Annotated in this window: 39 protein-coding genes and 1 pseudogene; 34 read left to right on the top strand and 6 right to left on the bottom strand. The window is 34.7% G+C overall.

What is annotated here, in order from left to right; translation table 11 throughout:
• The first annotated feature begins 50 nt into the window (after positions 1 to 50).
• The 8 genes from ABEB23_RS17715 to ABEB23_RS17680 all read left to right on the top strand — a co-directional run bounded on the left by ABEB23_RS17715 (position 51) and on the right by ABEB23_RS17680 (position 10,241).
• The gene (locus ABEB23_RS17715; protein ID WP_348814045.1) at positions 51 to 455 is read left to right on the top strand and encodes a DeoR/GlpR family DNA-binding transcription regulator; all 405 of its coding nucleotides are present in this window, start codon (positions 51 to 53) and stop codon (positions 453 to 455) included.
• Between the two features lie 190 nt (positions 456 to 645).
• Positions 646 to 3,165 carry a type I DNA topoisomerase gene (gene topA, locus ABEB23_RS17710; RefSeq protein ID WP_348814044.1) on the top strand — a complete coding sequence of 840 codons (2,520 nt, stop codon included), beginning with the start codon at positions 646 to 648 and terminating at the stop codon, positions 3,163 to 3,165.
• Positions 3,166 to 3,168: 3 nt separating this feature from the next.
• Positions 3,169 to 4,320 (top strand): formimidoylglutamase, encoded by a 1,152-nt coding sequence (locus ABEB23_RS17705; protein WP_348814043.1) that lies wholly within the window; start codon positions 3,169 to 3,171, stop codon positions 4,318 to 4,320.
• 131 nt (positions 4,321 to 4,451) lie between these two features.
• Complete coding sequence (gene porK, locus ABEB23_RS17700) at positions 4,452 to 5,861, top strand: T9SS ring complex lipoprotein PorK/GldK (RefSeq protein WP_348814042.1); 1,410 nt, start codon at positions 4,452 to 4,454, stop codon at positions 5,859 to 5,861.
• Positions 5,862 to 5,914: 53 nt separating this feature from the next.
• Entirely contained in the window at positions 5,915 to 6,562 is a 648-nt protein-coding gene (gene porL, locus ABEB23_RS17695) for a type IX secretion system motor protein PorL/GldL (RefSeq protein WP_348814041.1), read from the top strand.
• A gap of 48 nt (positions 6,563 to 6,610) precedes the next feature.
• A complete protein-coding gene (gene porM, locus ABEB23_RS17690) occupies positions 6,611 to 8,152 on the top strand; it encodes a type IX secretion system motor protein PorM/GldM (protein WP_348814040.1) in 1,542 nt (513 codons plus the stop codon).
• A 49-nt stretch (positions 8,153 to 8,201) separates the two neighbouring features.
• Positions 8,202 to 9,092, top strand: a complete 891-nt coding sequence (gene porN / locus ABEB23_RS17685; protein ID WP_348814047.1) for a type IX secretion system ring subunit PorN/GldN — start codon at positions 8,202 to 8,204, stop codon at positions 9,090 to 9,092.
• Positions 9,093 to 9,188: 96 nt separating this feature from the next.
• Entirely contained in the window at positions 9,189 to 10,241 is a 1,053-nt protein-coding gene (locus ABEB23_RS17680) for an NAD(P)/FAD-dependent oxidoreductase (protein WP_348814038.1), read from the top strand.
• 2 nt (positions 10,242 to 10,243) lie between these two features.
• Here the strand turns inward: ABEB23_RS17680 and ABEB23_RS17675 are convergent, their stop codons facing one another.
• On the bottom strand, positions 10,244 to 10,627 hold the full coding sequence (locus tag ABEB23_RS17675; protein WP_348814037.1) for a DUF983 domain-containing protein: 384 nt from the start codon (positions 10,625 to 10,627) through the stop codon (positions 10,244 to 10,246).
• 73 nt (positions 10,628 to 10,700) lie between these two features.
• Between ABEB23_RS17675 and abc-f the strand changes: the two genes are divergently transcribed.
• Entirely contained in the window at positions 10,701 to 12,608 is a 1,908-nt protein-coding gene (abc-f, locus tag ABEB23_RS17670) for a ribosomal protection-like ABC-F family protein (RefSeq protein WP_348814036.1), read from the top strand.
• Between the two features lie 103 nt (positions 12,609 to 12,711).
• Here abc-f and ABEB23_RS17665 read toward each other — a convergent pair whose 3' ends face one another.
• The gene (locus ABEB23_RS17665) at positions 12,712 to 13,677 is read right to left on the bottom strand and encodes an App1 family protein phosphatidate phosphatase (protein WP_348814035.1); all 966 of its coding nucleotides are present in this window, start codon (positions 13,675 to 13,677) and stop codon (positions 12,712 to 12,714) included.
• 65 nt (positions 13,678 to 13,742) lie between these two features.
• Between ABEB23_RS17665 and ABEB23_RS17660 the strand changes: the two genes are divergently transcribed.
• Positions 13,743 to 14,612 carry a diacylglycerol/lipid kinase family protein gene (locus tag ABEB23_RS17660; RefSeq protein ID WP_348814034.1) on the top strand — a complete coding sequence of 290 codons (870 nt, stop codon included), beginning with the start codon at positions 13,743 to 13,745 and terminating at the stop codon, positions 14,610 to 14,612.
• A gap of 11 nt (positions 14,613 to 14,623) precedes the next feature.
• Here the strand turns inward: ABEB23_RS17660 and ABEB23_RS17655 are convergent, their stop codons facing one another.
• A complete protein-coding gene (locus ABEB23_RS17655; protein WP_348814033.1) occupies positions 14,624 to 15,772 on the bottom strand; it encodes an 8-amino-7-oxononanoate synthase in 1,149 nt (382 codons plus the stop codon).
• A 99-nt stretch (positions 15,773 to 15,871) separates the two neighbouring features.
• Between ABEB23_RS17655 and ABEB23_RS17650 the strand changes: the two genes are divergently transcribed.
• Positions 15,872 to 16,150, top strand: a complete 279-nt coding sequence (locus ABEB23_RS17650) for a 4a-hydroxytetrahydrobiopterin dehydratase (protein WP_348814032.1) — start codon at positions 15,872 to 15,874, stop codon at positions 16,148 to 16,150.
• Between the two features lie 45 nt (positions 16,151 to 16,195).
• Here ABEB23_RS17650 and ABEB23_RS17645 read toward each other — a convergent pair whose 3' ends face one another.
• The gene (locus ABEB23_RS17645) at positions 16,196 to 16,678 is read right to left on the bottom strand and encodes a DUF1761 domain-containing protein (RefSeq protein ID WP_348814031.1); all 483 of its coding nucleotides are present in this window, start codon (positions 16,676 to 16,678) and stop codon (positions 16,196 to 16,198) included.
• Positions 16,679 to 16,857: 179 nt separating this feature from the next.
• On the opposite strand from ABEB23_RS17645, the gene ABEB23_RS17640 reads away from it, so the two are divergent.
• From ABEB23_RS17640 to ABEB23_RS17600, 9 genes are all read left to right on the top strand, one after another.
• A complete protein-coding gene (locus tag ABEB23_RS17640; protein ID WP_348814030.1) occupies positions 16,858 to 17,712 on the top strand; it encodes a leucine-rich repeat domain-containing protein in 855 nt (284 codons plus the stop codon).
• Positions 17,713 to 18,707: 995 nt separating this feature from the next.
• Positions 18,708 to 21,830, top strand: coding sequence for a SusC/RagA family TonB-linked outer membrane protein (locus tag ABEB23_RS17635; protein WP_348814029.1), 3,123 nt, complete (start codon positions 18,708 to 18,710; stop codon positions 21,828 to 21,830).
• A gap of 112 nt (positions 21,831 to 21,942) precedes the next feature.
• Positions 21,943 to 23,412, top strand: coding sequence for a RagB/SusD family nutrient uptake outer membrane protein (locus ABEB23_RS17630; protein ID WP_348814028.1), 1,470 nt, complete (start codon positions 21,943 to 21,945; stop codon positions 23,410 to 23,412).
• 19 nt (positions 23,413 to 23,431) lie between these two features.
• Entirely contained in the window at positions 23,432 to 25,378 is a 1,947-nt protein-coding gene (locus ABEB23_RS17625; protein WP_348814027.1) for an arylsulfatase, read from the top strand.
• 278 nt (positions 25,379 to 25,656) lie between these two features.
• Complete coding sequence (locus ABEB23_RS17620) at positions 25,657 to 26,724, top strand: sterol desaturase family protein (RefSeq protein ID WP_348814026.1); 1,068 nt, start codon at positions 25,657 to 25,659, stop codon at positions 26,722 to 26,724.
• A 157-nt stretch (positions 26,725 to 26,881) separates the two neighbouring features.
• The gene (locus ABEB23_RS17615; RefSeq protein WP_348814046.1) at positions 26,882 to 27,448 is read left to right on the top strand and encodes a thioredoxin domain-containing protein; all 567 of its coding nucleotides are present in this window, start codon (positions 26,882 to 26,884) and stop codon (positions 27,446 to 27,448) included.
• A gap of 165 nt (positions 27,449 to 27,613) precedes the next feature.
• Entirely contained in the window at positions 27,614 to 28,693 is a 1,080-nt protein-coding gene (locus ABEB23_RS17610) for a formylglycine-generating enzyme family protein (protein ID WP_348814025.1), read from the top strand.
• 89 nt (positions 28,694 to 28,782) lie between these two features.
• Positions 28,783 to 30,444 (top strand): arylsulfatase, encoded by a 1,662-nt coding sequence (locus tag ABEB23_RS17605; protein ID WP_348814024.1) that lies wholly within the window; start codon positions 28,783 to 28,785, stop codon positions 30,442 to 30,444.
• A 66-nt stretch (positions 30,445 to 30,510) separates the two neighbouring features.
• Positions 30,511 to 31,773 carry a YeiH family protein gene (locus tag ABEB23_RS17600; protein WP_348814023.1) on the top strand — a complete coding sequence of 421 codons (1,263 nt, stop codon included), beginning with the start codon at positions 30,511 to 30,513 and terminating at the stop codon, positions 31,771 to 31,773.
• A gap of 272 nt (positions 31,774 to 32,045) precedes the next feature.
• Here ABEB23_RS17600 and ABEB23_RS17595 read toward each other — a convergent pair whose 3' ends face one another.
• Positions 32,046 to 33,194, bottom strand: coding sequence for a Gfo/Idh/MocA family protein (locus tag ABEB23_RS17595; protein WP_348814022.1), 1,149 nt, complete (start codon positions 33,192 to 33,194; stop codon positions 32,046 to 32,048).
• 266 nt (positions 33,195 to 33,460) lie between these two features.
• Here ABEB23_RS17595 and ABEB23_RS17590 point away from each other — a divergent pair, with 266 nt between their 5' ends.
• The 14 genes and pseudogenes from ABEB23_RS17590 to ABEB23_RS17525 all read left to right on the top strand — a co-directional run bounded on the left by ABEB23_RS17590 (position 33,461) and on the right by ABEB23_RS17525 (position 48,179).
• Positions 33,461 to 33,667, top strand: coding sequence for a hypothetical protein (locus tag ABEB23_RS17590; RefSeq protein WP_348814021.1), 207 nt, complete (start codon positions 33,461 to 33,463; stop codon positions 33,665 to 33,667).
• A gap of 868 nt (positions 33,668 to 34,535) precedes the next feature.
• Positions 34,536 to 34,916 carry an ArsR/SmtB family transcription factor gene (locus ABEB23_RS17585; RefSeq protein WP_348814020.1) on the top strand — a complete coding sequence of 127 codons (381 nt, stop codon included), beginning with the start codon at positions 34,536 to 34,538 and terminating at the stop codon, positions 34,914 to 34,916.
• Complete coding sequence (gene merTP, locus ABEB23_RS17580) at positions 34,913 to 35,584, top strand: mercuric transport protein MerTP (protein WP_348814019.1); 672 nt, start codon at positions 34,913 to 34,915, stop codon at positions 35,582 to 35,584. The genes ABEB23_RS17585 and merTP overlap by 4 nt, the downstream gene beginning before the upstream one ends.
• A 42-nt stretch (positions 35,585 to 35,626) precedes the next feature.
• Positions 35,627 to 37,285, top strand: coding sequence for a mercury(II) reductase (merA, locus tag ABEB23_RS17575; RefSeq protein WP_348814018.1), 1,659 nt, complete (start codon positions 35,627 to 35,629; stop codon positions 37,283 to 37,285).
• Between the two features lie 95 nt (positions 37,286 to 37,380).
• Positions 37,381 to 37,488 (top strand): annotated as a pseudogene (locus ABEB23_RS17570) (cadmium transporter); the annotation flags it as partial.
• Between the two features lie 583 nt (positions 37,489 to 38,071).
• A complete protein-coding gene (locus tag ABEB23_RS17565) occupies positions 38,072 to 38,470 on the top strand; it encodes a hypothetical protein (RefSeq protein WP_348814017.1) in 399 nt (132 codons plus the stop codon).
• 88 nt (positions 38,471 to 38,558) lie between these two features.
• The gene (locus tag ABEB23_RS17560; RefSeq protein ID WP_348814016.1) at positions 38,559 to 38,804 is read left to right on the top strand and encodes a hypothetical protein; all 246 of its coding nucleotides are present in this window, start codon (positions 38,559 to 38,561) and stop codon (positions 38,802 to 38,804) included.
• Between the two features lie 57 nt (positions 38,805 to 38,861).
• Complete coding sequence (locus ABEB23_RS17555) at positions 38,862 to 40,358, top strand: efflux RND transporter periplasmic adaptor subunit (RefSeq protein ID WP_348814015.1); 1,497 nt, start codon at positions 38,862 to 38,864, stop codon at positions 40,356 to 40,358.
• Between the two features lie 10 nt (positions 40,359 to 40,368).
• The gene (locus ABEB23_RS17550; RefSeq protein ID WP_348814013.1) at positions 40,369 to 43,464 is read left to right on the top strand and encodes an efflux RND transporter permease subunit; all 3,096 of its coding nucleotides are present in this window, start codon (positions 40,369 to 40,371) and stop codon (positions 43,462 to 43,464) included.
• Positions 43,454 to 44,632, top strand: a complete 1,179-nt coding sequence (locus ABEB23_RS17545) for a TolC family protein (protein ID WP_348814012.1) — start codon at positions 43,454 to 43,456, stop codon at positions 44,630 to 44,632. The genes ABEB23_RS17550 and ABEB23_RS17545 overlap by 11 nt, the downstream gene beginning before the upstream one ends.
• 203 nt (positions 44,633 to 44,835) lie before the next feature.
• A complete protein-coding gene (locus ABEB23_RS17540) occupies positions 44,836 to 45,708 on the top strand; it encodes a chromate resistance protein ChrB domain-containing protein (protein WP_348814011.1) in 873 nt (290 codons plus the stop codon).
• Positions 45,709 to 45,772: 64 nt separating this feature from the next.
• The gene (locus ABEB23_RS17535) at positions 45,773 to 46,273 is read left to right on the top strand and encodes a hypothetical protein (RefSeq protein ID WP_348814010.1); all 501 of its coding nucleotides are present in this window, start codon (positions 45,773 to 45,775) and stop codon (positions 46,271 to 46,273) included.
• 14 nt (positions 46,274 to 46,287) lie between these two features.
• Entirely contained in the window at positions 46,288 to 47,454 is a 1,167-nt protein-coding gene (locus tag ABEB23_RS17530) for a chromate transporter (RefSeq protein ID WP_348814008.1), read from the top strand.
• Positions 47,451 to 48,179: a superoxide dismutase gene (locus ABEB23_RS17525; protein WP_348814007.1), complete on the top strand. Its 729-nt coding sequence runs from the start codon at positions 47,451 to 47,453 to the stop codon at positions 48,177 to 48,179. The genes ABEB23_RS17530 and ABEB23_RS17525 overlap by 4 nt, the downstream gene beginning before the upstream one ends.
• 370 nt (positions 48,180 to 48,549) lie before the next feature.
• On the opposite strand, the gene ABEB23_RS17520 is transcribed toward ABEB23_RS17525, so the two are convergent.
• Positions 48,550 to 48,833 (bottom strand): permuted SH3 domain-containing protein (locus tag ABEB23_RS17520; RefSeq protein ID WP_498371353.1); only part of this gene is annotated, 284 nt, incomplete at its 5' end.

Genomic DNA, 48,833 nt, shown 5'->3' with positions numbered 1-48,833 from the left:
GTTTAAATGGTGTGTAAGTTTTTTTACTTGTATACTTTTCGTTGTGTTAATTGGTATTTTTCGTTTTTCCGATTATAACTAAAGAAACAAAGATTGATACAATCCAGTTAGGTGGTGATGTGCGAAACAGTTCAACCTCGGTTGTGGGACCTATTGCGGAATCTATTTTGAGTCAGTTTTCTTGTAATAAACTATTTTTAGGAACTGATGGACTTCATTTGGATTTTGGATTAAGTACTTCGAATGCGTTGGAAGCACATTTGAATCAAGCGATGATAGAGGTTGCTGAGCAGGTTATTGTTTTGGCTGATTCTACAAAAATGAATGTCAGGGGTTTTGGTAAAATTTGTAATTTAGATAAAATTGATGTTTTGATTACGGATGAAGGTATTGATATCGAAACTAAAACGAAACTGGAAGAACTTGGGATTGAAGTTGTAATTGCTTCTAAATAATAGTTTAATTTTTGAAAAATTGGTTTACTTCATAATAGAGATTCGTTTTTTTATCGAATGTTTTTTGTTAAGAAGAATAAGATTTAAGCTATTCTAAAGTTGTAAATCAACGATTATATTGACTTTTAAAATTTAAAAAACTCAAAATTTAAAAAAATCATATACTTTTGCCGACACAAACAAATGGGATATGGCAAAGAATTTAGTTATAGTGGAGTCACCTGCAAAGGCAAAAACAATCGAAAAATTTCTGGGGAGTGATTACCAAGTGGAGTCGAGTTATGGGCATATTGCTGACTTGCCTTCCAAGGAAATTGGTGTAGATGTAGAAAATGGTTTTAAACCTAAATACGAAGTTTCTGCCGATAAAAAAGCGTTGGTGAGTAAACTAAAAACTTTATCAAAGAATGCCGAAACGGTTTGGTTAGCAAGTGATGAGGATCGTGAAGGAGAAGCTATTTCCTGGCACTTAGCGGAAGAGCTAAAATTGGACAAAAAGAAAACCAAACGAATTGTTTTTCATGAAATTACCAAATCGGCGATTCTGAAAGCTATCGAAAACCCCCGCGAAATAGATTATAATTTGGTCAATGCGCAACAAGCCCGTCGTGTATTAGACAGATTGGTTGGATATGAGTTGTCGCCAGTCCTTTGGAGAAAAATAAAAGGAGGGCTTTCTGCCGGACGTGTACAATCAGTATCTGTTCGTTTGATAGTGGAAAGAGAACGTGAAATTCAAAACTTCAACACTGTAGCAACCTATTCTGTTGTAGCTGAATTTACGAATGAAGCCGGGAAAACATTCAAAGCAAAGCTTCCTAAGAATTTTAATACCAAAAAAGAAGCCGAAGATTTTTTAAACAAAAATATCGGGTCTATATATAAGGTAGCGGATTTAGAAACTAAACCTACCAAAAAATCACCAACAGCGCCTTTTACCACTTCTACCTTACAACAGGAAGCGGCAAGAAAATTATACCTGCCTGTTGGAATTACCATGCAACTAGCACAGCGTTTGTACGAAGCGGGATTAATCACCTACATGAGAACGGATAGTGTTAACCTTTCCAAAGATGCGATGGATGCTGCCGAAGCTGAAATTATTAAATCTTACGGGAAAGAATTTTCTAAGCCAAGAACTTTTGCCAATAAAAGCAAAGGAGCACAGGAAGCGCACGAGGCAATCCGTCCTACTGATATGTCACGCCATACCGTAAATATAGACAGAGATCAAGCACGTTTGTATGATTTGATCTGGAAAAGAACTTTGGCATCGCAAATGAGTGATGCGCAATTGGAACGTACCAATGTGAAAATTGAAGCCAATAATCATGATGAGGTTTTTACAGCTACGGGTGAAGTATTGCTTTTTGAAGGTTTCTTGAAAGTGTATCTTGAAGGTCATGATGATGACGAAGAAGAACAAGAAGGAATGTTACCTGCTTTGAAAGTAAACGAAAAATTACAAAACAATTATATTACAGCAACCGAAAGATATTCCAGACCTCCCGCAAGATATACCGAAGCTTCTTTGGTAAAGAAACTGGAGGAATTAGGAATTGGTCGTCCGTCAACCTATGCGCCAACCATTTCTACTATTATCAACAGAAATTATGTTGAGAAAGGAAATCTTGAAGGTCAAGAAAGAAACTACACACAATTGACTTTGCAATCCGGAAAACTGGGAGAAAAGTTACTTAAGGAAAATACCGGTTCCGATAAAGGAAAATTAGTTCCGACTGATATTGGAACAATTGTAACCGATTTCTTGGTGAAGAATTTCGGAAACATTTTAGATTATAATTTTACTGCAAAGGTAGAGCAGGATTTTGATGAAATTGCCGAAGGAAATATTGAATGGGCAAAAATGATGCAGGAGTTCTATGATAAATTTCATCCAAACGTAAAAGAAGTTGAGGCTCATGCCGAAAGAGAAAGTGGAGAAAGAATTCTTGGCAAAGACCCGGTGACAGGAAAACAAGTTTCTGTTCGATTGGGGAAATTCGGTCCTATGGCTCAAATAGGAGAAGCTGATGATGAAGATAAAAAGTTTGCCAGTTTAAGACATGAGCAAAATATTGGAAACATCACTTTAGAAGAAGCTTTAAATTTATTTTTATTGCCTAAAAATCTTGGAGAATATAAAGGAGAAGAAGTTGAAGTGAGTAATGGTCGTTACGGTCCATACGTGCGACACGGAGCTGTTTTTATTTCTTTGCCAAGGGGTGAGGATCCTTTAGATGTTAACATGGAAAGAGCAAAGGAGCTAATTGATGAAAAAGCAATTGCTGATGCGCCGATAGCTACATATAAAGGTGAAGGCGTTCAGAAAGGAGTGGGTCGTTTTGGTCCTTTTATCAAATGGAATGGGTTGTTTGTTAATGTGAGCAAGAAATATGATTTTGATAATTTGTCGCAGTCGGATGTTGAAGCCTTGATTGAAGATAAATTGCAAAAGAATATCGATAAGGTGTTGCATAATTGGGAAGAAGAAGGAATTTTGGTAGAGAAGGCCCGTTGGGGACGTTCTGTTATTACTAAAGGGAAAATTAAAATTGAATTAAGCAAGGATATTGATGCGACAAAATTAACACTGGCAGAAGTTCAGGAAATGATTGCAAAGAAAACGCCTGCTAAAAAAGTACCGGCAAAGAAAGCACCGGCTGCTAAAAAACCGGCTGCTAAGAAAGTGGTTGCTAAAAAGAAATAAAAAATGGAATTTGATTTTCTAGCCCCTTTAGATAAGGAGATTCTTAGTTTTATTCATGGGTTGTCTTCGCAACAATTAGGGAGTAAAGTTGTTTTGCATACTGATGATCAGTTTCCTGATTTAGACAAAATCAAAATTGCCGTAATCGGTGTTTTGGAAAACCGTGGGGATAAAAAGGTAGTTTCCGATGTGAATTTAAATCCGATTCGGAAAGAATTGTATGGATTGTTTCCGGGAAACTGGGATGCATCTATTGCTGATCTTGGAGATATTCTAGCTGGGAACACTGTAGAGGATACTTACTTTGCGTTGCGTAAAGTAGTGTCAAGTTTAATCAAGAAGCGGATAATACCCATTGTTATTGGTGGTACACAAGATCTGACGTATGCTCTTTATAGGGCTTATGATGATTTGGAACAAATGGTGAATCTGGTATCGATTGATAATAGATTTGATTTTGGAAAAGAGAATGAGGATATTTCGGCTAGTTCTTATTTGACAAAAATAATAATAGATGAACCGAATAATCTTTTTAATTATTGTAATATTGGGTATCAGACTTATTTTAATTCGCAGGAAGAAATCGATTTGATAGAAAAATTATTCTTTGATGGATATCGATTAGGGGAGGTTTCAAATAATATATCCATTTCAGAACCGGTTTTTAGGGACGCTGATTTGGTAAGTGTTGATTTGAATTCAATTAAATCATCAGACTCTGGTAATTTTGTTTCATTTGCTCCTAATGGTTTTAATGGGAAAGAGATCTGCTCTTTGTCAAGATATTCTGGAATCAGTGATAAAGTGTCGTCATTCGGAATATTTAATCATAATAATTCTATACAGGAATCTGTTATCATTGCGCAAATAATTTGGTATTTTATTGAAGGCTTTCACTATCGTTCGAATGAGTATCCATTTGGAAGTAGAGAGAATTATTTAAAATATATTGTTCCTTTAGAAGAAGAAGAATTGGTGTTTTATAAAAGTGACAAAACGGATCGATGGTGGATAGAAATACCATTTGTTTCAAATGGGAATAATAAATTGAAAAGAAATACGTTATTACCGTGTTCTTACGAGGAGTATTTAGCTGCTTGCAATCAAGAGCTACCTGAAAGATGGTGGAAAGCGCAACGAAAAAACATCATTTAGGAAGATTTTTTGCCTAATGTTAATTTTTTTGTAAAAAAAGAGCATTGTTTAGTATAAAAAAAATTGCTTTTTAAGAAAATAATAAATAGGTTTACACACTTTAAAAATAATGAATACATAACCCAAATTTTATGAAGAAGCTCATTGCATTCACAGCGTTGTTAACCCTACTGACAAGCTGTGGTAAGTCAAGTGACAAAGGAGAGTTAGTTGGTATTAAAGGCGGAAAATGGCATCCGGAAAAACCTTACGGAATGGCTTTAGTTCCAGGTGGGTCATTTATTATGGGTAAACCTGATGATGATTTAGCCGATGTAGAAGATGCGCCAACGAAAACCGTTACTGTTCGTTCTTTTTACATGGATGAAACTGAAATTACTAATAGTGAATACCGTTCGTTTGTCGAATGGGTAAAAGATTCTACTATGAGAGTTCGATTGGCAATTCTTGCTGACGAAACTGGTCAAAAAGCTGGAGCAACAGATGCTAAAGGAAAAAATGCCGGAAGTATTGGTGATTTTGCTTTTAATGATTCGGATCCTGAAAAAATGACTGCCTACGATAAGTACATGTACGATAACTATTACAGTGTTGGTACTGATGACAATCCTTACGCTAGTAGAAAATTAAACAGAAAAGTTAAACTTATTAAGGATACTAAGCTTTACCCAGATGCTTATTATGCTGAGGTTATGGATTCTATGTATTTACCAATAGAGGAGTCTTATAACGGATTAAGAACTATTGATGTGAATAAATTGAAATTCCGTTATTCTTGGATGGATATTCAAGCTGCAGCAAAAGCAAAAGTTGGAAAAAGAAAAGAATTTATAAGAACGGAAGAAGTAAATGTTTATCCTGATACTACAGTTTGGATTAAAGATTTTACTTATTCATATAATGAGCCAATGCATAATGATTACTTCTGGCACAAGGCTTATGGAGATTATCCTGTGGTTGGTGTAAAATGGACGCAAGCAAAAGCATTTTGTGCTTGGAGAACATTAAATAAAAATACTTATATCAAATCGAAAAAGAAAGGACGTGATTTGATAAACTCTTTCAGATTACCAACTGAGGCTGAGTGGGAATATTCTGCCAGAGGTGGTTTAGAGTCTGCAACCTATCCTTGGGGAGGTCCTTATATTAAAAATGACAGAGGTTGTTTCATGGCTAATTTCAAACCTAATAGAGGTGATTATGCTGCAGATCAAGCTTTGTATACCGTAGAAGCAAAATCATATGAGCCAAATGGATATAATCTTTATAACATGGCTGGAAATGTTTCAGAATGGACAGATTCAGCATATGATCCAAATGCTTATGAATATGTTTCTACAATGAATCCTAATGTTTTGGATGCATCAAACAAACGTAAAGTTGTACGTGGAGGTTCTTGGAAAGACGTTGCTTACTACCTACAAGTAAGTACAAGAGATTTTGAATATGCTGATTCAGCTAGAAGTTTTATCGGATTTAGAACAGTTCAAGATTATATGGGAACTCAAAGTACAGGCACATCAAAGAAAAATAACAGATAAACAAAAATAGAACCAAATCTAAATATATAAATAAACCTAAAAACAAAATTATTATGGCATTATTAAGCAAAAAAGCGATGAATTTCGCTTACGGAATGGGAGCAGCAGTTGTAATCATTGGTGCATTATTTAAAATTACTCACTTTGAGTTAGGACCTTTAACAGGAACAGTGATGCTTTCAATTGGATTGTTAACAGAAGCCTTGATTTTTGCTCTTTCAGCATTTGAGCCTGTTGATAATGAATTAGACTGGACTTTAGTTTATCCAGAGCTTGCTAATGGTGAAGCGAAACCTAAAAATAAAAAAGAAGAAGCTCCTGCTGACGCACAAGGACTATTGTCTCAAAAATTGGATGCAATGTTAAAAGAAGCTAAAATCGACAGTGAGTTGATGACAAGTTTAGGAAACAGCATCAAAAATTTTGAAGGTGCTGCAAAAAGTATCTCTCCTACAGTAGATTCTATTTCAGCTACAAAAAAATATGGTGAAGAGTTGTCAATGGCAGCTGCACAAATGGAGTCTTTAAACAGTTTATATAAAGTACAATTAGAAAGTGCTTCCAGAAATGCTGAGGCAAATAAAGAAATTGCTGAAAATGCTGGAAAATTAAAAGAACAAATGCAATCTATGACTGCAAACATTGCTTCATTAAACAATGTTTATGGTGGTATGCTTTCTGCAATGGGTAACAAAGGATAATTAGTTTTTAACTATCATATTTAATAATACAAAACTAATTTAAAAAAAATGGCAGGAGGAAAATTAACCCCTAGACAGAAGATGATTAACCTGATGTATCTGGTTTTCATCGCAATGTTAGCAATGAATATGTCCAAAGAAGTTTTATCTGCTTTTGGATTGATGAATGAAAAATTTGAGAACGCTAACAAAACCTCAGTAGAGACAAACGCTTCGTTGTTATCCGCATTAGATGTAAAAGCTGCTGAGGCAAAAGGAGAATTTGCAACGGCTGCTGTTACAGCGCATAAAGTTGAAGTTGTTTCAAAAGAATTTTACGAATATATCGGAACTTTAAAAACTAGTGTTTTAAAAGGATTTGAAGTAGATAAAGAAACTGGAAAATTGCCTTACGAGTCTATGGACAAAGGTGATAATATCGATAATTGGTTTACAGGTGATGGTTATACAGCTAAAGGTAATGAGATTATTGCTAAAATAGAAAAGTATAAAGCGGATATGAAAGCTGCTTTAGGGACTGAAAAAAAATATTCTTTAGTTTTAGCAGAAGTAGAGAAAAAATTCGATGTTTCTGATGTTAAGAATAAAGAGGGTTTAAAAGATAAGTATTTAGCGTATCATTTTAAAGGTTTTCCAGCAGTTGCTTCTGCTGCTAAACTTTCAGCTTGGCAAAATGATGTACAAAAAGCTGAAGCTGATATCTACAGTGCTGCTTTAGGTAAAGCTGCTGTTGCGGCTGCATCATACAGTAATTATCAAGCGATTGTAGTTTTAGATAAAAATGCTTATTTTCAAGGTGAAAAAGTAACAGGTAAAGTTGTTTTAGGTAGATATGATGAAAATACCAAACCTACTTCTTTTTCAGGACCTGGAAAAATTGAAAATGGTCAAGCGGTTATTTCATTGACTGCTGGAAATGTTGGAGAACAAAACATTAATGGTCAGTTTTCTTTCTTAGAAGATGGTAAAAATATACCACTTAAATTTAAAGGAAGTTATGTAGTTGTACCAAGACCAAATGCTGCTACTATATCTGCAGATAAAATGAATGTAGTTTATAGAGGTGTTGTTAACCCTATGACAATTTCATTTGCAGGTGTTTCTTCTGATAAAGTTACTGCTTCTGCTCCGGGATTAAGTTCTGCTGGACCTGGTGGTAAGTATAAAATGAGTCCTGGTTCAGGAAACGAAGTTGTTATCAATGTTACGGCTACTCTTCCTGACGGATCTAAAGTTTCAGATAAAAAGACGTATAGAATCAAAGGTATTCCTGGTCCAACAGGAACAATCAGAGGAGAAATGGGAGTTGTTAAAGGTCCTAAATCAAGTTTAGAGATTTCGACGGTTGGTGCTAAATTGGTTGATTTTGATTTTGAAGTAGGTTTGGATGTTGTTGGTTTTAATCTTAAAGTTACAGGTCAACCTACAGTGGTTGTAGTTGGAAACAAATTAAACGCGCAATGTAAATCTGTTCTTTCTAAAGCTGGAAGAGGTGATCAGGTTACAATTTCTGAAATTAAGACAAAACTTGTTGGTGCAGGTAGTTATTTATTGCCAAGAACTGCTCCAGTAATTTATGAAATACAATAATAAGTAAGTTTTATATAACTTATTTTTAATATCTTATAATGATATCATGATGAACATAAGAAATTTTTTAATAGCCATTATCACTGTAACTGGGAGTTTTGCCTCTTTTGCGCAATCAAATTTGCTTAATGCTAAAACACCAGACCAAATAGGACTTAAATCTGCTGCACAACTTGTGTCGGATAATGACAAACCATTGTCATATGGTTATGTGCATGATAGAGATGTTTTGATGGGTAAGACAACTTGGGAAATAATTGACTTAAGTGAGAGGATAAACTTCTCTTTATATTTTCCTATTGATACTGCAAATATTGGTTCTGACAGACGTTCGTTATACGATGTATTGACTAAAGCCATGAAAAATGGTAAAATTACACAAGTGTATACGGACAGTTATTTCAATACCAAAAAATCATTGAAAGATATCCAATCTTCTTTGTCACGTATTGATACAACTGATGCAGGTAGAGAACAAATAAATGCCGGTGCGCAGGTGTCTCCTGAGTATATCGTGAAACAAGATTTAACAGCTCAAGACGTTACACAATATAAAATTAAGGGATATTGGTATTTTGATAAACGTCAAAGTGAATTGAAATATCGTTTACTTGGTATTTGTCCTGTAACTCCGGATGTTTACACTATGAATAGTGATGAGAAAGATTACATTGAGTTGTTCTGGATTTTTTATCCGGACGCAAGAGAAGTTTTACATGAAGCAAAAGCTTTCAATGATAAAAATTCCGCAATGCCAATCTCTTTTGACCAAATTTTGAATTCTAGAAAGTTCAATAGTGTTATTTATAAAGAAGAAAACATTTATGGCGATAGAGCTATCGATGAATACATGAAAGATAACTCTCAGAACCAATTGTTGGAATCAGAAAGAGTGAAAGAAAAAATTCGCAATTTCGAACAGGATATGTGGAATTACTAATTCCATTTAGATAATTTAAAAGAAACTCTTACTGTAATAGTAAGAGTTTTTTGTTTTATGTCGTTACTTTGTAAAGTATTTAAAAGAGGTTTCTAAATGATTGATTACTTAATTGTAGGTTCAGGATTGGCAGGTATTTCGTTTTCTGAAATAGCTTTGCAAAACAATAAATCTATTTTGGTGCTGGATAATAATTCGCAAAATTCATCTAAAATTGCGGGTGGTCTGTATAATCCGGTTATTTTAAAAAGGTTTAGTGAGGTTTGGCAGGCTCAGGATCAACTGTTTTTAATGAACGAATTTTATGCGCTTTTAGGTAAAAAAATTAACGTCAAATTTGATTTTAAGAAACCGATTCTACGAAAGTTTTTTTCTATTGAGGAACAGAATAATTGGTTTGCGGCTTCTGATAAGCAGGCATTAGCTCCCTTTTTATCTACAGAATTGATATTTAAGAAGTATCAAGGTATAGATTCGCCTTTTGGTTATGGCGAGGTTTTGCAGACAGGGTACGTCGATACTGCTTTACTATTGCATAAGTACAGGGAATATCTGATAAGTAATAAACTGTTTAGGGAAGAATCATTTGATTATGATGCTTTACAGATTGTAAGCAACGGAATAAGATATAAAGATATTCAGGCCAAACATATTATTTTTGCTGAAGGTTTTGGTATGCATGCTAATCCTTATTTTAAGCATTTGCCTTTGGATGGAACAAAAGGAGAGCTTTTTATCATAAAGGCACCTGGTTTAGATCTGGATGTGATTGTGAATACCAGTGTCTTTATTTTGCCGATTGGCAACGATTTGTATAAAGTGGGAGCTACTTATAATTGGAAAGATAAAACTGATTTGCCTACTGAAGAAGGAAGGGCCGAATTGGTTGATAGAATCAAAGAAATTATCACTTGTAATTTTGAAATTGTTGAACATTTTGCAGGTGTAAGGCCAACTGTTAAAGACAGAAGGCCGCTCGTGGGAACACATTCAACCCATACTGCAGTACATATTCTGAATGGTTTAGGAACACGCGGTGTTATGCTTGGTCCTGCTATGGCTAAAGCATTATATGATTGTATAGAAAATAAAATCCCTTTGAGTAAAGAAATAGATATAAACCGTTTTAGTGCTAAAGGAAAAAAATAGTCTTATTTTGATTTTGTTTCTGGATCATAAGAAACAAACATATTGATATATATGTTTCGTGACCAGCGCAAAACAAAAGGGAATAAAATTATAAGGGACACTATTATTGCTGCAAAAGCCACTTTTAAATTGGATTTAAAAATTACATAAGAGATTATAAAGGCTGCAATTCCAACTGCTACATTTAGACCATAACTTACGTACATTGCTCCGTAAAAGAAGGATGGTTCAATTTGATATTTTAAACCACAATGGCTGCATTTTTCATGCATTTTTAAAACTTTGCTCAAATGAAGTGGGTTTTTATCTAAATACATACTCTCATTCTGACATTTAGGACAAGTTCCTGTTAAAATGCTATATAATTTGGATCCTTTTTTTAACATTTGCAAAAAAATTAATTTTTCCTTTTTCGGACTAGCAAATTTACGAATTTGAGAGGGAATAAAATAACAATACATGCTTAATATACACAATTTATCTGTTTCGTTTGGAGGTTCTTATTTGTTTGAAGAAGTAACCTTTCGATTGGGTGCAGGAGACCGTGTGGGTCTCGTAGGGAAAAATGGTGCCGGAAAATCTACCATGCTTAAAATATTGGCAAGAGATTTTGCTCCTGATTCGGGAAGCATTGCTCAGGAGAAGGAGATAAAAATGGGTTTTCTTCGTCAGGATATTGATTTCGAGCAAGGAAGAACTGTGCTTGAAGAAGCTTATGAAGCTTTTACGGAGATTAAAATTGTTGAGAAGAAATTAGAAGAAATCAATCATCAGCTGGTTACCAGAACAGATTATGAAAGTGAGGAATACAGTCAGATTATTGAAGATTTATCTGATTACACGCATCGATTCGAATTGTTAGGAGGGTATAATTATGTGGGTGATACCGAGAAAATTCTTCTGGGTTTGGGTTTTAAAAGAGAAGTTTTTGATAATCAAACAGAAACTTTTTCTGGTGGATGGAGAATGCGTATTGAGCTAGCCAAATTGTTATTACAGTCAAATGATATTTTATTACTGGATGAGCCAACGAATCACTTGGATATTGAGAGTATCATTTGGTTAGAGGGTTTTCTTCGTAATTTCCCTGGCGTAGTTGTAATTGTTTCGCACGATAAAATGTTTTTGGATAATGTGACCAACAGAACCATCGAGATTTCTTTAGGGAAGGCTTATGATTTCAATAAGCCGTATTCTCAGTATTTGGAATTGCGTCACGAAATTCGTGAAAAGCAGTTGGCAACTCAGAAAAATCAAGCCAAGAAAATTGAAGAGACCGAAAAATTAATTGAAAAATTCCGTGCAAAAGCTTCTAAAGCATCTATGGCACAGTCATTAATCAAGAAATTAGATAAGGTTGAGCGTATAGAAGTTGATGAAGATGATAACTCTGTAATGAATATTTCTTTTCCTGTTTCTAAAGAGCCGGGACGAGTAGTGATTGAAGCTGAAGATGTCACTAAAAGCTACGGAGACAAGACGATATTAAAGGATATTAATCTGCTAGTGGAGCGTGGTAGTAAAATTGCATTTGTTGGACAAAATGGACAAGGGAAATCCACATTTATTAAGGCTATTGTAAACGAGTTTGAATACAAGGGCAATATCAAATTGGGTCATAATGTGCAATTGGGTTATTTTGCTCAAAATCAGGCGGAATATCTAGATGGTGAAATTACTTTGTTGCAAACCATGGAAGATGCTGCAATGGACACAAACCGAATGAAAGTGCGCGATATGTTGGGCTCTTTCTTGTTTCGTGGGGATGATGTGGAAAAAAAGGTAAAAGTCCTTTCTGGAGGGGAAAGAAACCGTTTGGCATTATGTAAGTTGTTATTGCAGCCGATCAATGTTCTGGTAATGGATGAGCCTACGAACCACTTGGATATTAAATCCAAAAATGTTTTGAAAGCAGCACTTCAAAAGTTTGGAGGAACTTTACTGCTAGTTTCTCACGATAGGGATTTCCTGCAAGGTATGTCAAACATAGTGTATGAATTCAAAGACCAGAAAATAAAAGAATATTTGGGTGATATCAATTATTTCTTAGAACAACGCAATCTGGAAAACATGCGTGAAGTGGAGAAGAAAGATGCGCAAAAAGCTGCAGCGCCTAAGGAAAGTAACAAAGCTTCATACGAAGATCAGAAAAGAGGTAAAGCTTTACAGAATAAATTAAGCAAGGTCGAAAGCCAGATTAAGCAATTGGAAAAAGATATTCAAAATGATGATAAAATGCTGGCTTCGAATTATGATAAGCATATCGAAGACGCTTCTTTTTTTATGGCTTATAATAAAAAGAAAGCAGAGCTGGATAAACTTCTCTTAGATTGGGAAATCGTTCAGGAAGAAATCGATAATTTGTAGTTTTTTATTTTTAGATTCAAACATTTATAAAAAATCTGAATTTCTAATGTTCTTAAAAGAGCCATTTTTAGTTGTTTTTATAAACAGGAAGTTCAGATTTTTTTTATCGAATTAATCCAATTTTTTTTGAATGGGCAATAGCTTCACTACTGTGTCTGAAATAACAGACCGCGACACCTAAAGTTTCCATGTTTTTCATGATTTCTATGATTTTTTCTTTTTTTTGATCTCTTGACTGTCGAATGTAAACGGCTTTGACGGTGGCAGGAAAGATTTTACTAATAGCTTCGTACAGATAGGGATCGTGTTGGGAATCATCACCCAATAATACATATTCCAAATTGGGGTAAAATTCCAGGATATGTTTGATTTTTTCAAATTTATGATTGTGACCACCTTTTTCAGTAAAAAAATCAAGAAGACTGGTTTTTATGTCTTTTAATAAAAAAACAGCTTTAGGTAATTTGTGAATTTCTGTAAATTTTTCAATAAGACGATACAGATTCCATTCACTGCTGGAAACATAGAAAAAAGCATTGAATTCTTCTTTATTATTTCTTCCGGATAAGCTCAATGCTTGATAATGAGGAACAACATCTTTGAATATTTTTCGTGAAGAAACGTTTCGGAATAACAAATGATAGATTTTTTTTAAAGGATTTAGGGTATATGAAATCATGAAAGTATCATCGATATCGGATATAATCCCTAAGTTTCCTTTGTGCGGACGAATATAGCTTTCTTTGCTTACAATTGGTTTGCCTTTATAAATAATACTAACCTGATAATCTACCCAGCCGTAACTATCATCCTGATCTAATGGGACGCAAAATTTGAAATAGCCGTCATTTAAGGCTTTTGTGTGGATTTTTGTATTCCCATGCTCGAGATATACATCTGCGTTTCCATCCGTTTTAATACGGAACATACTAATGACAGATTTGGCATTTTTTAAGTTTTTTTCCTGGAAGTTATAGTCTCGCTTTCTGGTAGGTTTAAAAACATGCCCCATCACAATTAATTCCTGTTCGTTTGCATATCCGCGGTATAATTTTAAAATAGGCTTCATTTTTTGTAGTACTTTTGATAGGAGTTCTAAGTTAATTATTTTTAATCAATAAAGAAAGTAAAACTTTGAAAAAGAACGTGTTAATGGTTGTTAATCCTGTGTCTGGAGGTATTGATAAATTGGAGTTTATTGATGCTGCAAGACTTTTTGCTGCAAAGGAAAATTTAAATTTTATTTTATACACAACAACTGGAAATGATGATTTTTCGAAGATAAAAGAACTTTATTTTCTTTATCGACCAGAGCGAATTATTATTGCAGGTGGAGATGGAACTATAAAAATGGTCGCTGAGGCAATGGAAAGACAAGATGTTATCCTTGGGATTTTGCCTGCGGGTTCCGCTAATGGTTTAGCAGTGGAGTTGAATTTGATGAAAACATTGGAGGAGAACATTAACATTGCTTTTCATAATGAAGCTGTAGAAATGGATATGGTTGTTATTAACGGAAAAAAAAGTATGCATTTGAGTGACCTGGGACTTAATGCAGAACTGGTTAAAAACTACGAATTAAGTGAGGTTAGAGGTATGTGGGGGTATGCATTACAGGCAGTAACAACTTTGATTGATTTGGAAGAACCATTTACTGCAACCATAGAAGCCAATAATCAAACATTAGTTTGTATGGCCAGAATGATTGTGATTGCCAATTCTAAAAAATATGGAACGGGTGTCGTTATTAATCCTGATGGAGTAGTAAATGACGGTAAATTTGAATTGGTGATTTTAAAAAATTTGGATCTAGTTGTTTTTATAAAAATTATTACCGGAAATATACCGATGAATATAGAGGACGTCGAAATCATATCAACAGATAAAGCAACTATTACAACTAATTTTCCAGTAAGTTTTCAGATTGATGGAGAGTATTGCGGACAGCAAACCAGATTGGATATTGAAATTCTGCCTAAGCAAATGAAAATTGCTGTTCCTTAAGAATTCTTGAATTATTTAAATGGATTTCTTTCTTTCCAAATGGTTTTAGGTTCTAAAGAGTCAAAGAAATAAGCTAGTTTTTTATTAATGAAAAAATTGCTGTGTTCCATCAGGCCATACATTTTTATTGGCTCAGCCCCAACAGAACTTTTAATTTCCAATGCGGTTCTGGCAAAAATAATTTCCTTATATCCCTTGTTGATTGAATAGGCTATCATGTCGTATAACATGTTTAGATATAGCATTTTTTCTCGTTGAATACTGTCATCATAGCCTAGAAAATAAGTATCTAGTGCATCACCATTTTTAATTAATGTATTAAAACCTATTAGTTTTTCATCAAGAAAATAGCCGTAAAAAAGAAATTTGTCTTTCAGTTTTTCTTTGAAAATTCTAAAATGATTTTTAGCCAGAAAAAAGGTGTTGAAAGGTGCATTTTTGGCAACATGAAAATACAAGTCATAAATCAGTTCCTCATTGGCGATAATTTCGTCCAATTGCATTTTTCTTTTTTTGATTCCTGTGGCTTTTTTTCGGGTGCGTTTGTATTGGTCACGGTATTTTTTGGACAAGGCATCAATGTAATCCTGTTCTGTTTGCCAATTTTCCTTTATGGTAAATACCATGTTGGGCTGTGTCGAAAAATTTAAATTATTTTTGAATTCAGGAATATCGAAAAAATGGATTTCATCGACATAAAAATCTTTGAATGTGGTAAGGTGTATTTTTTTTCCTTCGGATTTAAAAATTTCTTTTAATTCTTCTACTGCTTTTTTCAATGTTTTTAAAGCTTCAGATTTATCAACCTTTTCTGAAAAAACAAAAGCATTTTGACCGCTTAGCATATTATTGCCAATGAAAAGTATATGAGAAGAAAAGTTTTTGAAGATGCAATTTCGTATGGTGGCTTTTACGCATTTGTCACGTTCGCCAAAAGACTCTAATTTATTCAGATTCAAAAATTGAGAGAGGGCGATACCAACTAATTCTTTATCTTGGAAAAGTCCGATAAAATTACAAATCATGTTTTCTGGAGCCGATTTTTCTAAAACTTCGAGATAATCTTTTGATAAGAAAATATTTGAATTGGCTAGGTGATTCCAATGCTTAGGAAGCTCTTTTGTGCTTGTGTATATGGTATAAGAATAGGATGTGCCCAAATTGAGATTTGATGTTTATTCAAAAATAATCAATAAAAATTAAGTATTCTTATTTGAAATGATTTTAACTAACTTTAACAAAACTTAAAAAAGAAGATTATGGAAACTTATAACGAAGAGACAATAGCTACTCAATTAAAAGATCTTAAGGAATGGCAGTTCAAGGATAATGCGATTGAGAAAAAATTTCAGTTTACAAATTTTAGTCAGGCATTAGGTTTTATGGTTCAAGTAGGCGTGTTGGCCGAAAAAAAGAATCATCACCCGGAATTATTTAATGTGTATAACAGGCTTACAATCCGATTGAATACCCACGATGCTAATGGGGTTACAGATAAGGATGTTGATTTAGCTAAAGCGATTGATGGAATTAAATAAGAAATCTCGTCTTGTTTTTAATAAGACGAGATCTACTTTTATATTTTAAACCCATCCACAAATAATTCCGCCCATAATCATAAAGCAAACTATCCAGAAACCACCGGTTACCATTGTATATTTAAAACTTCTTCTTTCGTATAGCGAATTAGTACCAATAACCGGTAAAATAATGAATAGGCCGGCTAAAAAACCATGTAATGCTCCATGTTTAAATGTTCTATAGGTTTTTCCGTAAGCATTCATGTAGTTTTCAAGAACAGACGGATCAACATTTGGAATATTAAGTGCAGCTGAATAGGCTCCTGTTTGATGAATAACGATTGTCTGCAAAGCAACGGAAATTAAAAACGCGTAGACCAATGATGTGCCAAATATTAAAAGCATATTTCCGCCTTTTATTTTTTCTTCAGTCATTCCCGATTCTTTCATCCATATTGTTCCGAGAACTTTAGGATGATACCAGACAAAACCAACTACAAGTGTAGACATCGCAGCAACCACAAGTGCTAAATAATTCATTTCCATAAAATAGTTTTTTAAAGGTTAGTAAATCAAATTTAGTTAATTATATCTTTAATAACTAATTTGTATATTTGTAAGAAATAATCCAATTAAATATTTAATTTGTTGCATTTCATCGATTATATTTGCTGATAGGCTATGCAAAGTCTAACTTAGAGATGTAGAACTTAAAACATTTGTATATGAAAAATATTGCCACACTATTTTTTACAGTTTTGTTTTCATTTTCAATGTTGGCTGAGGTGTCAGTGTCTGATAAAGAAGCACTTGTGAAATTGCATCAATCAACAAATGGAAATCAATGGACAAATAAATGGGATTTGTCAGCGCCAATTACTACTTGGTATGGTGTTCAAATAGAAAATGATAAAGTAGTTTCTATAAATTTGGCTAATAACAATTTAGTTGGAACGATTCCCAGCGAAATTGCAAATCTTGTCAATCTACAAGAATTGAATTTACATGAAAATCATTTGACAGGTGGTATTCCTGTCGCGATTGGAAATCTAAAGAATTTAAGAAAATTAGATCTTTCATTCAATAAATTAACTGGAGCTATTCCAAGTTCAATGTGTGATCTAGATAAACTACAACAGATCGAGCTTTATATGAATATGATTTCGGGTCAATTGCCTGAGCAAATAGGCAGACTGCAACAACTGGAAGTTTTATCATTATACAATAATGATATTGCAGGGCAAATACCGGCTTCTCTTTATGAAATAAGTTCTTTAAAAACTTTGCTCTTAAGTAGTAACAAACTAACGGGAAGTCTTGCTGATAAAGTGATAAATTTTAAATCGCTTGAAAACCTAAGTTTGTTCGATAATAATTTGGTAGGTCAGGTTCCATTTGAGTTGGAAAAGTTAAGTAATTTGAAAGAAATGAATATTTCATACAATATGTTCAGTGGTTTGGTCTCCAGAAATTTGGCTACACTAGATACGCTTAACATGACAATGATTAATGATAAAGGAGTTGCTGTCTTATTAGATGTTACTATGGAAAGAAATAAAGCATATGCGTCTGAAAATTAATAAATTAAAAGTAAAGCTATCCAATGATATGGTTAGTAGGTTATATTAAAAAAAGAGTTTTATTCGTCCAAATTTAGTTAATAGTGAATAAATTTAGTTGATTCAAACCCGTGAAGTTTCTTCACGGGTTTTTTTGTGTAATGTCCTGAGGTTTTTATCCTTTACAGTGGAATAATTAAATGTTATACTTTTTTTGCCGAGGGTAAATAGATTATGATTTGTTGTTTTCGAACGTACTTACACTTCATAATTTCTAAAGTACTTAAGTCTGCTAAAGGACCTATTTCCATAAAATGTAGACCAATTTAGTTTTCTAATTTATTTTTTGTATATAAAAACCCCTTTGTTTTTGCTTTATATCGGGGGGGATTATTTTTTTAAAGAATTGATTTAGGTTAATGTTTGACAGTTTGTTTTGATTGCAAACAACTGTAAAACAATGTGATATAGAGCAAATGATTTGTGAAATAATAATTTCGCAATGTCGCTTTTTTTCTAATTAACTTTTTTTTTGTAAAAAGTTTACATTTTTTTTGGCAGTTAATAATTTTAATTTACTTTTGTCTATAGAAATAGTAGAGTTTAAAACTATATCAACTAAAAAAAATAAATTTTGAAGACAATCAAAAACATCTCTTTTTTGATCATGCAAGAAACTTTTTCATTCGACGTCCTATGTCGAATGTGTTGTTGCTGTTAATATTCTTCAATCTCATACCATTATACATTTTTTCAAAAACAGTTTTAAAGTAATTTATTATATAAGTTATTTGATTGTTAGGTATGTGACTTTTCTCAAAAACGGTGTTCAGAATTAAATAAAAATAAATAATTAAAACAAATAAAATGAAAAAACGAATGTGTTGTAGGTAAAAAAAAACCATTTCTGCGGCAACAGAAATGGCAGGCTTAAAAAAAATGTTAATCACGAACGGAAAGTGAAAATTGATTGAATCAGTTTTCAGAATCCTTATTTATTAAACCAAAACAAAGTAATGAAAAAAAAATTATATATACTTTCATGGCTCAGTATTTTTCTAATTTCTTTAGGAATCAATGCGCAAAATACACAACCTCTTATTCAGTCTAAACTCGATGGGACGGTAATAGACCAAATAACAAATCAACCAGTAATTGGAGCTTCTGTTACTATAAAAGGAACAACGCACGCTGTAATAACAGATGCAGAAGGGAAATTTTATTTTCAAACCGGACAAAAATTCCCTTACACCTTGATAGTAAGTTATATTGGCTATAAGCGAAAAGAAATTATAGTTGACGGGAATCCGGTTATTATCAATTTAGAAGAAGACGTTCAACAATTGAATGAGTTGGTGGTCGTAGGGTATGGTGCCCAAAAGAGGAAAGATATTACCGGTGCAATAGCCTCAGTTCCCAAAGCAAATCTAAGTCAAGTTACTGCTTCTGCAGACAATTTATTACGCGGTGCAATTCCAGGTGTAGTGGTAACTCAAAGTTCAGGACGACCTGGTGCCAGTTCCAGTGTTCGTATTAGAGGGGGGAACTCAATTACAGCGGGTAATGAACCACTTTATGTTGTAGACGGGGTATTGATTTACAATGACAATAGTAATGGTACTGCCGGCGTGGCTTTATCTGGAGCTGGAGTCAATGTGTTGTCAACAATTAATCCAGCTGATATTGAGTCTATTGAGGTATTGAAAGATGCTTCGGCAACAGCTATTTACGGATCTCGTGGTGCCAATGGTGTGGTCCTTATTACTACTAAAAAAGGAACAAAAGGACAAGATAACATTTCGTACCAGGGCTATTTTGGATTTCAAAATGTTGCAAAAAAATTGGATTTATTAAATGCCAGTGAGTGGGCCCGTTTACGTAACGATGTTCAGGCAAGTATAGGACAAGCACCTTCTTTTTCTGAAGCTCAAATAGAAGCTCTTAAAACTTCAGGAGGATACGACTGGCAATCGGCAGCTTTTAGAAGTGCTGCTCCGGTTCAAAATCATCAATTGACATTTTCTGGAGGGGACGATCGTTCCAGATATGCTGTTTCGGCAGGATATTTTGATCAAGAAGGAGTTGTAATTGGATCTGATTTCAAACGAATTTCTCTTCGTGCAAACTACGAAAGAAATTATTCCCAAGCTTTTAAATTTGGTGTAAATACCAATTATAGTAATTCAGTATCAAATGGTGTAGGAGCCAATAATTCAGGAAGAGAGCCTAGCCCAATAGTCAGTGCTTTGTTGGTAGCTCCAGTAGTTCCCATTAGAAACCCTGACGGCACTTATAATGTAACTCAAAATCCTTATGTGACCTCGGTTAATGGATATGTGCCAAATCCAATTAATGATTTGGAAAACACAGTCAATGAAACTAAGATTAATAGAATTTTGACTAATTTATTTGGTGAATACAAGCTGAACAAAGAAATTACGGCTAAGGTTTCGGTCAGCGGAGATGTAATTAATACCAAACAAAATTACTACGCTCCATCCAATACTACAAATGGGGCCTCGACTAAAGGACTTGCTTCCGTTGGAGATAGATTGGTGACTTCTGTTTTGAATGAAAACACCTTGAATTATAATACTCATTTTGGTGAAGATCACAAATTTTCTGCTTTGTTAGGATACACGCTTCAATATACTACGGGAGAGGTAGTTACTGCAGGAGCCAATAAATTTGTAAATGACTCAAATACTTACAATGCCTTACAAGACGGTACTGCTGTAAAACCATATAGTGATGCATTCGAAAGCGTATTGAAATCGTGGCTGTCCAGAGTAAATTATTCTTATAAGGGGCGATACAATTTTACAGTATCAGCGCGTGCCGATGGTTCTTCAAGATTTGGTTCCGAATCTCTTTGGGGTTATTTCCCTTCAGCAGGATTTTCCTGGAATATTACGGAAGAGGATTTTGCAAAAAATCTTAAAGGGGTAACTGAAGCAAAACTTAGATTAAGCGCAGGAACAACAGGGAATCAGGAAATTGGAAATTATCTTTCCTTAGCTTCCGTAGGTTCTGTCAATTATTCTTTTGGGGGTACAGTACAGACTGGATTGGCACCAACTCGTCTGGCAAATCCAGATTTACGATGGGAAAAAACGACGCAGTATAATATTGGTTTAGATTTATCATTATTGGACAGAAAAATCAATTTTGTTTTTGATACCTACTACAAAAGAACAAACGATTTACTTATAAATGTTCCCATTCCACTTACTTCAGGCTACGCTACTGTTCTTCAGAATATTGGAGGTGTTGAGAATAAGGGGATTGAAATTGGTTTGATAACAGAAAACCTAAAAACAGAGAATTTTTCATGGAATTCTAACCTGGTTTTTTCAGCCAATAAAAACAAAGTAATCGAAATAGGAAATGGGGTTAATCAGTTTTTTCCAGTAGTTCCAAACGGTTCTTTGTTGCAACAACAACCTGTAACGGTAAAAGTGGGAGCTCCTCTAGGAACTTTCTGGGGATACAAAACCAATGGTATTTTTCAGACTCAAGAAGAAATCAATACACAACCTAAAATAAACAGCCTTGCGAACACGAAAGTAGGAGACAGAAAATACGTAGACACCAATGGAGATGGAATAATTTCAGCTGCAGACAAAGGTAATCTCGGAAGTTCTCAACCTAAATTTGTTGGAAGTTTAGGTAATACGCTTTCTTATAATGACTTCGATTTGCAATTTTCTTTCCAAGGAGCTTATGGAGGCAAGGTATTTAACGCCTTAAATCAGCAATTAGAAATTTCTACTCTTGGAACGAACGCCTCTGCGGCTTTAGAAGATCGTTGGACCACTACCAATCCAAGTAACGAAATTCCTAGAGCATCAAGTTCTCCGCTAGGAATAGTATCTGAACGCTATGTAGAAGATGCTTCCTTTTTGAGATTAAAACTGGTCACTCTTGGATATACCTTCCCAAAAAGTCTTTCTTCAAAAATAGGAACCAAGAGTATTAAATTATACGTGTCCGCAGAAAATCTAATCACTTGGACTAAATATACTGGCTATGATCCAGAGGTGAGTTCTTATGAACAAAATAATTTATATCCCGGAATTGACTTTGGCGCTTATCCAAATTCTAAAACATTCATCACGGGCTTGAACGTAACTTTTTAAGTAAAATAAAAAAATAAACGATGAAATCGCCATTAACTAAAGGTTTGCATAAGCCAGCACCTATGAAGATAAAGCGATATCATATTCTTTAAAAAACAAATATTAATCTAGTATGAAAAAAATAATAACATTCCTATTAGGTGTCACTGTACTGGTATCGTGCACCGATCTGGAGGTAACACCAACCTCTTTTGTGACAGAGGATAATTTCTTTAAAACGCAGGACGATGCTGTTGCAAGCGTAACAGCAGTTTATGCCTCTTTGAGTCTTGATCCGGGAGAACAAAGTTTATTTGGAAGAAATCTTTATTTCTTGACAGATATGGCCTCCGATTATGCTGCGGCTGGAGTTTCGGCTACCAATCCGCAGGTGAGAGCTTTAAGCAGTTTGACACATGATGCAACAACAGACCGTGTTCAAGTGGCTTGGCGCCAAATTTATGCCGGAATAAACAGAGCCAATGTGGCTATTGATAATATTCCGAAAGTGCAAGGTTCAGAAATTGTCAAAACCAGACTGGTTAATGAAGCTAAATTCATCAGAGGGTTGTTGTACTTCCAGGCAGTCCGTCTTTGGGGCGGAGTTCCGATAGTTTTGCATGAGCCAACTTCCATTAATGTTGAAAGTCTAAAATCAAAAAGAGCAACTGTGGAGGAGGTCTATCAGCAAATCATTTCAGACTTGACAGATGCCGAAAGTTTGCCAGCATCTTATTCTGCAGCTGAGGCGGGACGTGCAACTTCGGGTGCTGCAAAATCCCTTTTGGTAAAAGTATATATAACCAGAAAAGAATGGGATAAAACTATCGGAAAAGCAAGAGAAGTTATTGATGGCGGATACGGATATGCACTTTTTGAAAATTTTGCAGATGTCTTTAATAAAGCGAAAAAGAACGGAAAAGAGCATATTTTCTCTGTTCAGTTCGAGCCCAATCAAGCAGGGAACGGTTCTAGCGGAAGTACTTTTCAGGCTACTTCTTTTACCGGATTTACCGCGACAGAACCGGCAGATATTATTTCGGATGTTGCCTTGTTCTATGATATTTATGCGGCAGGAGATACCAGAAGAGATGTGAGTTATAAGAAACAATTACTCAATCCAGCCACGGGAGCACTTTATGTTTTTCCGAAACCAATTTTTGGTAAATATTTGGATGTTACAAATTTAGCTTCTCCGGGTAATGTTGCGATTAATTTCCCGGTTATTCGCTATGCTGATGTCTTATTATCTTTTGCGGAAGCAGTTAACGAGCAAGGCGGGCCAACCTCAGAGGTTTTTGAGGCTATTAATAAAGTAAGAAGACGTGCCTACGGGCTTGATATTAATACTCCAAATGCGGCCGTGGATTTAGTAGGACTTACTGCTGCAGAGCTAAGAGAAGCTATTCGCGAAGAGCGAAAAAAAGAATTCGTTCAAGAAGGACAGCGCTGGTATGATTTAGTGCGTTGGGGAACTTTGGTTACCGAAGTAAAAAAAGTGACTGCTAAAAATTCTGTTTCAGAAAGAAATAATTTATATCCAATTCCACAAAGTGAGCGCAATATTGACCCAGTTGGGTTGCCACAAAATCCAGGTTATTAATCTATAAAATTATAAAAAAATGAAAAATTTAAAAATGAATTACTTCGGCCGTTCGCTATCGTTCGTGCCAAAAATCAAAAGCCCTGAAAAAGGGCTTCTATTGGCAGGTTTATTTCTATTTCAATTTGGCTTTGCTCAAAATAAACCAGATGCCAATTTTAAAGGAGTTATCGGTAAAACCTTGGCAGAATCAAAAGAATACTGGCCTGAACCGGTGAAAGCCCCTGCTGGTGCACCTAATATTGTTTGGATTTTACTGGATGACGTAGGGTTTGGAGCTTCCAGTGCTTTTGGTGGTTTAATTAAAACACCAACGTTTGATGCTTTGGCAAACAATGGATTGCGATATACTAATTTTCACACCACAGCTATTTGTGCCCCAACCCGCGCAGCATTATTAACAGGTAGAAATTCAGGTAAGGTTCATGTTAGTGGTTTTTCACACACAGTTTTATCTGCAGGTTTCCCAGGTTGGGACGGAAAAATTCCAGCGGATAAAGGAACGATAGCCGAGATTTTAAGAGAAAATGGATATAATACTTTTGCCGTGGGTAAATATGGGGTGACTCCTGATGAAGACGCTACCGATGCAGGTCCTTTTGACAGATGGCCAACAGGTAAGGGATTCGATCATTTCTTTGGTTTCTTAGGCTCACAAACCGATCAGTACAAACCTGATTTAGTAGAAGATCAGGCACATGTAGCACCGGACGGCCGACATTTGACGGATCAAATTACCGATAAAGCCATTGGTTATATCACCAAACAACAAAAGGCAGCACCGGGAAAACCATTCTTTTTATATTATGCTCCAGGAGCTGTTCATGCACCACATCAGGTAGAAGCATCTTGGAGTGATCAATATAAAGGACAATTTGATGAAGGTTGGGATGTCTATCGTGAGAAGGTAATTGCTAATCAAAAGAAATTAGGTGTAATTCCTGCTAATGCAGTATTGCCGGAACGTAATCCGCTGATTGGTGATTGGAAAAAACTAACTCCTGATCAAAAGAAAGTGTATGCCAGATTTATGGAAGTTTATGCAGGATACCTGACCTACACAGATCACGAAATTGGACGAGTTGTAAATTATTTAAAGGAAACCAATCAATTGGAGAACACTCTTATTTTTGTTGCAATAGGTGATAATGGCGCTAGTAAAGAAGGTAGTTTACAAGGTACAATTAGCCAAAATCTTTTTGCCCAAGGGGTCTCTGATGAAAAAAATTTTCAAGATAATTTAGCCAATATTGGTGAAATAGGTACCGCAAAAGGACTAAATACTAATTTTCCCTTAGGATGGGCACAAGCCACTAACGCACCTTTTAAAAATTGGAAGCAAGATGCACATTCAGAAGGAGGAACACGTAATCCACTGATTATCCATTATCCAAAAGGAATTACAGAAAAAGGAGGAATCCGAAATCAATACAGCCATGTGACTGATATACTTCCTACTACCTTGGACATTGTCGGAATTAAGGCGCCAGAATATATCAGAGAAATTAAGCAAGACGCTATTCAAGGTTCTTCTTTATATGCTTCATTAAATGATGCTAAAGCCGAATCGTTACACAAAGTGCAATACTATTATATTTTTGGAAACAGAGCCATTTACAAAGATGGTTGGAAAGCTGCTGCTGCACATCTTCCTGATTCTTTTGCCTTAAAAAATTCATTGGGTAAAAAAGAAGTACCAGCAGCCACTAATTTTGATAAAGATGTTTGGGAATTATACAACTTGAATGAAGATTTCAACGAACGTGTGAACTTGGCGAATAAGTATCCTGAAAAATTAGAGGAACTTAAAAAATTGTTTGATGAGCAGGCGAAGGAGAATAACCTTTATCCGTTGATTGATTGGCAAGATGTCTTGGGTAGAAGAATACATAACACTGGGGGAGATAAAGACAAAAACATTCAGGAATTGATTCAAAAATCAACACAATCCGGAGCCACTCATTAATAAACTTAAAAATCAGGTCTTTTATTAGAAGTTAAAAAGACTTGATTCTTTTAAAATTAAATAATCATGAAATCGCCTTTAGCAAAAAGTCTGTCTAAGTAAGCACAAATGAATAAAGGACGATAACATGTATGACCATTAACAAATAATATATGAAACTAATAGATTTTGAAATAATAGGGAAAAAGATTGTCGTCGGGGCGATAATTTTTTTAGTTCCACTAGTCATTTTGGCTGGAGGCTTAGCATTAGTAAATCATTTTTTAAAATAAGAAATTATGCAAATCGATCAAAAATTAAATAGAAAACTAATAAGAGATTTGAGTATCAGTCTTTTGTTGTACACTTTGCCAGTGGTGGCGATTTACCTTTATTTTAAACTAAATAATGGTATCGTGGCAGAATCACATATTACTTTACCCTCGTTTTTAGAATTTGTGAAACCTGCATTCGTAAACATAAAAACCTGGGGATTAACAGTTTTTATGCTCGTTTTGGGAGTTATTGAATTTGGCGCGGGTTTGTACGACGACCAATGGACAGGTGAAGAGAGAAAAATTGATATTGTTTGTTTTTTAGCGCCTAAATTACTGTTACCACCAATTATTGCTTTTTTTAGTTTAACGGCTTTGCCATTTTTAATCCCAGATCTTGAAAATACTCTTTCATGGGTTCCGTTTTGGGGAGGATTTTTCTTGATAGCTGTAGCCGATGACTTAACCCAATATTGGTACCACCGTTTGCACCATCAAGTACCATTTTTATGGCGTTTTCATAGAACGCATCACTCAGCACCGTATATGGGTATGGCGATGGCTTCGAGACAAAACTTTATTTACACTGTGTTTTTCTCTCAAATTTATTTGACGGCTACTTTAACGTTTTTAGGGTTAGGATTACCTGCTTTGTTTGTTGCGGTGATAAAAAGTTTCATCACATTAAGTGCACATTCGAGTATAGCTTGGGACAAACCATTTTATAAATACAGAATATTGCATCCTATTGCTTGGGTTCTTGAACGTTTTATTTCCACTCCTGCCACACATCACGCGCATCATGCTGATACAAGTGGTGACGGAATTGGTCATTTTAAAGGAAACTTTGGGAATATGTTTTTCCTGTGGGATGTGATTTTTGGAACGGGTTTAATTACCCGAAAATTCCCAAAATCGTACGGAATGAAATCGTACAAACAAGAAGAATGGTATGCACAGTTTCTTTGGCCTATATTCAAATCTAAAAAGGAAGGAAGCGCTTTGGCAGAAGGTGTACTTGCCGTTCCGGTTTCTAAAAAAATCAATGGTGCCACAGTGAATCCCAGTTTATATGAACAAGTTCAATCATAAAACAACATGGATATAAATAAGATAGTTAGAAACGGTATTACAGCAATAGCCTTTCTTTTTGCAATTGTTGGTTTTGGTCAAAATCAAAACACAATTACATTACCCTTGGATTCTTTTTACACAAAGATAAAGAGTGAAAAAAATCCACAGATAATTGATGCCCGAGGACCGGAAGTTTCGGTTAAATCATATTGATGGTGCGGTTAATTTTAATCTGCAAACGGAAAATTATGCCAGATATGTGGCGGCATTGGATAAATCGAAACCTGTTTTTGTTTATTCGATAGGCGCAGGGAGAAGCGGTGCATTAGTAAAAGAATTATTGAGCAATGGTTTCTCAGAGGTGTATAATTTAGAAGGAGGAATTGCTAATTGGATTGGAGCTGGAAAACCTTTTTATTCCAATTCGAAAAGCAAATTATCAGTAGCAGAGTATAAAAAAATCATTTCTCATAATAACACGGTTTTGGTTGATATTGGTTCTCGATACTGTGGTGCTTGCAAAAAAGTAAAACCTGTTTTGGAAACCATCAGAGCTCAATACGGCGAGAATTTAAAAATTGTAGAAATTGATTTAGAAGAAAATCCACAGCTGATAGCCGATTTAAAAACAGTAAAGGTTTTTCCTACCTTGATTTTATATCGAAAAGGCAAAGTTGTTTTCAAAAATGAAGGTTTAGGGGATTTGAAGAATGATGTTGATGTGGCTTTGGCTCAAAAATAATAAGTAAAACAGTCATCAGTTATTCCCGATAGTGATTATAGATACTAAAATAGTATAGCGCTATCGGGAAGTCGGATGATGAATAATAGGGAAATGAAATCGTATTGATTCGAAATTACAATTGGTGATGAGGATAAGCGATTACATGTAACCAATAAAAAACATATGAAAATATATAGTTTAATTGTAGGGATCGCTTTGTCGGGTTTAAGTTCTGTTTTTGGGCAGGAAAGTAACACTGTAGCGGTTACCACGACTAGTTGTGAAGCTATGTGTAAGGCAAATACTTCCAAAAAAGCACTGTTGTTGCAATCCATTGGAAATAGCTCCGTGGAGACTGCTGTTGCCACTTCAACCAATGGAATGGTTTGGGTTGCAGCAGGAGATTTCAATATGGGGACCAATGATTATCCAGATGCAAAACCTATTCATAAAGTGAGTGTCAAAGGATATTGGATTGATGAGCACGAAGTAACGAATGCGCAATTTACAGCCTTTGTTCAGGCGACAAAATATGTGACAATTGCAGAAAGACCACTGAATCCAGATGATTATCCAGGTGTTCCGCTCGATAAGTTAGTACCGGGTTCCGCTGTGTTTTCACCACCAACGGATCAAGTTTCATTAGATAATATTCAGCAATGGTGGAAATACGTTCCAGGAGCAAACTGGCAACATCCGACTGGACCGGAAAGCAGTATTGTTGGACTCGAAAATTATCCCGTGGTTCAAATCAGTTATCTAGATGCACAGGCATATGCACAATGGGTAGGCAAAAGACTTCCTACGGAGGCCGAATGGGAGTTTGCTGCCAGGGCAGGAAGATCTCATACTAAATATTATTGGGGAACTGATCTCAAACCAAACGGAAAATGGGCGGCTAATATTTTTCAAGGGAGTTTTCCAAACAACAACACAGCCGAAGATGGTTATATAGGAGCCGCTCCTGTGAAGTCTTTTCCGAAAAACCCGTTTGGGATATATGATTTGGAAGGAAATGTGTGGGAATGGTGTAGCGATTTATACCGTGATGATTATTATAAAAATAGTCTTATTGCTGATCCGAAAGGGCCTTCTACCGCTAATGATCCTGAAGAGCCAGGAGTTGAAAAACATGTGCAGCGTGGGGGATCTTTTTTATGTAGTGATCAATATTGCATTCGATATGTTGCAGGAAGCCGTGGCAAAGGAGAAACGACCAGCGCTTGTAATCATTTGGGATTTCGATGTGTAAAGGATAAGTAATCGAACAGGATAAGGTTGTCAAGAATAAAAAAAATAAATCTTCGGAATTTTAGTCAGTATAAATATGATTTTAAAGCATAAATAAAAAAATGAAAAAAGCATTTATTACGCTAAACCTGCTGCTTTCAGCAGCTGTTTTAGTTCAAGCCCAAAATAAAACAAATAATGCCGAGTCCATTTCGGCTTCAAAACCCAATATTGTTTTGATTATGGTAGATGATATGGGTTATTCCGATTTGGGAAGTTATGGGTCGGAAATCAGTACGCCTAATTTGGACCGATTGGCCAAAGAAGGACTTCTTTTGAGAGAGTTTTATAATAATTCAATTTGCGCACCGACCAGAGCTTCTCTGCTAACAGGCCAGTACCAGCATAAAGCAGGTGTCGGTTATTTTGATGTGAATTTGGGTTTGCCTGCGTATCAAGGTTTTCTCAATAAAGAGTCATTGACTTTGGGAGAAGTTTTCAGAAGTGGGGGTTACAGTACTTTGTTGGCGGGAAAATGGCATGTAGGTTTCGAAGATCCTGCTCAATGGCCAAATCAAAGAGGATTTGATAAATTTTACGGAATCTTAAAAGGGGCTTCCAATTATTTTGATGTGAAACCTTTGCCTTTTGGGAAAGGATATCCGGTGATTCTTTTAAAAAATAATGAAAAACAATATCCTGCGGACAATTCGTATTATTTTACGGATGAAATAGGAAAAAATGCGATTGAATTTTTGGAGGAGCAAAATAAAGAGAATAAACCTTTCTTTTTGTATCTCGCTTTTACAGCTCCCCATTGGCCGTTGCAGGCCAAGCCAGAAGACATTGCAAAATACAGAGGTAAGTTTGATAAAGGTTGGGATGTGTTGAGAGAAAACAGAATTCAAAAATTAAAGGAAAATGGAATTATTTTGCCGGGCCAGACTATTGCCGCTAGAGATTCAGAAGTGCCGGAATGGAATAAATTGACCTATGACGAGAGACAATTCTGGAAAGCCAAAATGGAAGTCTATGCTGCCATGGTCGATAACATGGATCAAAATGTAGGGAAGGTTTTAAAGAAACTGAAAGACTTGAGGAAAGATAAAAATACACTCATCATATTCATTTCAGACAACGGAGCGCAAGGTGGTTTCAATACTTATAATCCGCTTAAAAGAGGTTTGGTGAAAAATGACGGACCGGTAGGGACTTCAGGGTCATTCGACTATCAGGAGCAAAATTGGGCTTCATTATCCAATACCCCTTTTCGCCAATATAAAAATGATATGCATGAAGGCGGATTCAGTTCTCCTTTCATCGCTTGGTACCCTTCTAAAATAAAAGGGGGTAGGATCGATAAAGGGACAGGACATATTATTGATTTGGCTCCTACTTTTTATGAGTTGGCGGGTATTGAATATCCAAAAGAATACAATGGGGTTTCTACCAATCCTTTGGCAGGGAAAAGTCTTTTGCCGGTCCTGTTTGATGGGGATTCAGAAGTAAATAGAGGAGCGCCTATTTTTTGGGAAAGAGCTGGTAATAGAGCTGTCAGGGATGGAAAATGGAAGTTGGTTTCTACTTATCCCAAGTATAAATGGGAGTTGTATGATTTAGAAAAAGATAGAGGAGAAACTCAAGATATAGCAGATAGTAATGTGGGTATTGTTAACAAACTTTCCAGTGCTTATGCTGTTTGGGCTGAGAAAACAGGAGTTGTTGAGTTCAGTAAAATTAGCCCCGGTAATGAAACAATTCCAGGAGCTGTAAGTAAAAATTAATGTAGCTTAACGATTCCTACTTCAATAAATCTGTAGTTTGTTACTTAAAACAATAACTAAATTAAAATGTCACAACAAACAAAACCATTTACCATTCATGAAGATTGGACAGTCGTAGTCTTAGGTTTTTTGATAATCGGACTGTCCCTTTTTGTTTTTCTTCCGTCAGTACCTGTTTTTACATGGTCTGATGGAGCAGATTTAGTAAACGATGTGTTGCAGTTCGGGAATTTACAAATCATCGCATTGCAGTTTATATACCTTATTTCCATTGGGAGTATTGGTGTTTTTTTAGTTGGAAAGTCTGTAAAAAATTTTCTACTGGGTTTTCCGGTAGTTTATGTATTAACAGTTATTGCCTTGATTATTGCGGGAAACAGCGGGATAAAAGCACTCAACTTAGAGGCGGTCATTTTTAGTTTGATTATTGGCTTGTCCATAAGTAATTTTTTCAGGCTTCCGGAAAGGTTTCGTACCGCTCTTTCAACTGAAATTTTTGTAAAAATTGGATTAGTGTTGTTAGGAACCGGTGTTATATTTTCGGATATTCTCAAGGCGGGTTCTTTAGGGTTAATACAAGCTCTGGTGGTGGTTTTGTCTGTTTGGTATTTTGCTTTTTGGTTGTGTAAAAAATTAAAAGTAGATGAGGAACTGACTATGATGATTTCCAGTGCGGTTTCCATTTGCGGGGTTTCGGCGGCAATTGCAACTTCGGGTGCCATCAAAGGAGATTCGAAGAAACTTTCTTATGTGATTTCGATGGTATTGGTGACCGCTATTCCAATGATGATTTTTATGCCAATTATTGCCAAACACTTCAACTTTCCTGAAGAAGTTACCGGCGCTTGGTTGGGCGGTAGCATTGATACTTCTGGAGCGGTTGTGGCTTCGGGTTCACTAGTGGGGGAAACCGCTTTGAAAATTAGTACGATTGTAAAGTTCTCCCAGAACGTATTGCTAGGAATCGCGGCTTTCGCTATTTCGGTTTATTGGACATATAGCCAAAATACGGCTGCCAATGCGACGACTCCTAAGCCAACATTAAAGGTAATCTGGGAACGCTTTCCGAAGTTTGTGATAGGATTCATGGCCGCTTCAGTGCTCTTTTCTTTTTTTCTGACTTCTGATACCCGGGATGCGGTTAAAGACGGATTAAAGAATTTACAAGGAATTTGGTTTGCTTTGGCTTTTACCAGCATTGGTTTAGAAACCAACTTTAAAGATTTGTTTAATAATAACAATAAAAAACCGTTGTTTGCTTTCTTAATAGCGCAGTTATTCAACATTGTTATTACACTTATCATTGCCTTTTTGCTGTTTGGAAAATGATAGATAAGCTTGTCAGGTTTTAAATCTGGCAAATCCTTTTTTGAGTTTCATGATCTTTCATAACATATTTCAAGTTGCTTAGTGTTTTCTTTGTTCTGTAACACAAGACCAAAATAGTGCTATCAACGATTATTTATCTTCTTTACATTTAGAAAATAAAAAAATCATGATAATTGAAGAAAAAAATCAACAACAACCTAACTATTGATATTTTTAAAGGGTCAAATTTATTTTGACCCTTTAAAAAATAAATACAGAACATAATAGTTGGTTTATTGTTTTAAAATGACTGTTTTACCGGTTTTGGCACTTTCCTTGGCCGCCTCCAATATTTCCATCACAATCATATTGGTTTCAAGGGAAGATAGATCAAAAGCCGGAGGTGTTATTTTTTTTGTTACTACTGCTGCCAAAAAAGAAAACGGGTCGTTATAGGGTGCTGCATTTTCGGGTATTTTTTCTTTATTGGGCTGATCCATGTTTTTCCATCGGTAATTCAAATTATTTCGGTCTTCACAAATAAAGGAACCGTGTTGTCCATATACTTCCATATCTTTTCGGTTAAAGGGCCAGTTCCATGAGGCTTCAATAATTACCTGCGTTTTAGGATAGGTAAGTAAAATAGTGCATTCGTCTTCCACTTTCGGATACAGATCAGGTTTAATGTGTTGGGTAATACAGGTAACAGATTCCGGTTTTTTTCCTTTCAGAAGCCAGGTTGTTATATCGGCACCATAACAGCCAAAATCGGTTAATACACCCGCTCCGTTCAAAGTCGGGTCGATCAGCCAATCTGTAAATTCAGGATTACAACCAATTTCTATCGGGCCTGAATGCCCTGTGTGGAAGACTATTTTACGCAAATCGCCGACTTTGTTTTCATCATTTAAATATTGCCATGCCTTTCTATTGGTGGCATACCAAGTAGTTTCATAATTGGTAAGGAGTTGTATTTGATGTTTTTGGGCTAGAGCCTCCATTTTTTTGGCATGATCCATGCTTACGGCCAATGGTTTTTCGACCATGACATGAATACCCAATGGAGCACATTTTTCGACCACGCCCAGATGTTCATAAATAGAACCAAAAGCGCAAACGGCTTCGGGTTGTGTTTTTTTTATCATTTCATCCATGGTGTCAAAAACTATATCCATACTGTAACCGTGCTCTTTGGCATACTTTTGTGCCAGTTTTCTGTTGGGTTCCACGATGCCCACAATTTTGATGTCATCGCTAGATGGGCGTCCCAATAACCAGTGAACATGGGTGTGGGTTAAGCGAACAATGCCTATTCGTAGCGGCTTTTCTGGAGTTGCAGCGGTTTGCACTTTTAATTTATCGAATTGCCCAAGAATTGTCATTAGGGTCAATACGAGAATTGTCATTAAGGTCAATAAAATTAGGATTGATTTTTTTTTCATTCTTTTTTTATATTTTAAAATTTTTGGGGTTATAAAAACATAATTTTTTTCCTTATTAGAGAAAATTCAATAATCTCAAAAGTACATGCAAATGAGCAAGTTTAATAGAATAATTTAGGCTAAAAATAGAATATTTTAAGCATGATGCCAGAAATTCTTAAATTTTTAATTGCAAGTAAAAAAGTATTTGAATTTTGAAAAAAAAGATTTCAGAAGAAGGTTATTTTATTGGCGAAGAACCTATTATATGTCTAGAAAATATCAATATGTTCGGATTTCTTTTTACTGCCTTGAGTGATACGGATATCAATAGTTTATTATTGGAGGAGATTATGTGTGATGAGGTGGGTAGTAACAATAAAAAACCCATCAAAAAAGTTGATGGGTCGTTCTTAGTAGCGAGTAATCTTGAAAAATCTAACGAGTTTTTGGATGATTATTATAAGATAGTTTCTGTTAATGATGATCTTTAAAATTGTAAATTTTTAAATTGAAAATCCTTGATTTGAAATTATTGTGATTTGAATAGCTTATTTTTCAAAATTTTCAATAGTAAAATAATGACCCTGTCGAGATTTCATTTGAAGAAATTAAGTTAGATATGAAATTATTGATTTTAAATCGGCGTTGGTTCGAATCATATTATGGTCACAAAACCGATCAAATATATTTTTATATATTTGATCGGTTTTATTTATTTATTTATATGTAGTTGAATTATAGTTACTTACCTTGTTGCTGTCTCGTTATTTCATTTTACATTTTTTTTGATTTTATTCTTGGTGGTCAATGAATTTTCTTATCACTTATTTTGTTAAATTATTGTAAATCAATTTGTTATGTTTTTACTACAATTGATTCGATATGTCCTTTTATGATAGGTAATTGGATTCGAACCTTTTTTTGTAGCTGATTTACAGTGTTTTTATCGTGATTATAAACGCATTATGACTGTGAAAAAAGCAAATAAAGTCAAGTTTTTATCAAAAAGTAGTTTGAAAAACAATTTAGCATCTAAAATTCGAACAATTAAAAGGGTAGGGAGATTCTACTTTAGCTCAAAATAATCTTTCTTAATAAAAAGTTGTAAAAAATCTCAAGCTGTACTTTTTTTTGTCTAAAAAGTCATCACTTTTAATAACTAGAGCATGATACCAATCTGCTTTAGCACTTGCCCACTTTAACCAATTTTGTAATTCATCGTCTATTGTATTCTCAATATTTGCTTTTTCCTCTATCGCAAGAATATAAATACTAACTTATTTTACTATTTAAGCATTTGCTTAAATAGTAAAATAATTAACTACATTTGTTTTAATATTTAATTTAATAATTACAACAATGGATAATAATCAAACGTGTATAAGAGTTTTTGCAGATATAAAGCAAATCAACGAGTGCAAAAACAAATTGAACAATAACAGTAATGCTTTTGGACTATTGAGTGGTTTATTAGCATTGGCAGGCAATGAAGTACGACTGAAAATAATGTTTCTTCTTGAAGAAGAAAACGAGCTCTGTCCTTGCGACCTTGCCGATATTTTAGGAATGAGTATTCCTGCCGTTTCACAACATCTTCGCAAAATGAAAGACGGAAATGTTATTGAAGCTAGACGATCTGGTCAGACTATTTTTTATTCTCTAAAATCAGAACAATTACAAATACTTCGTCCCTTTTTTAAATACATTATTAGTCAAAATTCAAATTTAGAACTCGTATGAACACAAATTCAAAATCAGGAAAACTTGCTGGAGCAAGTATTTTATCAGCAGTGGCAGCATCACTTTGTTGCATAACACCCGTTTTAGCTCTTATTTCTGGAGCTTCTGGCGTAGCATCAACGTTCTCATGGTTAGAACCTTTTCGCCCTTACTTAATTGGAATATCTGTTTTGATATTGGGCTTTGCTTGGTATCAAAAACTAAAACCACGAACTACGGAAGAAATACAATGTGCTTGTGAAGAAGAGGATAAAACGCCTTTTATGCAAACTAAAAAGTTTTTAGGCATTGTAACGGTGTTTACTTTTTTAATGATGGCTTTCCCATACTATGGACAAGTTTTTTATCCAAAAGCGGACAAACAGCTAATTGTTGTTTCTTCTGATAATATACAAGAAGTAAAATTTAATGTGAGAGGAATGACTTGTGCCAGTTGCGAAGATCACATTAAAAATGAAGTAAACAAATTACCGGGAATTGTAACCGTTTCTGCTAATAGCAACGAAGGAATCGCATTTGTAAAATTTGACAACAGTAAAACGAACAAAGAGGCTGTCATAGAAGCTATTAATACCACAGGTTACAAAGTATCAGGAGAAGTACCAACATCATTAAATTCCCCACACGGACAAGCTGGACACGTTTGTGGTCCAAATGGGTGCAAATAATTTTTTTGACTCTATTGTTAAGCATTTAATTAAAATAAGAAAATGAAGACAGAAAATATAAAACTCGATATCGCAGGAATGACCTGCGACCATTGTGCCACAGGCATTGAAAAAATGCTTACCAAAAATGAAGGAGTAACAGAAGTAAAAGTGAGTTATCAAAACGGCAGTTGCGAATGTTCTTTCGACCCTTCTAAAACCAGTAAAGGAGAAATTATCAATAGTATTAACAGCACAAAAAATTATAAAGTAGCTCATACTGCTGAAAATAAATGTTGTAATACAAACGCAAACCACTTCGATTTAATTATCATCGGTGGTGGTTCGGCTGCATTTTCGGCAGTTATAAAGGCCGAAAGTTTAGGATTATCGACCTTAATGGTAAACGGTGGTTTAGACTTTGGCGGAACTTGTGTAAACGTAGGTTGTGTCCCCTCTAAAACCCTAATTCGTGCAGCGGAAACAGCTTATCACGCAACACATTCCAATTTTTCGGGCATCAAACCAAAAGGTGTTGCTATAGATTTTGCTCAAGTAATTAAAGACAAAAAACAATTGGTAGCCACGCTCCAGAAGAAAAAATATATGGACGTGGTAAGTGATTTTCATAACCTGAAAATGCTAACGGGTTGGGCAGAATTTTTAGATACTAAAACCATTGTGGTCGATGGTAAAGTAAAATATACGGCTCTAAAATTTATCATTGCCACAGGAGCAACTACCAATATTCCAATTATTGAAGGGCTAAACGAAGTAGGTTTTCTTACCAACGTTTCGCTTTTTGATTTAGAAGAAAAACCCGAAAGCATCACCATTATGGGGGCTGGTTATATTGGTTTAGAAATTGCGATGGCTTACAATCGATTGGGTGTAAAAGTGCGTATCATTGAGTTTACTGACCGTGTGTTGAGAACGCAAACACCAGATATTAGCGAAGCCTTGGAAACACAAATGAAAAATGAAGGTATAGAAATCTTGCCGAATTTTAGAGCAATAAAACTTGAGAAAAAAGAAAATGAAACCGTTATTCATTGTAAATGTCCTGATGGCTCTTTTACACAAATTATCGAAAAAGGAAAAATTGTAGTGGCATCTGGCACAAAACCCAATACGCAAAAAATAGGATTGCAAAATATTGATTTGAAACTTGATAAAACAGGACACATTTTGGTAAACGAAAAAATGGAAACCAATTTACCAAACATCTATGCGGTGGGAGATGTTACTAGCACAGCTGCATTTGTTTACACAGCAGCCTTTGAAGGTAAAATTGCCGTAGAAAATGCGTTTACAGGAGCCAATAATGAAGCCGATTATTCTTCCTTGCCTTGGGTAGTTTTTACCGATCCACAAGTAGCAGGAGCAGGATTGGACGAAGCACAGGCAGAAGCCCAAAACATTCCTTTTGAAGTAAGTAAATTAGAATTAAATAGCGTTCCAAGAGCTATTGCAGCCAGTGACACAAGAGGATTTATCAAATTAATACGAAATACCGAAACCGATAAATTGATTGGTGCAAGAATTGTTGCTCCCGAAGGTGGCGAACTCATTCAGCAATTGAGTATGGCTATCAAGTACAATATTACCGTAAAAGAATTGGCAGAAAGTTTTTATCCTTATTTAACATTAGGCGAAGGCATAAAACTAGCAGCCATCACTTTCGGAAAAGATGTTGCCAAATTGAGCTGTTGTGCTAGTTAAATTTTAATATAAAAGCACGGCTTTCAATTCTATATTATGCCAGTAGTTGCCCTTTCCGATGCAGAAATTGCCTGAGGAGATTTAGGAAGAGACATCTTGGATCGGGCGATTTAGCCACTATGTTGGAAGCCGTCTTTGCTGATGTGGGAGTAGCTTTATTAGCGATTTTAAAGGCTGTTAGAATTCAAAGAATGAAGTTTTAAGAAATCAATAATCAAACACGGTTATGAATTATAAACAAACTTTTTTTTCGCGCCAGTTTCTTTAGGAAGTTGTACGCATAGTCACGGTAGGAATAGCAAGCTTATTGTTTTAGAAGGTTGATTATCTGGTTGCCATTTTAATTATTTTTTGTATTGGAAATTAGTCAAAAAAGATAGTTCCATAAATTTCAGGAATAATAGCGTATTAGTTTATAGTGATTTACCTAATGAAGGATATGTTTTAAAACCTATTTAAAAGCTTAACAAGGTTTTTACTTGACAATTTTTGGAAAATGTAATCAAAAACCTTTTTTCAATTATATTATCCAATAGAAAAAAAAGACAGCTCCACTATTGAGGAAGAGCGTTTATGAAGACTGGGCACGCAGAAAATAATAAAAGAGCTGCTGTTTTTGGTTCAAATAGTATATGGAATGGAGCTTTTTACCAACAACTAGAACTGCCGAGCAAAACAAAGTGAACGACTGAAGAGAGACCGCTTGATTGCCCGTGATGCTTAATCCTAAATCATGAACTAAAATACTTTCCTAAATAATTGTTTTTTTTACTTATTTTTGTAAAGATGCCTAAGAGATTTATCTCCATATTATTTGTTTTTTTAGCTTGTTTTCTTCAATTAGGACATAGCTTTTTTCCGCATACCCATGTAACAGAACATCAACACGATGGAAAACACCATCATCATCATAAAGAGAGTTCAGATGAAAGTGGATTGTCATTATTATTTTCTCATTTTAACCACTCTTCAGATACTTTTTCAAATAGTCAATTAGAAGATGTTGTTAAGATTATTAAAGAAGTTCCAAATCAATTTTTTGTACTACATTCAACTTCAGTTTTTACAAATTCTATTGGATATTACAATAAAAAAGAAGTCGTTCAGAACCAAGATCCGCTGATTTTTATTTCTCCTCATTTACATTCCTTACAGTTTCGTGGTCCGCCCACACTTTTTAGCTAAACTATTCATTATTTGAATTACAGGACACTTATTGCCTTTTCTGGGCTGTAAGTTATTTTCATATATATTAATTTCTAAAACAAAATCAATGAAAAAATTATTGTTTTCAATGGTAATCGCAGGTATGTTATTTACGGCTTGCAATGGTAAAAAAACCGAAGAACACGGGCACGATCATACAGATGTAACTCATCAACACGCAGATGGTGAAGAACATGCAAATCACGAAACCGATTCTGTTGCCCAAGAAGAATTTACCGTTGGAAAGGATTGTACTGCTACAAAAGAAGCACACGACCACCAACACGATAATAGAGAGAAACACGACCATTAATTTATTTTGATGCCTGTGATTTAAAAATTATGGGTATCATTCTAATAATTTACTTATATGAAAATAACACACAAAATACTGCTACTATGTTTATTCTGTATTGGATTTACAAGTTGCAACAACAAAGAAGAAGCTAAAGAAAATTCATCATTAGAACCATTGGCTTACACACTTTATACAGAAAACACAGAACTATTTGTTGAATTTAAACCTTTAGTTGTAGGTTCAAAATCTAAATTCGCAGCTCACTTCACAGTTTTGGGCGAAAATTTTAAAGCTTTGACTGATGCTAAAATAACTGTTAGCTTGATTGTTGGAGAAAATGGAATAAAGAATTCTATTGATACTCCGAGTTCCCCGGGAATATTCCGTTTGGTATTAAATCCTAAAACTGCTGGAACTGGAACTTTAGTTTTTGACATTGTAACCAAAGACTTTACAGATAAAATAACAATTGAAAATGTTGTAGTTTATCCTGATGAAAAAACAGCTCTAGCCAAACAACCTGAACACACTGAAAGTGGTGATATCTCTTATTTAAAAGAGCAAGCTTGGAAAGTGGAATTTGCTAATCAAGCCGTTAAAAAACAAACTTTCAATGATGTGATTAAAACAAGTGGTCAAATCCTTTCTGCTCCTGGTGACGAAATGATTGTAACCGCAAAAGCTAGCGGTGTCGTTGTTTTTTCTGGTAAAAATACTATTGTGGGTTCTGCTGTAAATTCAGGAAGCTCACTTTTTACCATTACTGGAGCTGATATGACTGAAAGTAATATCGATGTTTCTGTGAAAGATACCAAAGCGAATTACTTAAAAGCTAAAGCAGATTATGATCGTTCTAAATCGCTTGTTGCTGATAAAATTGTTTCAGAAAGAGAGCATCAACAAGTAAAATTGCAATTTGAAAATGCACAAACTGCCTATAATACGGTTTCAAAAAATTATAGTTCTAAAGGTCAAAATGTGCTTTCTCCGATGTCGGGATTTATAAAAAATGTATTGGTAACTGAAGGACAATTTGTACCATCAGGAACACCATTAGCAACTATTTCAAAAAATAAAAGATTATTGGTGCAAGCCAATGTTTCTCAAAACTACTTTAGTCAATTATCAAGTATTACATCGGCTAATTTTAAAACACCTCAAAATGATGTTGTTTATAATACGATTGCGTTAAATGGTAGAATTGTTTCTTATGGTAAAAGTGCATCAGCAGCTGCTCCATTTATTCCTGTAACTTTTGAAATCAATAACGAAGGTCAATTGGTTTCGGGTTCAATAATTGAGATTTATCTTAAATCTTCTACTATTGCAGAGGCGCTGGTAGTTCCTGTTTCATCTCTAATTGAAGAGCAAGGCATTTTTTATGTGTATGTTCAAACAGGCGGAGAAAGTTTCCAAAAGAGAGAGATTAAATTAGGTGCAAGTGATGGCATGAGTGTACAAATATTATCGGGGATAGCTGAAAATGAAAGAGTAGTTACAAAAGGGGGTTATCAAATCAAATTATCAAGTGCTTCGGGTGCATTGCCTGCTCACGGACACGAACATTAATTCATAACTTATGCTAAACAAAATAATTAAATTTTCACTGCACAATCGATTTTTTGTAGTGATAGCATCGGTTTTACTGCTGATTTTTGGTAGTGTTGTTGCTTCCAAAATGGAAGTAGATGTATTTCCTGATTTGACTGCTCCAACGGTTGTTGTACTTACTGAAGCTCACGGTATGGCTCCTGAAGAAGTAGAAAAATTAGTTACATTTCCTATCGAAACTTCTGTAAATGGTGCAACCAATGTTAGACGTGTTCGTTCTTCTTCCTCTGCTGGAATTTCTATTGTGTGGGTTGAATTTGAATGGAATACCGATATCTACAAAGCAAGACAAATTGTAAATGAAAAGATAACCGCTGTTGCTGAAAAATTGCCACAAGGAGTTGGAAATCCTACAATGGGACCACAATCTTCTATTATGGGAGAAATAATGTTGGTTAGTGTTACGGCTGATAAAACCTCTCAAATTGATTTACGAACCATTGCCGATTGGACTATACGACCAAGATTATTAGCCACAGGCGGTGTATCGCAAGTTGTTGTCATCGGTGGAGAATATAAGCAGTATCAAATTTTGGCTTCGCCTCAAAAGATGAATTATTACAATATTTCTTTGACCGAATTACTAAAAGCAAGTGAAGAAGCGAATGGTAACTCGTCAGGTGGCTTTATGAATGAATACAGTAACGAATATATTGTTAAAGGTATTGGCAGAACCAACGAAATTGAAGCTTTAGGCAAATCTGTAATTAAAATGCAGAACGGAAATCCCATCAAAATAGAAGATGTTGCTGAAATAAAAATTGGAGCATCTTTAAAAATTGGTGACGGCTCTTTAAAAGGTGAACCTGCGGTAATTATGACGGTAATGAAGCAACCTTCGACAAATACGTTGGAACTAACCGAAACTATTGATGCTTCGATTGCCGATATTCAAAAGAACTTGCCAAAAGACGTTCATATTAATACTAAAATTTTCCGTCAAGCAGATTTTATAAATGCTTCCATCAGTAATATTCAAAAAACTTTATTAGAAGGAACTGCTTTTGTAATTATAATTCTGTTTTTATTTTTGATGAATTGGAGAGCTACATTTATATCACTGTTGGCTATTCCTATTTCATTAATCGTTGCAATCTTAACTTTAAAATGGCTTGGATTTACTATCAATACAATGAGTTTAGGAGGTATGGCAATTGCTATAGGCGATTTGGTTGATGATGCAATTATTGATGTGGAAAACGTTTTTAAACGACTCAAAGAAAATGCACTAAAACCCGAAGCGGAAAGGAAGGACAAACTAACCGTAATTTTTGATGGTTCGTTTGAAATCAGAAGTTCCGTAATCAATGCAACCTTTATTATTATTGTCGCTTTTTTGCCGTTGTTCTTTTTATCCGGAATGGAAGGTAAATTATTAGCCCCGCTTGGAATTGCTTTCATCGTTGCTCTCTTTGCTTCGTTAATCGTTTCTATTACACTAACACCAGTTTTAGCAAGTTACTTGTTGACTAATGATAAAATGCTTTTAAAACAACATAAGGAAAGTTGGTTAGTCGAGCATTTACAAAGGATTTATAGCAATGCTTTGAATAAGGCAATGGAAATGAAAAAAGCAATATTGATTATTGCAGGTGGCTTATTTCTGATTTCCTTACTGGTAATGAGCCAATTGGGAAGAAGTTTTTTACCCGAATTTAATGAAGGCTCATTAGTAATTAGTGCGGTTAGTTTACCAGGAATATCATTAGAGGAAAGTAACAAAATTGGCACACAGGTTGAAAAAGTATTACTGTCCGTTCCTGAAATAAAAATTACAACCCGAAGAACTGGAAGAGCCGAACTCGATGAACATGCACAAGGTGTAAACGCTGCCGAAATCGATGCTCCATTTACTTTAGAAGAACGAAGCCGTGAAGAATTTATGGCTGATGTTCGTGAAAAACTAGCAGGAGTTACTGGAGCAAATATTACTATTGGGCAACCGATTGGGCATCGTATAGACCATATGCTTTCAGGTACTAGAGCCAATATTGCTATCAAGATTTTTGGTAATGATTTGAATAAGCTGTTTACACTTTCTAATGAAATTAAAGTTAAAATTCAGAATGTTGAAGGATTAGTAGATTTGAGTGTGGAGCAACAAGTAGAGATTCCACAAATTCAGATTAAAGCCAAACGAGAGATTTTAAACCAATACGGAATTAGCATTGGACAATTTAATGAGTTTGTAGATGTGGCTTTTGCAGGAGAAAAAGTATCTGAAATTTATGAAGGCAATAAAACGTTTGATTTAATGCTTCGTTTTGATGATGCCAACAAAGGGAAAATTGAGAATATTAAAAATGCGATGATTGATACGTATGATGGAAAAAAAATACCATTGTATTATGTGGCAGATATTGTAAGCACATCGGGACCCAATACTATCAACAGGGAAAATGTGCAGCGTAAAACAGTTGTTTCTGCCAATGTATCGGGTCGTGACCAAAAAAGTGTGGTGGCTGATATTCAAAAAATCATTAACGAAAAAGTAAAGCTCCCCGAAGAATATTATATTGAGTATGGTGGACAATTTGAAGCCGAAGCCGAAGCATCAAAAACTTTGGTTTTAACTTCGCTTATATCGTTATTGGTTATATTCCTAATTCTGTATCAGGAATTTAAAAAAGTAAAAACGGCTTCAATTATTTTACTGAACTTACCATTGGCTTTGATTGGTGGTGTATTTAGTATTTATTTTACCAGTGGTATTTTAAGCATTCCTGCAATTATTGGTTTTATTACGCTGTTTGGTGTTGCTACTCGAAACGGAATCTTATTAGTTTCTCATTATGAAACTTTAGAAAAAGAAGGATTATCGCTTTACGAAACCGTCATACAAGGCTCAAAAGACCGATTAAGTCCTATTTTAATGACAGCACTAACCGCAGGATTGGCTTTAATTCCGTTGGCAATAGCCAGTGATTTACCTGGTAATGAAATTCAAAGTCCGATGGCGAAAGTTATTTTAGGAGGTCTGTTGACTTCTACATTATTGAACATTTTTATTGTTCCAGTAGTGTATTATTTGTCTAATCGAAAAAATGAAAGAAATGAAAAATAACATAATCCTATTTGTAGTAATGATTTCATTTAGTTTGGGTTATGCTCAATCTACTATTGATAATGCTTTGATAGAGATTGCTAAAAACAACAAAACTATACAAGCGAATACGCAATATTGGAATGCGCAAAAGGTGCAATATAAAACAGGAAACTCATTATATAATCCAACAGTTGAATATGATTATTTGAAAGGAAGTCCTGTCAATGCAGGTAATCAAACGGATATTATGGTAACCCAATCTTTTGATTTCCCTACAGTGTATGGAAAGAAAAATGCCTTAGCTAACCAATTGGATATTCAAGCCGATTTACAATTAAAAGTAGCTAATCAAGAGTTGCTTTTGGAAGCTAAAAAGATTTGCATCGAATTGGTTTACCGAAACAAATTTCATGTTCCTTTGGCTAAAAGAAAAGAAGCTGCAGAAAGATGGTTGGCGCATTTTAAAAAGAAACTGGAAACCGGTGACGGCACTATTTTAGATGTAAACAAAGCTGCAATTCAATTGCTTGAAATCAAAAAGCAGTTTCAAAATAATGCTTCTGCTATTGCTAAACTCAACGAAGAACTTACCAGTTTAAACGGTGGAAAGGTTATAAATTTTACTGATGATGTTTATTTTGATGTTCCTGTTATTCCAAATTTTGAAACACTGGAAAAGGAAATTGAAGCACAAGATTACATTAGAAAAACGTTAGAGCAAGAGAAGGTAATTACTCAAAAACAAATTGATGTAAGCAAGGCATTAGCCTTACCTAAAATGGAAGTTGGGTATCATTATCAAGGTATTTTGGGACAAACTTACAACGGTGTTCATACTGGAATTTCTTTGCCCCTTTGGGAAAGTAAGAACACTGTAAAACTTCAAAAAGCGAAAATGACTTTTGTTGAAAGCACTTTGACAGACCATGTTAATGAACATTATTATGAAATAAAACAGCTTTATAGTCGTTACGAAAGTTTGAGAAGTATTTTGAGTGATTACGAAAAAATAAACAATTCCGTTGAGCCAATTAAACTTTTGAATAAAGCATTATCAGTAGGACAAATTTCGGTTTTGGAATATTTTGTAGAACTTAATTATTATAACACTACTTTTAATTCCTATTTGGAAACAGAAAAAGAATTTTATGAAGTTGTTGCAACTTTGCTGAAGCATCAATTGTAGCATGAAGAAATAGAGTATCTATTATTTACGTTTTTTAAAATATTTAGGAACATAGAATAATAGAAATACGACTAGAAAGATTAAGATAAATTCCATTGTTAGGCTTTTATTAGATTTACAAATATAGAAATGCAGATTATTAATTCAGTTAAACTATCCATTAAAAATAGATTTAATGGATAGTTTTTAAATTATAGTGACAAATGAAATGGATAACACGAGAAAGACCTAAAATTGATAGAATAGCCAGTCCTTGGCTGATAAAAACGTTTGTGGACAAAGATGCTGAATTTATTTATGTCTCGTTCAGTGAAGTTTTGGATAGAGCAAAAGAACTGGATGCAATTCCGTTTGATATCCCGAATGTTGAATTTACACATTACAACGAGCAAAGTACTTTTGACTATATTGTAAAAAAATATGGAATTAATGATCCAGCTATTTTAATTATAGCGGATATTGTGCGCGGGGCAGACACCGACAGACACGATATAGCAAAAGAATCCGCAGGACTTTGGGCGATTTCAGCCGGACTTTCCTATAATATTACGGATGATTATGAACTACTGGAAACCGGGATGGTTCTTTATGATGCATTATACAGTTGGGCAACACATTTATACAAACAAAATCATTTGCAGAATAGCCCTTTTGAAAATCTGCTGCATGAAGTGTATCATAAATTTTTAAAAGAAAAGAAAACAACTAACAAGAAAACACCAGCTTGGGTCAAAGATTTAAAAGCAATTATGCAGGATCAAATAGACGCTCAATTTGCTTTTGATCTAAAGAAAATTTCTAATGACTTAGAACTTAATCCTTCTTATCTGTCAAGAGAGTTTTCGAAGTATTTTGATGACCTTAATTTTGGGGATTACGTTCGAAAATTGCGAATTGAAAAAGCAATTAATCTTATTCAAAATTCAACTTACCCCCTTACGGAGATAGCTTATATGACTGGATTTTCAGATCAAAGTCATTTTACAAGAATATTTAAGCAAAGTACAGGAAAAAACCCTTCTTCCTATCGTAAAAAAAACATAGCAAAAAGTAATCCAGATACAAAAAGTAAATAGTGTACTATTTCTACCTATTTAGTATGATTAATTTTACCGTTATAACAAATAAATAAATAACGTTATGATACAAATTAGACATGCTATTCTTTTAGTTTTACTGGTATTTAGTACCTCTGTTTTTTCTCAGACCACTTATCCAAAAATAACAGGATATTTTTCTGTGATGCATCCAATAGTAACTGTAAGCAGTGAGGAAACTGCTGTAAACTTCAGAGATTATTATTCCGTTAATTTTCCAACAGGAATCAATATCTGGAAAAGTTCTAAAATTGGATTTTCATTTGAAATCGCCCCTAGTATAAAAACTGAGGATGGAATCAGCAAAGTAAACAGTGTATTGTTTCATCCTGGGGTATTAGTTGCTTTAGGCCATGGCTTCACTTTTGCAGGCAGAGCTGCCTTTGAGACTAGCGGCAGATTTGGAGTAACTCCGGTCATAACCAAAACGGTAATAAAAAATACCAACAGCAGTTTTTATGTTTCTCTTCCATTCCCGGTTCGATTTGGTAATGATCATCCAGCTACATTTACATCAGGAATCCAACTTGGTCTCGCTTTTTAAAAACATTTTTAATTATGGAAAAGAACACAATATACACTTTAAAAGAACTCACTTTTTATTTTCTTAAATTAGGAACAATTGGTTTTGGAGGCCCAGTAGCTTTGGTTGGTTATATGCATAAAGATCTAGTCGAAAATCGAAAATGGATTTCAGAAGAAGAATATAAGGAAGGTTTAGCTTTGGCGCAATTAGCACCCGGCCCATTAGCAGCACAATTAGCAATTTATCTTGGATTTGTGCATTACAGTTTTTTAGGGGCAACGTTGATAGGATTTGCCTTTGTCCTGCCTTCTTTTATAATGGTGGTGCTATTGGGAATCGTTTATAAATTATATGGAGGATTGTCTTGGATACAAGCTGTTTTTTATGGCGTTGGCGCCGCCGTTATTGGAATTATAGTAATGAGTTCTTATAAGCTGACGATAAAATCTATTGGTAAATTCAATTTAACCTCTTTTAAAACAAATTGGTTATTATGGGTGTTTTTTATAGTTACGGTAGTTATAACATTGGTTACGCAGAAGGAGCAAGTCTTATTATTTGTATTGGCTGGGCTTTTATATATGTTTGTCAAATCACCGCCAAAATGGTTTAATAATAAAACTGCCAATTCTGTTGCTCTATTACAAATTGGTTTTTGGAGCTATGACAATTCTACTCTTATGAAAATAGCTATCTTTTTTGCAGAGGCTGGCGCATTTGTATTTGGCAGCGGATTGGCAATTGTTCCATTTTTGCATTCAGGAGTAGTGATAGAAAATCATTGGTTAACAGAACATCAGTTTCTTGATGCCGTTGCCGTTGCAATGATTACACCTGGTCCAGTTGTTATTACAGTTGGTTTTATTGGTTATTTAGTTGCTGGTTTTCCGGGGGCATTGGTTGCGGCTCTAGCTACATTTTTACCGTGTTATTTATTTACCATTGCTTTAGCTCCATCCTTTAAGAAAATTGCACAAAATCAATCTATCAAAGCTTTTGTAGATGGTATTACAGCAGCAGTTGTTGGGGCATTGGTGGGAGCAGTAGGTGTAATAGCATCCAGAAGCATTTTAGATATTCCAACAACACTAATAGCTATTGCAACAATTTTTGCTTTACTTTATATCAAGAAAATTCAAGAACCTTATATCATTGTTATTGCAGCAGTTGTAGGGATTATTATAAAATTACTAGTATGAACAGAAAAGATTTTTTAAAATCGAGTACTTTATTTGGTGCGGCAGCATTGGTGCTTCCTACTAACAATGCGTTTGCTGAAAATTTAGCCGACAATTCTATTGATAAATTGGTTGATGCTAATGGCAATTATATTCAACAGGCATTACCATATAACGAAAGTTTTTTGGAACCCTACATGGATGCCGAAACTTTACACCTCCACTATACTTTTCATCATGGGGGAGCAGTAAAAGGGGCGAACAAAGATTTGCAAATGATAAAAAAAGCACTGGATGAAAACAATTTGGAGACCGTTGATTTTTGGACAAAAAAACTATCCTATCATTTTTCATCTCACATTTTGCATTCTATATTTTGGACCAATCTTACCAATAAAAATAACTTGCCGCAAGGGGATTTATTAAAGCGAATTGAGAAAAGCTTTGGCAGTTTTGACAGATTGAAAGTTTTAATTGCAGCAACTGCTAAAAATGTAGATGGCAATGGTTGGGGAATATTAGCTTATCAGCCTTATAGTGACAGTCTCGTAGTTCTACAATGTGAAAACCACGAAAAGTTAACGCAATGGGGTGCAATTCCAATATTAGTTATTGATGTTTGGGAACACGCTTATTATTTAAAATACAAAAACAAACGTACTGATTTTGTCGATGCTTTTTTTAATATAATCAATTGGGATAACGTGGCACTGAGGCTTAACGATGCGTTGAAATTAACTAGATAAAATTACAACTAATACTCATAAAGTAGTAATATTAAGTTTTGTAATTAAATTTGAATAAGGAGATTGAAGGATTTATCAAGGGTATATACTTCCTAAAACTATTAGCAACGCTGAGAGAAACAACTGAAAAATTTTCGTTTTTTTTAGTTACAACAAAGTGATTTTTAAACGAATTGTAAAATTTATATTTCACACAAAAGTTTCAAATCCTCAAATAATAGGTTCGTATTTCGTACTAAGAGGGCCCAATCCTAACCTAAATCCAACTTTATTCTTTTAAAAACCACGCTAACTTAGTATACCCATAACACAGTTGATTTCCTTTTGACTAAACGAAGATAAGGGATGGTGTCATTAAATCTCTAAAATATTACATATTGTGTCCTTCCATAGGATTTGTTCCTTTGCGAAGTTTGTATTCGCTATTTATGGCATAGGCCCCAGTGATGACCACTTTTTTAGTTGCATCTAGTTCCGATTTAATTTCGACCATGTTATCGACTTCAATTCCTGTTTCAACCATTTGGTTTTCAAATACACCTTGTCTTTTTTCAATCCATATATAAGTGGCATGTTCTTCTCTGATAACAGCATCGGTTGGAATAAATAATCCTTTCACATTAGGTTGGGATAATTTTGCGATTGCCTGCATAC

The organism is Flavobacterium maritimum (genome assembly GCF_040049085.1).
Classification (GTDB): Bacteria; Bacteroidota; Bacteroidia; order Flavobacteriales; family Flavobacteriaceae; genus Flavobacterium; species Flavobacterium maritimum.
The sequence above is the reverse complement of the archived record's forward strand: the minus strand, read 5'-3'. Positions and strand labels throughout refer to the sequence as shown.

Bases quoted from the DNA above. Each gene is read 5' to 3' on its own strand.
- topA (WP_348814044.1), top strand. From the start codon at position 646: ATGGCAAAGAATTTAGTTATAGTGGAGTCACCTGCAAAGGCAAAAACA.
- ABEB23_RS17705 (WP_348814043.1), top strand. From the start codon at position 3,169: ATGGAATTTGATTTTCTAGCCCCTTTAGATAAGGAGATTCTTAGTTTT.
- porK (WP_348814042.1), top strand. From the start codon at position 4,452: ATGAAGAAGCTCATTGCATTCACAGCGTTGTTAACCCTACTGACAAGC.
- porL (WP_348814041.1), top strand. From the start codon at position 5,915: ATGGCATTATTAAGCAAAAAAGCGATGAATTTCGCTTACGGAATGGGA.
- porM (WP_348814040.1), top strand. From the start codon at position 6,611: ATGGCAGGAGGAAAATTAACCCCTAGACAGAAGATGATTAACCTGATG.
- porN (WP_348814047.1), top strand. From the start codon at position 8,202: ATGAACATAAGAAATTTTTTAATAGCCATTATCACTGTAACTGGGAGT.
- ABEB23_RS17680 (WP_348814038.1), top strand. From the start codon at position 9,189: ATGATTGATTACTTAATTGTAGGTTCAGGATTGGCAGGTATTTCGTTT.
- ABEB23_RS17675 (WP_348814037.1), bottom strand. From the start codon at position 10,627: ATGTTAAAAAAAGGATCCAAATTATATAGCATTTTAACAGGAACTTGT.
- abc-f (WP_348814036.1), top strand. From the start codon at position 10,701: ATGCTTAATATACACAATTTATCTGTTTCGTTTGGAGGTTCTTATTTG.
- ABEB23_RS17665 (WP_348814035.1), bottom strand. From the start codon at position 13,677: ATGAAGCCTATTTTAAAATTATACCGCGGATATGCAAACGAACAGGAA.
- ABEB23_RS17650 (WP_348814032.1), top strand. From the start codon at position 15,872: ATGGAAACTTATAACGAAGAGACAATAGCTACTCAATTAAAAGATCTT.
- ABEB23_RS17645 (WP_348814031.1), bottom strand. From the start codon at position 16,678: ATGGAAATGAATTATTTAGCACTTGTGGTTGCTGCGATGTCTACACTT.
- ABEB23_RS17640 (WP_348814030.1), top strand. From the start codon at position 16,858: ATGAAAAATATTGCCACACTATTTTTTACAGTTTTGTTTTCATTTTCA.
- ABEB23_RS17635 (WP_348814029.1), top strand. From the start codon at position 18,708: ATGAAAAAAAAATTATATATACTTTCATGGCTCAGTATTTTTCTAATT.
- ABEB23_RS17630 (WP_348814028.1), top strand. From the start codon at position 21,943: ATGAAAAAAATAATAACATTCCTATTAGGTGTCACTGTACTGGTATCG.
- ABEB23_RS17625 (WP_348814027.1), top strand. From the start codon at position 23,432: ATGAAAAATTTAAAAATGAATTACTTCGGCCGTTCGCTATCGTTCGTG.
- ABEB23_RS17620 (WP_348814026.1), top strand. From the start codon at position 25,657: ATGCAAATCGATCAAAAATTAAATAGAAAACTAATAAGAGATTTGAGT.
- ABEB23_RS17615 (WP_348814046.1), top strand. From the start codon at position 26,882: ATGCCCGAGGACCGGAAGTTTCGGTTAAATCATATTGATGGTGCGGTT.
- ABEB23_RS17610 (WP_348814025.1), top strand. From the start codon at position 27,614: ATGAAAATATATAGTTTAATTGTAGGGATCGCTTTGTCGGGTTTAAGT.
- ABEB23_RS17605 (WP_348814024.1), top strand. From the start codon at position 28,783: ATGAAAAAAGCATTTATTACGCTAAACCTGCTGCTTTCAGCAGCTGTT.
- ABEB23_RS17600 (WP_348814023.1), top strand. From the start codon at position 30,511: ATGTCACAACAAACAAAACCATTTACCATTCATGAAGATTGGACAGTC.
- ABEB23_RS17595 (WP_348814022.1), bottom strand. From the start codon at position 33,194: ATGAAAAAAAAATCAATCCTAATTTTATTGACCTTAATGACAATTCTC.
- ABEB23_RS17590 (WP_348814021.1), top strand. From the start codon at position 33,461: ATGTTCGGATTTCTTTTTACTGCCTTGAGTGATACGGATATCAATAGT.
- ABEB23_RS17585 (WP_348814020.1), top strand. From the start codon at position 34,536: ATGGATAATAATCAAACGTGTATAAGAGTTTTTGCAGATATAAAGCAA.
- merTP (WP_348814019.1), top strand. From the start codon at position 34,913: ATGAACACAAATTCAAAATCAGGAAAACTTGCTGGAGCAAGTATTTTA.
- merA (WP_348814018.1), top strand. From the start codon at position 35,627: ATGAAGACAGAAAATATAAAACTCGATATCGCAGGAATGACCTGCGAC.
- ABEB23_RS17565 (WP_348814017.1), top strand. From the start codon at position 38,072: ATGCCTAAGAGATTTATCTCCATATTATTTGTTTTTTTAGCTTGTTTT.
- ABEB23_RS17560 (WP_348814016.1), top strand. From the start codon at position 38,559: ATGAAAAAATTATTGTTTTCAATGGTAATCGCAGGTATGTTATTTACG.
- ABEB23_RS17555 (WP_348814015.1), top strand. From the start codon at position 38,862: ATGAAAATAACACACAAAATACTGCTACTATGTTTATTCTGTATTGGA.
- ABEB23_RS17550 (WP_348814013.1), top strand. From the start codon at position 40,369: ATGCTAAACAAAATAATTAAATTTTCACTGCACAATCGATTTTTTGTA.
- ABEB23_RS17545 (WP_348814012.1), top strand. From the start codon at position 43,454: ATGAAAAATAACATAATCCTATTTGTAGTAATGATTTCATTTAGTTTG.
- ABEB23_RS17540 (WP_348814011.1), top strand. From the start codon at position 44,836: ATGAAATGGATAACACGAGAAAGACCTAAAATTGATAGAATAGCCAGT.
- ABEB23_RS17535 (WP_348814010.1), top strand. From the start codon at position 45,773: ATGATACAAATTAGACATGCTATTCTTTTAGTTTTACTGGTATTTAGT.
- ABEB23_RS17530 (WP_348814008.1), top strand. From the start codon at position 46,288: ATGGAAAAGAACACAATATACACTTTAAAAGAACTCACTTTTTATTTT.
- ABEB23_RS17525 (WP_348814007.1), top strand. From the start codon at position 47,451: ATGAACAGAAAAGATTTTTTAAAATCGAGTACTTTATTTGGTGCGGCA.